The sequence below is a fragment of the Pseudomonas sp. SBT1-2 genome (assembly GCF_028640875.1).
In the GTDB taxonomy this organism is placed as follows: Bacteria; Pseudomonadota; Gammaproteobacteria; order Pseudomonadales; family Pseudomonadaceae; genus Aquipseudomonas; species Aquipseudomonas chlororaphis_I.
Map to the genome: position 1 here is coordinate 55086 of NZ_JAQZAA010000106.1, position 57671 is coordinate 112756.

The 57671-nt window shown below is 65.1% G+C and carries 52 protein-coding genes (2 of these 52 cut by a window edge); 35 read left to right on the forward strand and 17 right to left on the reverse strand.

Translation table 11 applies throughout. The features are described from left to right. From PVZ78_RS22275 to nhaB, 4 genes are all read left to right on the forward strand, one after another. Positions 1–1582, forward strand: the 3' portion of a protein-coding gene (locus PVZ78_RS22275; protein ID WP_009048868.1) for a cation acetate symporter. 65 nt of this gene lie to the left of the window's left edge; only the last 1582 of its 1647 coding nucleotides appear in the window; the start codon falls outside the window, past its left edge; its stop codon occupies positions 1580–1582. 33 nt (positions 1583–1615) lie between these two features. Then, positions 1616–2869, forward strand: coding sequence for an OprD family porin (locus PVZ78_RS22280; RefSeq protein ID WP_273829276.1), 1254 nt, complete (start codon positions 1616–1618; stop codon positions 2867–2869). A gap of 58 nt (positions 2870–2927) precedes the next feature. Further along, a complete protein-coding gene (gene paaZ, locus PVZ78_RS22285; RefSeq protein WP_273829277.1) occupies positions 2928–4982 on the forward strand; it encodes a phenylacetic acid degradation bifunctional protein PaaZ in 2055 nt (684 codons plus the stop codon). Positions 4983–5120: 138 nt separating this feature from the next. Then, positions 5121–6623, forward strand: coding sequence for a sodium/proton antiporter NhaB (gene nhaB / locus PVZ78_RS22290; RefSeq protein ID WP_038632226.1), 1503 nt, complete (start codon positions 5121–5123; stop codon positions 6621–6623). Positions 6624–6931: 308 nt separating this feature from the next. Here the strand turns inward: nhaB and PVZ78_RS22295 are convergent, their stop codons facing one another. Genes PVZ78_RS22295 through gnd form a run of 3 tightly spaced genes read right to left on the reverse strand, consistent with a single transcriptional unit; the run spans position 6932 to position 10280 of the window. After that, positions 6932–7753 carry an HAD family hydrolase gene (locus PVZ78_RS22295; protein ID WP_016704774.1) on the reverse strand — a complete coding sequence of 274 codons (822 nt, stop codon included), beginning with the start codon at positions 7751–7753 and terminating at the stop codon, positions 6932–6934. Beyond that, positions 7750–9270, reverse strand: a complete 1521-nt coding sequence (zwf, locus tag PVZ78_RS22300) for a glucose-6-phosphate dehydrogenase (protein ID WP_009048863.1) — start codon at positions 9268–9270, stop codon at positions 7750–7752. Before zwf ends, PVZ78_RS22295 begins: the two co-directional genes overlap by 4 nt. Beyond that, on the reverse strand, positions 9267–10280 hold the full coding sequence (gene gnd / locus PVZ78_RS22305) for a phosphogluconate dehydrogenase (NAD(+)-dependent, decarboxylating) (protein WP_273829278.1): 1014 nt from the start codon (positions 10278–10280) through the stop codon (positions 9267–9269). The genes zwf and gnd overlap by 4 nt, the downstream gene beginning before the upstream one ends. Positions 10281–10525: 245 nt before the next feature. Here gnd and PVZ78_RS22310 point away from each other — a divergent pair, with 245 nt between their 5' ends. The 6 genes from PVZ78_RS22310 to PVZ78_RS22335 all read left to right on the forward strand — a co-directional run bounded on the left by PVZ78_RS22310 (position 10526) and on the right by PVZ78_RS22335 (position 18267). Further along, entirely contained in the window at positions 10526–10699 is a 174-nt protein-coding gene (locus tag PVZ78_RS22310) for a DUF6026 family protein (RefSeq protein WP_007922719.1), read from the forward strand. Positions 10700–10983: 284 nt separating this feature from the next. Next, positions 10984–12726, forward strand: coding sequence for a phosphoethanolamine transferase CptA (locus tag PVZ78_RS22315; protein WP_009048861.1), 1743 nt, complete (start codon positions 10984–10986; stop codon positions 12724–12726). Positions 12727–12928: 202 nt separating this feature from the next. Further along, on the forward strand, positions 12929–15175 hold the full coding sequence (locus tag PVZ78_RS22320) for a TonB-dependent siderophore receptor (protein WP_124354990.1): 2247 nt from the start codon (positions 12929–12931) through the stop codon (positions 15173–15175). Between the two features lie 186 nt (positions 15176–15361). Beyond that, complete coding sequence (locus tag PVZ78_RS22325) at positions 15362–15583, forward strand: hypothetical protein (protein WP_009048859.1); 222 nt, start codon at positions 15362–15364, stop codon at positions 15581–15583. 594 nt (positions 15584–16177) lie between these two features. Further along, positions 16178–16852 (forward strand): heavy metal response regulator transcription factor, encoded by a 675-nt coding sequence (locus tag PVZ78_RS22330; protein WP_009048858.1) that lies wholly within the window; start codon positions 16178–16180, stop codon positions 16850–16852. Beyond that, positions 16849–18267, forward strand: coding sequence for a heavy metal sensor histidine kinase (locus PVZ78_RS22335; protein WP_009048857.1), 1419 nt, complete (start codon positions 16849–16851; stop codon positions 18265–18267). The genes PVZ78_RS22330 and PVZ78_RS22335 overlap by 4 nt, the downstream gene beginning before the upstream one ends. 59 nt (positions 18268–18326) lie before the next feature. On the opposite strand, the gene PVZ78_RS22340 is transcribed toward PVZ78_RS22335, so the two are convergent. The 5 genes from PVZ78_RS22340 to PVZ78_RS22360 all read right to left on the reverse strand — a co-directional run bounded on the left by PVZ78_RS22340 (position 18327) and on the right by PVZ78_RS22360 (position 22067). Continuing rightward, the gene (locus tag PVZ78_RS22340; protein ID WP_009048855.1) at positions 18327–18818 is read right to left on the reverse strand and encodes a GNAT family N-acetyltransferase; all 492 of its coding nucleotides are present in this window, start codon (positions 18816–18818) and stop codon (positions 18327–18329) included. A 94-nt stretch (positions 18819–18912) separates the two neighbouring features. After that, on the reverse strand, positions 18913–19518 hold the full coding sequence (locus PVZ78_RS22345; RefSeq protein ID WP_009048854.1) for a DinB family protein: 606 nt from the start codon (positions 19516–19518) through the stop codon (positions 18913–18915). Between the two features lie 32 nt (positions 19519–19550). Then, complete coding sequence (zapE, locus tag PVZ78_RS22350) at positions 19551–20663, reverse strand: cell division protein ZapE (RefSeq protein ID WP_028682395.1); 1113 nt, start codon at positions 20661–20663, stop codon at positions 19551–19553. Between the two features lie 291 nt (positions 20664–20954). Then, entirely contained in the window at positions 20955–21296 is a 342-nt protein-coding gene (locus tag PVZ78_RS22355) for a nuclear transport factor 2 family protein (protein WP_009043734.1), read from the reverse strand. Positions 21297–21350: 54 nt separating this feature from the next. Then, complete coding sequence (locus PVZ78_RS22360) at positions 21351–22067, reverse strand: helix-turn-helix transcriptional regulator (protein ID WP_009048852.1); 717 nt, start codon at positions 22065–22067, stop codon at positions 21351–21353. 460 nt (positions 22068–22527) lie between these two features. Here PVZ78_RS22360 and PVZ78_RS22365 point away from each other — a divergent pair, with 460 nt between their 5' ends. Continuing rightward, positions 22528–23967 carry a nucleobase:cation symporter-2 family protein gene (locus PVZ78_RS22365; RefSeq protein ID WP_009048851.1) on the forward strand — a complete coding sequence of 480 codons (1440 nt, stop codon included), beginning with the start codon at positions 22528–22530 and terminating at the stop codon, positions 23965–23967. 219 nt (positions 23968–24186) lie between these two features. Continuing rightward, positions 24187–24660 (forward strand): LEA type 2 family protein, encoded by a 474-nt coding sequence (locus tag PVZ78_RS22370; RefSeq protein WP_009048850.1) that lies wholly within the window; start codon positions 24187–24189, stop codon positions 24658–24660. Positions 24661–25061: 401 nt separating this feature from the next. Here PVZ78_RS22370 and glsB read toward each other — a convergent pair whose 3' ends face one another. Then, positions 25062–25970, reverse strand: coding sequence for a glutaminase B (glsB, locus tag PVZ78_RS22375; protein ID WP_009048849.1), 909 nt, complete (start codon positions 25968–25970; stop codon positions 25062–25064). A 235-nt stretch (positions 25971–26205) separates the two neighbouring features. On the opposite strand from glsB, the gene PVZ78_RS22380 reads away from it, so the two are divergent. Beyond that, positions 26206–27093, forward strand: coding sequence for a LysR family transcriptional regulator (locus PVZ78_RS22380; RefSeq protein ID WP_273829279.1), 888 nt, complete (start codon positions 26206–26208; stop codon positions 27091–27093). Positions 27094–27228: 135 nt separating this feature from the next. Beyond that, positions 27229–28482 (forward strand): ferredoxin reductase family protein, encoded by a 1254-nt coding sequence (locus tag PVZ78_RS22385; RefSeq protein ID WP_273829280.1) that lies wholly within the window; start codon positions 27229–27231, stop codon positions 28480–28482. A gap of 6 nt (positions 28483–28488) precedes the next feature. Here the strand turns inward: PVZ78_RS22385 and PVZ78_RS22390 are convergent, their stop codons facing one another. Continuing rightward, positions 28489–30012: an MFS transporter gene (locus tag PVZ78_RS22390; RefSeq protein ID WP_273829281.1), complete on the reverse strand. Its 1524-nt coding sequence runs from the start codon at positions 30010–30012 to the stop codon at positions 28489–28491. Positions 30013–30126: 114 nt separating this feature from the next. Between PVZ78_RS22390 and PVZ78_RS22395 the strand changes: the two genes are divergently transcribed. Both PVZ78_RS22395 and PVZ78_RS22400 read left to right on the forward strand, forming a co-directional pair. After that, the gene (locus tag PVZ78_RS22395) at positions 30127–31023 is read left to right on the forward strand and encodes a LysR family transcriptional regulator (protein ID WP_038579263.1); all 897 of its coding nucleotides are present in this window, start codon (positions 30127–30129) and stop codon (positions 31021–31023) included. Between the two features lie 39 nt (positions 31024–31062). Continuing rightward, the gene (locus PVZ78_RS22400; protein ID WP_273829282.1) at positions 31063–31608 is read left to right on the forward strand and encodes a GNAT family N-acetyltransferase; all 546 of its coding nucleotides are present in this window, start codon (positions 31063–31065) and stop codon (positions 31606–31608) included. On the opposite strand, the gene PVZ78_RS22405 is transcribed toward PVZ78_RS22400, so the two are convergent. Continuing rightward, positions 31601–32521, reverse strand: coding sequence for a carbon-nitrogen hydrolase family protein (locus PVZ78_RS22405; protein WP_273829283.1), 921 nt, complete (start codon positions 32519–32521; stop codon positions 31601–31603). The genes PVZ78_RS22400 and PVZ78_RS22405 overlap by 8 nt on opposite strands. An 85-nt stretch (positions 32522–32606) precedes the next feature. Here PVZ78_RS22405 and PVZ78_RS22410 point away from each other — a divergent pair, with 85 nt between their 5' ends. After that, on the forward strand, positions 32607–33542 hold the full coding sequence (locus tag PVZ78_RS22410; RefSeq protein WP_273829284.1) for a LysR family transcriptional regulator: 936 nt from the start codon (positions 32607–32609) through the stop codon (positions 33540–33542). Here PVZ78_RS22410 and PVZ78_RS22415 read toward each other — a convergent pair. Continuing rightward, a complete protein-coding gene (locus PVZ78_RS22415) occupies positions 33514–33768 on the reverse strand; it encodes a hypothetical protein (RefSeq protein ID WP_007928582.1) in 255 nt (84 codons plus the stop codon). The two genes, PVZ78_RS22410 and PVZ78_RS22415, sit on opposite strands and share 29 nt — an antisense overlap. A gap of 155 nt (positions 33769–33923) precedes the next feature. Here PVZ78_RS22415 and PVZ78_RS22420 point away from each other — a divergent pair, with 155 nt between their 5' ends. Further along, positions 33924–34244, forward strand: coding sequence for a DUF883 family protein (locus PVZ78_RS22420; RefSeq protein ID WP_009048841.1), 321 nt, complete (start codon positions 33924–33926; stop codon positions 34242–34244). Positions 34245–34320: 76 nt separating this feature from the next. On the opposite strand, the gene PVZ78_RS22425 is transcribed toward PVZ78_RS22420, so the two are convergent. Then, positions 34321–35358, reverse strand: a complete 1038-nt coding sequence (locus PVZ78_RS22425; protein WP_016704760.1) for an Ldh family oxidoreductase — start codon at positions 35356–35358, stop codon at positions 34321–34323. A 380-nt stretch (positions 35359–35738) separates the two neighbouring features. Between PVZ78_RS22425 and PVZ78_RS22430 the strand changes: the two genes are divergently transcribed. Continuing rightward, positions 35739–36737 carry a FecR family protein gene (locus PVZ78_RS22430; protein ID WP_028682402.1) on the forward strand — a complete coding sequence of 333 codons (999 nt, stop codon included), beginning with the start codon at positions 35739–35741 and terminating at the stop codon, positions 36735–36737. A 52-nt stretch (positions 36738–36789) separates the two neighbouring features. On the opposite strand, the gene pvdQ is transcribed toward PVZ78_RS22430, so the two are convergent. Further along, on the reverse strand, positions 36790–39138 hold the full coding sequence (gene pvdQ / locus PVZ78_RS22435) for a bifunctional acylase PvdQ (protein ID WP_273829285.1): 2349 nt from the start codon (positions 39136–39138) through the stop codon (positions 36790–36792). A gap of 305 nt (positions 39139–39443) precedes the next feature. Here pvdQ and PVZ78_RS22440 point away from each other — a divergent pair, with 305 nt between their 5' ends. Continuing rightward, a complete protein-coding gene (locus PVZ78_RS22440; protein ID WP_009048837.1) occupies positions 39444–39824 on the forward strand; it encodes a hypothetical protein in 381 nt (126 codons plus the stop codon). Positions 39825–39843: 19 nt separating this feature from the next. On the opposite strand, the gene PVZ78_RS22445 is transcribed toward PVZ78_RS22440, so the two are convergent. Beyond that, a complete protein-coding gene (locus PVZ78_RS22445; RefSeq protein ID WP_007928588.1) occupies positions 39844–40032 on the reverse strand; it encodes a hypothetical protein in 189 nt (62 codons plus the stop codon). Positions 40033–40229: 197 nt separating this feature from the next. Between PVZ78_RS22445 and PVZ78_RS22450 the strand changes: the two genes are divergently transcribed. Then, positions 40230–40361, forward strand: coding sequence for a hypothetical protein (locus PVZ78_RS22450; RefSeq protein ID WP_009048836.1), 132 nt, complete (start codon positions 40230–40232; stop codon positions 40359–40361). A 92-nt stretch (positions 40362–40453) separates the two neighbouring features. Here the strand turns inward: PVZ78_RS22450 and PVZ78_RS22455 are convergent, their stop codons facing one another. Further along, on the reverse strand, positions 40454–41371 hold the full coding sequence (locus PVZ78_RS22455) for a LysR family transcriptional regulator (RefSeq protein WP_009048835.1): 918 nt from the start codon (positions 41369–41371) through the stop codon (positions 40454–40456). A 119-nt stretch (positions 41372–41490) separates the two neighbouring features. Between PVZ78_RS22455 and PVZ78_RS22460 the strand changes: the two genes are divergently transcribed. Next, the gene (locus PVZ78_RS22460) at positions 41491–42486 is read left to right on the forward strand and encodes an aldo/keto reductase (RefSeq protein ID WP_009048834.1); all 996 of its coding nucleotides are present in this window, start codon (positions 41491–41493) and stop codon (positions 42484–42486) included. 61 nt (positions 42487–42547) lie between these two features. Here PVZ78_RS22460 and PVZ78_RS22465 read toward each other — a convergent pair whose 3' ends face one another. Beyond that, on the reverse strand, positions 42548–43078 hold the full coding sequence (locus tag PVZ78_RS22465) for a hypothetical protein (protein WP_009048833.1): 531 nt from the start codon (positions 43076–43078) through the stop codon (positions 42548–42550). Between the two features lie 528 nt (positions 43079–43606). Here PVZ78_RS22465 and PVZ78_RS22470 point away from each other — a divergent pair. The 13 genes from PVZ78_RS22470 to PVZ78_RS22530 all read left to right on the forward strand — a co-directional run. Next, a complete protein-coding gene (locus PVZ78_RS22470; protein ID WP_009048832.1) occupies positions 43607–44062 on the forward strand; it encodes an SRPBCC family protein in 456 nt (151 codons plus the stop codon). A 122-nt stretch (positions 44063–44184) separates the two neighbouring features. Beyond that, on the forward strand, positions 44185–46017 hold the full coding sequence (locus PVZ78_RS22475) for a copper resistance system multicopper oxidase (protein WP_009048831.1): 1833 nt from the start codon (positions 44185–44187) through the stop codon (positions 46015–46017). Then, a complete protein-coding gene (locus PVZ78_RS22480; protein WP_273829286.1) occupies positions 46014–46943 on the forward strand; it encodes a copper resistance protein B in 930 nt (309 codons plus the stop codon). Before PVZ78_RS22475 ends, PVZ78_RS22480 begins: the two co-directional genes overlap by 4 nt. Before the next feature lie 57 nt (positions 46944–47000). After that, the gene (gene copC, locus PVZ78_RS22485; RefSeq protein WP_009048829.1) at positions 47001–47384 is read left to right on the forward strand and encodes a copper homeostasis periplasmic binding protein CopC; all 384 of its coding nucleotides are present in this window, start codon (positions 47001–47003) and stop codon (positions 47382–47384) included. 3 nt (positions 47385–47387) lie between these two features. Continuing rightward, complete coding sequence (gene copD / locus PVZ78_RS22490) at positions 47388–48302, forward strand: copper homeostasis membrane protein CopD (protein ID WP_273829287.1); 915 nt, start codon at positions 47388–47390, stop codon at positions 48300–48302. 214 nt (positions 48303–48516) lie between these two features. Then, on the forward strand, positions 48517–48966 hold the full coding sequence (locus tag PVZ78_RS22495) for a DUF411 domain-containing protein (RefSeq protein ID WP_053268959.1): 450 nt from the start codon (positions 48517–48519) through the stop codon (positions 48964–48966). Beyond that, positions 48963–49400 (forward strand): YqaA family protein, encoded by a 438-nt coding sequence (locus tag PVZ78_RS22500; protein WP_016704753.1) that lies wholly within the window; start codon positions 48963–48965, stop codon positions 49398–49400. Before PVZ78_RS22495 ends, PVZ78_RS22500 begins: the two co-directional genes overlap by 4 nt. A 133-nt stretch (positions 49401–49533) precedes the next feature. Further along, entirely contained in the window at positions 49534–50559 is a 1026-nt protein-coding gene (locus PVZ78_RS22505; RefSeq protein ID WP_273829288.1) for an alpha/beta fold hydrolase, read from the forward strand. 22 nt (positions 50560–50581) lie between these two features. Further along, complete coding sequence (locus tag PVZ78_RS22510) at positions 50582–51535, forward strand: D-2-hydroxyacid dehydrogenase family protein (protein WP_124301521.1); 954 nt, start codon at positions 50582–50584, stop codon at positions 51533–51535. A 487-nt stretch (positions 51536–52022) separates the two neighbouring features. Then, complete coding sequence (glgA, locus tag PVZ78_RS22515) at positions 52023–53591, forward strand: glycogen synthase GlgA (protein WP_053268952.1); 1569 nt, start codon at positions 52023–52025, stop codon at positions 53589–53591. A 14-nt stretch (positions 53592–53605) separates the two neighbouring features. After that, complete coding sequence (gene treZ, locus PVZ78_RS22520) at positions 53606–55402, forward strand: malto-oligosyltrehalose trehalohydrolase (RefSeq protein ID WP_273829289.1); 1797 nt, start codon at positions 53606–53608, stop codon at positions 55400–55402. After that, on the forward strand, positions 55399–57492 hold the full coding sequence (gene malQ / locus PVZ78_RS22525) for a 4-alpha-glucanotransferase (RefSeq protein ID WP_273829290.1): 2094 nt from the start codon (positions 55399–55401) through the stop codon (positions 57490–57492). Before treZ ends, malQ begins: the two co-directional genes overlap by 4 nt. Continuing rightward, positions 57489–57671, forward strand: partial view of a malto-oligosyltrehalose synthase gene (locus PVZ78_RS22530; protein WP_273829291.1) — the 5' portion only. It continues 2610 nt past the right edge of the window; only the first 183 of its 2793 coding nucleotides appear in the window; it begins with the start codon at positions 57489–57491; its stop codon lies off the right edge, out of view. The genes malQ and PVZ78_RS22530 overlap by 4 nt, the downstream gene beginning before the upstream one ends.

Consider the following 57671-nt stretch of genomic DNA (forward strand, 5'->3'; position numbering starts at 1 on the left):
CGAAGGCAGCGCCCGCCCCTTGAACTGGAACGCCATCGGCATGTTCCTGGTGTTTGTCCTGTTCACCCTCGGCGTCACCCGCTGGGCCGCCCTGCGCACCCGCTCGGCCAGCGACTTCTATACCGCCGGCGGCGGCATGAGCGGCTTGCAGAACGGCCTGGCGATCGCCGGCGACATGATCTCCGCGGCGTCCTTCCTGGGCATCTCGGCGATGATGTTCCTCAACGGCTACGACGGATTGCTGTACGCCCTGGGCGTGCTCGCCGGCTGGCCGATCATCCTGTTCCTGATCGCCGAACGCCTGCGCAACCTGGGCAAGTACACCTTCGCCGACGTGGTGTCCTACCGCCTGGAGCAGACCCCGGTGCGCCTGACCTCGGCCTTCGGCACCCTGACCGTGGCCTTGATGTACCTGGTGGCGCAGATGGTCGGCGCCGGCAAGCTGATCGAACTGCTGTTCGGCATCAGCTACCTCTACGCGGTGATGCTGGTGGGCGTGCTGATGGTGTTCTACGTGACCTTCGGCGGCATGCTCGCCACCACCTGGGTGCAGATCATCAAGGCGGTGATGCTGCTGTTCGGCACCAGCTTCATGGCGTTCATGGTGCTCAGGCATTTTGGCTTCAGCACCGAGGCGATGTTCGCCGGGGCCAGCGCCGTGCATGCCAAGGGCAGCGCGATCATGGCCCCCGGCGGGCTGCTGTCGAACCCCATCGATGCCATTTCCCTGGGCCTGGGCATGATGTTCGGCACCGCCGGCCTGCCGCATATCCTGATGCGCTTCTTTACCGTCAGCGACGCCAAGGAAGCGCGCAAGAGCGTGTTCTACGCCACCGGCTTCATCGGCTACTTCTACCTGCTGCTGATCGTGGTCGGCTTCGGCGCGATCGTCATGGTCGGCACCGACCCGGCGTTCCGCGACGCCAACGGCGCGATCATCGGCGGCGGCAACATGATCGCCGTGCACCTGGCCCAGGCGGTGGGCGGCAACCTGTTCCTCGGCTTCATCTCGGCGGTGGCCTTCGCCACCATCCTCGCGGTGGTCGCCGGCCTGGCGCTGTCCGGCGCCTCGGCGGTGTCCCACGACCTGTATGCCTGCGTGCTGCGCAAGGGCCAGGCCAGCGAGCAGCAGGAAATGCGCGTGTCGCGCATCGCCACCCTGTGCATCGGCGTGCTGGCGATCGTCCTCGGCCTGCTGTTCGAGTCGCAGAACATCGCCTTCCTGTCCGGGCTGGTGCTGGCCATCGCCGCCTCGGTGAATTTCCCGGTGCTGTTCCTTTCGATGTTCTGGAAAGGCCTGACCACCCGCGGCGCCGTGACCGGCAGCCTGGCCGGGCTGGTGTCGGCGATCGTGCTGCTGGTGCTGAGCCCGGCGGTCTGGGTCAACGTGCTGCATCACGAACGGGCGCTGTTCCCCTACTCCAACCCGGCGCTGTTCTCCATGAGCCTGGCGTTCTTCAGCGCCTGGCTGTTCTCGGTGACCGACACCTCGGCGCGGGCCGAACTGGAGCGTGGCCGCTACCTCGCGCAGTTCATCCGCTCGATGACCGGCATCGGCGCTTCCGGCGCCAGCAAACACTGAACCCGTTCCGATCGATGACAGGGAATAACAACAATGAACCCCGTTTCCATCGCCTCACCGAAACACCTGCTGCCGGCCATGGCCTCGCTGGGCCTGGGCCTGTTCACCTGCAGCGTACAAGCCGACTTCATCAGTGACAGCAAGGCACGGATCGAAATGCGCAACCACTACATCAACCGTGACTTCCGCCAGGCCAACGCCGCGCAGTCCAAGGCCGAGGAATGGGCCCAGGGCTTCACCGCGCGGATCGAGTCCGGCTACACCGAGGGCACCCTGGGTTTCGGCCTGGATGCCCTTGGCGAACTCGGGCTCAAGCTCGACTCCAGCCCGGATCGCCGCGGCACCGGCCTGCTGCCGTTCAGCCCCAACAGCCACGAACCGGCGGACGAGTTCAGCGAACTGGGCCTGACCGGCAAGCTGCGCCTGTCGAAAAGCGTCTTGAAGATCGGCACCCTGCAACCGCTGCTGCCCGTGGCGACGTACAACGACACCCGCCTGCTGGGTTCGACCTTCCAGGGCGGCCTGCTGACCAGCCAGGAAATCAGCGGCCTGACGGTAAATGCCGGGCGCCTGACCGAAGCCAACCTGCGCGATTCCTCGAGCAACGACGACATCGGTTATGGCGCCGCCCGCAGCGATCATTTCGACTTCGCCGGCGCCAGCTACGCCTTCAGCCCGCAACTGAGTCTCAGCTATTACTACGGCAAGCTCGAACAGATCTATCGCCAGCACTACCTCGGCCTGCTGCATACCCAGCCCCTGGGCGGCGGCTTCAGCCTGCGCAGCGACCTGCGCTACTTCGACAGCCGTGGTGACGGCGCCGAGCGTGCCGGGCGGATCGACAACCGCAACTTCAACAGCATGTTCAGCCTGATCAAGGGCCCGCACAAAATCAGCGCCACCTGGCAGCAACTCTCCGGCGACAGCGCCTTCCCGTTCCTCAACGGTGGCGATCCCTACGTGGTCAACCTGGTGACCTACAACACCTACACCCGCGCCGAGGAAGACTCCTGGCAGCTGCGCTACGACTACGACTTCGCGGCCATGGGCCTGCCCGGCCTGACCTTCATGACCCGCTACACCGACGGCCGCCACGTCAAGGCGGGCACTGTCGACAACGGCCGCGAAACCGAGCGCGACACCGACATCACCTACGTGATCCAGAGTGGACCGCTGAAGGACCTGAGCCTCCGCTGGCGCAACGTGACCTTTCGTTCGGGCAACGGCCTGGCCACCGACCTCGACGAGAACCGCCTGATCCTCGGCTACACCCTGGCTCTTTGGTAAACCCCGCCGGCGCGGTCGCTGGCCGCGCCGGCCTCATTCATCATCCGGAGGAATCGTGATGCCTCACGCCCCTACCCTGCAAAGCTTCATCGCCGGCCGCTGGATCGGCCAACACGGCGCCCAGGTGCTGCGCAGCGCCATCGACGGCCACGAACTGGCCCGCACCCACGAGGAGCGCCTGGATTTCGCCGAGGCGCTCGACCATGGCCGGCGCCAGGGCATCGCCTCCCTCATGGCCCTGGACTTCCAGCAGCGCGCCCAGCGGCTCAAGGCGCTGGCGCTGTACCTGAGCGAACGCAAGGAACAGCTGTACGCGATCTCCCACCACAGCGGCGCCACCCGCGCCGACAGCTGGATCGACATCGAGGGCGGCAACAGCACCCTGTTCACCTATGCCAGCCTGGGTTCGCGGGAACTGCCCTCGGGCAATATCGTCCACGAAGGCCCGGCGCTGCAGCTGAGCAAGCTCGGCAGCTTCGCCGGCACCCATATCCTGGTGCCCCGCGGTGGCCTGGCGGTGCATATCAACGCGTTCAACTTCCCGATCTGGGGCATGCTGGAAAAATTCGCCCCGAGCTTCCTCGCCGGCATGCCGTGCATCGTCAAGCCGGCCACCGCCACCAGCTACCTGACCGAAGCCGCGGTACGCCTGATGGATGAATCGGGGCTGTTGCCCGCCGGCAGCCTGCAACTGGTGATCGGCAGTACCGGCGACCTGCTGGACCGCCTGCAGGGCCAGGACGTGCTGACCTTCACCGGCTCGGCCGACACCGCGGCCAAGCTGCGCGCCAACCCGCAGCTGATTCGCAACTCGGTGCCGTTCAATGCCGAAGCCGACTCGCTGAACTGCGCGATCCTCGCCCCGGACGTGAGCCCGGACGACGAAGAGTTCGAGCTGTTCATCAAGGAAGTGGCCCGGGAAATGACCACCAAGGCCGGGCAGAAATGCACCGCCATTCGCCGCGCCATCGTGCCGGCCAGGCACATCGACGCGGTCGCCAGCCGCCTGCGCGACAGGCTGGCCAAGGTGGTGGTCGGCGATCCGGCGGTGGAAGGCGTGCGCATGGGCGCGCTGGCCTCCCACGACCAGCAACGGGACGTGGCCGAACGCCTGGAAAGCCTGCTACAGAGCAGCGACCTGTTGTTCGGCGCCCGCGACGGCTTCGAGCCGCGCGGTACAAACACCAGCCAGGGCGCGTTCTTCGCCCCGACCCTGTTGCAGGCTCGCGACCCGCATGCCGAAGGCGGCGCCCACGATATCGAGGCCTTCGGCCCGGTGAGCACGCTGATGGCCTATGACGACCTCGACGAAGCCCTGGCCCTGGCCGCGCGGGGCAAAGGCAGCCTGGTGGCCAGCCTGGTGACCCGCGACCCACAGATCGCCGCCAAGGCCATCCCGGTGGCCGCGGCCTGGCACGGGCGCTTGCTGGTGCTGGACCGCGAATCCGCCGCCGAATCCACCGGCCATGGCTCGCCGCTGCCGCAACTCAAGCACGGCGGCCCGGGTCGCGCCGGCGGCGGTGAAGAGCTCGGTGGCCTGCGCGCGGTGAAGCACTACCTGCAACGGGCGGCGGTGCAAGGCTCGCCGAGCATGCTGGCGGCGGTCACCGGCGAATACGTGCGGGGCGCCAAGGTCATCGAGACCGAGGTGCATCCGTTCCGCCGGTTCTTCCAGGACCTGCAGATCGGCGAGTCGCTGCTGACCCACAGGCGCACGGTGACCGAGGCCGACCTGGTGAACTTCGGCTGCCTGTCCGGCGACCACTTCTATATGCACTTCGACGAGATCGCGGCCAAGGAGTCGCAGTTCGGCAAGCGCATCGCCCACGGTTATTTCGTGCTGTCGGCGGCAGCCGGGCTGTTCGTGTCCCCGGCGCCGGGCCCGGTGCTGGCCAACTACGGCCTGGATACCCTGCGCTTCATCAACCCGGTGGGCATCGGCGACACCATCCAGGCGCGCCTGACCTGCAAGCGCAAGATCGACCAGGGCAAGAAGAGCCCGCAAGGCATCCCCCAGGGCGTGGTGGCCTGGGACGTGGAGGTCACTAACCAGCTGGGTGAACTGGTGGCCAGCTACGACATCCTGACCCTGGTGGTCAAACGCGAAGACTGACCGACGCGGCCCGCAGGAGCTGGTTTATCGGCTCCTGCACGGGCCTCGGTGGCATTTGTGGCAAAAGATTTCAGAGTTTCTTGATCTTCACCGGTGCTTGCGGCAAGTTGCGCGCTTCGTCAATACAAGGAGCAGCCAATGTCCGGTTCACTGGCCCAGGCTTTCACCCACAACTTTCTCGGCCATTCACCGCGCTGGTACAAAGCCAGCATCCTCGCCTTCCTGCTGCTCAACCCCTTGCTGCTGTTCACGGTCGGCCCGGTGGCGGCCGGCTGGATGCTGGTGGCCGAGTTCATCTTCGCCCTGGCCATGGCCCTCAAGTGCTACCCGCTGATGCCCGGCGGCCTGCTGGTGCTGGAAGCCGTGGCGCTGGGCATGACCACGCCCCAGGCGCTGTACGACGAACTGGTGCACAACTTCCCGGTGATCCTGCTGCTGATGTTCATGGTGGCCGGCATCTATTTCATGAAGGAACTGCTGCTGTTCCTGTTCTCCCGGCTGTTGCTGGGGGTGCGCTCCAAGGCGCTGCTGGGCCTGCTGTTCTGCTTTCTCTCGGCCTTCCTCTCGGCGTTTCTCGACGCGCTGACGGTCACCGCGGTGATCATCAGCGCCGCGGTGGGCTTCTATTCGGTGTATCACCGGGTGGCCTCCGGCAACGACCCGCGCCAGGACAGCGAATTCAACGACGACCAGCACCTGCCTCAGTTGCATCACCAGGATCTGGAACAATTCCGCGCCTTCCTGCGCAGCCTGCTGATGCATGGCGCGGTGGGCACCGCCCTGGGTGGCGTCTGCACCCTGGTGGGCGAGCCGCAGAACCTGCTGATCGGCCATGAAATGGGTTGGCACTTCGCCGACTTCTTCCTCAAGGTCGCCCCGGTATCGCTGCCGGTGTTGGTGGCCGGTCTGGTGACCTGCGTGCTGCTGGAGAAACTGCGCTGGTTCGGCTACGGCACCCTGCTGCCGGACAACGTGCGCGCGGTGCTGGCCAACTACGCCGCCGAAGACAACGCCGAACGCACCGACCGGCAACGCGCGGCGCTGCTGGTACAGGGCGTGGCCGCGCTGATCCTGATTGCCGCGCTGGCCCTGCATATCGCCGAGGTCGGCCTGATCGGCCTGATGGTGATCGTGCTGATTACCGCCTTCACCGGCATCACCGACGAGCATCGCCTGGGCAACGCCTTCAAGGATGCGATGCCGTTCACCGCCCTGCTGGTGGTGTTTTTCGCGGTGGTGGCAGTGATTCACGACCAGCAGCTGTTCACCCCGCTGATCCAGTGGGTGCTGGCGCTGCCGGCGGGCCAGCAGCCGGGCATGCTGTTTATCGCCAACGGGCTGTTGTCGGCCATCAGCGATAACGTGTTCGTCGCCACCATCTACATCACCGAAGTGAAGCAGGCCTTCGTTTCCGGGCAGATGAGCCGCGAACACTTCGAGACCCTGGCGGTGGCGATCAACACCGGCACCAACCTGCCCAGCGTGGCCACGCCCAACGGCCAGGCGGCGTTCCTGTTCCTGCTGACCTCGGCGATCGCGCCGCTGGTGCGCCTGTCGTATGGACGCATGGTGTGGATGGCGTTGCCTTACACCCTGGTGATGGGTGTGCTGGGCTGGTATGCGGTGAGTTACTGGCTGTAAAGGACTGTAGCCGCTGCCGAGCCCGCGAGGCTGCGATCGGCAACGCAGTTGCCGCAAAACCTGCCTCCGCGATCTGCATGAATGAAGGCATTCGCCGGGTTGCGACGGCTACGCCGCCGATCGCAGCCTGCGGCAGCGGCTACAGGGATCGCGGTGTCGGGGTAGCCGCTGCCGAGCCCGCGAGGCTGCGATCGGCAACGCAGTTGCCGCAAAACCTGCCTCCGTGATCTGCCTGGATAAAGGCGTTCGCCGGGTTGCGACGGCTGCGCCGCCGATCGCAGCCTACGGCAGCGGCTACAGGTTTTGCATTAGCGCGGCAGGATAAATCGTTCGATCGCTTCGGCGGCGCCATCGGCGACATTGCTGCCCGTCACCAGGTCGGCCTGGCGTTGTACCGCCGCTTCGGCCTGGCCCATGGCAATCGACAACCCGGCCTGCTGGAACATCGCCGGGTCGTTGCCACCATCGCCCAGCGCCGCGGTGCGCTCCAGCGGCACCCCGAGAAACTCCGCCAGGGTGATCAGCGCCTGCCCCTTGTTGGCCTGCAACGCCGTCACATCCAGGTACACCGGCTGCGAACGGGAGATTTGCGCCTGCCCGCCGACCTGCGCCAGCAAACGCGCCTCCAGCTCCACCAACAGCTCGGTGTCGGCACTGGCGGCGACTATCTTGTCGATGCGCGGCAGATAGTCATCGAAACACTCCACCACCACGGGCGGATACCCCAGGCCATGCTGCTCGCGCGGCACCATCGGCCCGTGGGGATTGCGCAGCAGCCATTCACCGTCGGCAAACACCCAGACCTCCACTTCCGGCTGCGGCGACAGCAGCGCCAGGACCGTGTTGGCGACCGCTACCGGCACAGGGTGGCGCACCAGGAAACTGCCATCGGGATTGACGATGGTGCCGCCATTGAACGCTGCGGTCGGCAGGTCGACGCCCAAGGCTTCGATCTGCTGCAACATGGCCCGCGGCGGCCGCCCGGTGGCCAGGCTGAAGTACACCCCGGCTTCGCGCAGCGCGCGTACCGCGGCGATGGTGCGCTGGCTCAGGCTGTGATCGGGCAGCAGCAAGGTGCCGTCCATATCACTGAGCAGGAACTGGATGGGATGCTGCCCCTCGCCCCTCATCCGAGGCTGTGCCATTCGCGGCCGTCGCGGGTCAGCAACTCGTCGCCGGCCGCCGGTCCGTCTTCGCCGGCCCGGTAGATATGGACCTTGGCCTTTTCCTTCCAGGCATCGAGGAACGGCTGCACCGCACGCCAGCCGTTCTCGATGTTGTCGGCGCGCTGGAACAGGGTCTGGTCGCCGGTCAGGCAATCGTAGATCAGCGTCTCGTAGCCGGTGGAAGGCTGCATCTCGAAGAAGTTCTTGTAGGCGAAACCCAGCTCGATATTGGCCATGTCCAGGGTCGGCCCGGGCTTTTTCGCCAGCAGGTCGAACCACATGCCCTCATTGGGCTGGATCTGGATGCGCAGGTAGGTCGGCTGCAAGTGGTCGACCTCGGTATCGCGGAACTGCGCGTACGGCGCAGGCTTGAAGCAGATGGCGATCTCGGTGTCGCGCACGCTCATGCGCTTGCCGGTGCGCAGGTAGAACGGCACGCCGACCCAGCGCCAGTTGTCGATCATCACCTTGAGGGCGACGTAGGTTTCGGTGTTGCTGTCCGCGGCCACGTTGGCCTCTTCGCGGTAGCCGGCCACCGGCTTGTCGCCCGCCTTGCCCGCCACGTACTGGCCACGCACCGAGTTGGCCAGGGCCTCTTCGGTGCTCCAGGGACGAATCGCCCCCACCACCTTGGCCTTTTCGCCGCGCACCGCATCGGCGCCAAAGGCGGCCGGCGGTTCCATGGCGACCATCGCCAGCAGCTGGAACAGGTGGTTGGGCACCATGTCGCGCAGGGCACCGGTGTTTTCATAAAAGCTGCCACGGGTTTCCACCCCGACGGTTTCCGCCGCGGTGATCTGCACATGGTCGATGTAATGGTTGTTCCAGAAAGCCTCGAACAGGCTGTTGGAGAAACGGCTGACCAGAATGTTCTGCACCGTCTCCTTGCCCAGGTAATGGTCGATCCGATAGATCTGCTTCTCGCTCATCACCTTGAGCAGGCATTCGTTGAGCGCTTGCGCCGTTTGCAGGTCGGAGCCGAACGGCTTTTCGACCACCACCCGGCGAAACGCATTGTCGCCTTCGACCAGCAACCCCGACGCGCCCAGGCGCTGCACCACTTCACTGAAGAAGCGCGGTGCGGTGGCCAGGTAGAACACCGCATTGCCGGTGCCGCTGGCGGCGATTTTCGCCGCCAGCGCGTCGTAGGTGCTGTCGTCCAGGAAGTCGCCCTGGACATAGCTGATGCCATTGGCCAGCTTGGCCCAGAGCGCCGGGTCCAGCGCTTGCGCGCCGTTGCCGACCTTGCCGGCGGCCTCGGTGCGAATGAAGTCCTCGAGCTTCTTGGCGAAGTCCACATCGCTGATCGCGTTGTGATCGACGCCGACAATCTTCAACCCCTCATCCAGCAAGCCGTCACGGTTGAGGTTGTACAGCGCCGGCATCAGCAGGCGCTTGACCAGGTCGCCATGGGCGCCGAACAGAAACAGTGTGGTGGGTGGAGCGGGTTGAGCCTTGGACTTCTTTCGCGAGGAGGTCATTTTTTCGGAGTCTCCACGTGGCCGCCGAAGCCGAAGCGCATGGCCGACAGCATCTTGTCGCCATAGGTGCTCTGCTGGCGGGAACGGAAACGCGCGAACAGCGAGCTCGACAGCACAGGAACCGGCACTGCCTGCTCGATGGCGGCTTCGATGGTCCAGCGACCTTCACCGCTGTCGGCCACTTCGCCGGAGAAACCGTCGAGTTGCGGATCACTGGCCAGGGCGTCGGCGGTCAGGTCCAGCAACCAGGACGAGACCACGCTGCCGCGGCGCCAGACTTCGGCGATATCGGCGACGTTGAGGTCGAAGCGCTGGTCTTCCGGCAGGCTTGGCGAGGCTTTGGTCTTGAGGATGTCGAAGCCCTCGGCGAAGGCCTGCATCATGCCGTACTCGATGCCGTTGTGGATCATCTTGACGAAATGCCCGGCACCGGCGGGGCCGGCGTGGATGTAACCGCGCTCGGCGCGATCGTCTTCAGCCACCCGGTCCTTGGTCCGCGGGATGTCGCCCATGCCCGGTGCCAGCGCATCGAACAGCGGGTCCAGGCGGCGCACCACCTCGGCGTCGCCGCCGATCATCATGCAGTAGCCGCGCTCCAGGCCCCAGACGCCGCCGGAGGTGCCGACGTCGATGTAGTTCAGGCCCTTTTCCGCCAGCGCCTGGGCGCGACGAATGTCGTCCTTATAGTAGGTGTTGCCGCCATCGATGATCACGTCGCCCGGTTCGAGCAACTGGCTGAGGGTTTCGATGGTGTCTTCGGTGGGCGCGCCAGCCGGCAGCATGACCCAGACCGCGCGTGGCTTTTCCAGGCCGGCGACCAGGGCCGGCAGTTCGGAGACGCCCTTGGCGCCTTCGCCACTCAGGGTGCTGACAAAAGCGCTGTTGCGGTCATAGACCACGGTTTCATGCCCATTGAGCATCAGGCGCCGCGCAATGTTCCCGCCCATGCGGCCCAGTCCGATAATCCCCAGTTGCATGTGCTGATGCTCCTTACTACTAAATTGTGTCAAAAGGTTATAGCCCAACGAGGCCAGTGAGGGTTAGTCCAGAGCGGCTGGACTAAGTTTCCTAAAGCAGTGTTTTCCAAGCAGTGAGTGGATAACGACGCGAATCGCCGCGAAGGCACAACGACCGCTGAAAATAAAAAAGTTCCCTTTGCCGGCAAAAGAAATCAAAATTGCCGCCGATAGTGTTTCAGGCCCCGGAATTCGAGCGGCCGGACCACAGTTGATGCACGCCATTTGCGAGGTGAGCAATGGGCACAGTACTACCGGCACGACCTGCACAAACCCTCTACGTCACTATCCGTCGTGACGAGTTGCGCGAACTGAAGAACGAGCGCGACCAGTTGAAGCAAGAGCTGGCGCAACTGCGCCTGGCATTGCAGAACCAGGGTCAGGTGGCTGCCGTCACCCAGCTCCACGCCTGAGGATCCGAGGAACCCGCCCGCCGTGGCCGGTCCTTGCAACAGGTTGTTAATGAAGCCGGCTGAGTCCTCGATGGATCGCCGGCTTCTTTTTGCCCGTCGCCTTTTACCCTACCCGCCTCCTGGCGACGGCATTATCTGACACGCAGGTACCAACTCACAAAGTTTTCACACCTTCTTATGGATACTCCGGCGCAATATTGCCGCCCCCACGGGCGCGGCGCGCGTTCGCCGAGGTAGTCGAAGCTTTCCGGCGAATGTCCTGTTCAATGAAGCTGGAGCGCTCGATGGCTGTGTTTAAACGCGACAAGACGTCCGCGAAAGGGTTTGACTGGGCGGGCCTGGGCTGGCTCTTCCTGTTCTTCTGGTACTTCTCCGGCATCACCCAGTTACTGATCCAGTTGACCGACACTTCCGGCTTCGCCGGTTTCCGCCAGGCGTTCATCATGAGCGCGATCTGGCTGGCGCCGATGCTGCTGTTCCCGGCCCGCACCCGCGCGATGGCCGCCGTCATAGGCGTGGTGCTCTGGGCCTGTTCCATGGCCAGCCTGGGTTACTTCTTCATTTATCAGCAGGAGTTCTCCCAGAGCGTCATCTTCATCATGTTCGAGTCGAACCCCTCCGAAGCCGGCGAGTACCTGACCCAGTACTTCGCCTGGTGGATGGTGCTGGCGTTCCTCGCCCATACCGCTTTCGCCATCTTCCTCTGGACCCGCCTGCGCCCGGTCTACCTGCCGCGCGGCCGCGCGCTGGTGGCGGCCATGGCAATCCTGATCGCCGTCATCGGCTACCCGCTGATCAAGCAGACCGCACGCACCGGCAGCTTCGCCGGCGGCCTGGAGAAATTCGAGACGCGCATCGAGCCCGCGGTGCCATGGCAGATGGTGGTGGCCTACCGGCGCTACCGCGAGCAGTTGGAAAACATGCAGGGCATGCTCGACAACGTGAGCAAGATCCCGCCGCTGCACAACCTCAAGGACAGCATGGCCAACCAGCCGTCGACCCTGGTCCTGGTGATCGGTGAGTCGACCAACCGCCAGCGCATGAGCCTCTACGGCTACCCGCGCCAGACCACGCCGGAGCTGGACAAGCTCAAGGACCAGCTGGCGATCTTCGACAACGTCATCACCCCGCGCCCCTACACCATCGAAGCCTTGCAGCAGGTGCTGACCTTCGCCGACGAAGAAAACCCCGACCTGTACCTCAAGACCCCGTCCCTGGTCAGCGTGATGAAGCAGGCCGGCTACAAGACCTACTGGATCACCAACCAGCAGACCATGACCAAGCGCAACACCATGCTCACCACCTTCTCCGAGCAGGCGGACGAGCAGGTGTACCTGAACAACAACCGCAACCAGAACGCCCGCCAGTACGACGGCGACGTGCTGGAGCCGTTCTCCAAGGCGCTGGCCGACGGCGCGCCGCGCAAGTTCATCGTGGTCCACCTGCTGGGCACCCACATGAGCTACCAGTACCGCTACCCGCCGAGCTACGACAAGTTCACCGACCGCAACGGCGTGCCGGCCGGCGTGCGTGACGACCAGGTACCGACCTACAACAGCTACGACAACGCGGTGCTGTACAACGACTTCGTGGTCTCGAGCCTGATCAAGGACTACGCCAAGACCGACCCCAATGGCTTCCTGCTGTACCTGTCGGACCATGGCGAAGACGTGTTCGACTCCGCCGGCCACAACACCCTGGGCCGCAACGAAGGCAAGCCGACCGCGCCGATGTACACCATTCCCTTCATCGCCTGGGCCTCGCCGAAGTGGAAGCAGGACCACGACTGGAACTTCGCCGGCGACCTCGGCCGCCCTTACAGCAGTTCGCACCTGATCCATACCTGGGCCGACATGGCCGGCCTGAGCTCCGACGAGCTGGACCGCAGCAAGAGCCTGGTCAGCGACAGCTTCAAGCCGCGCCCGCTGCTGATCGGCAATCCTTATGAGCGCAACGAGAAAGCCCTGATCGACTTCAGCCTGATGAAGCCCAAGGCGCCGCCACCCACCGCGGTGGTACAAAAATAAATCTCACAGAAATAAGCGATGCCAGAATAAGCCTTTTCCTACGGGGCTCACGCAGCCCCGTACTACCGGCCTTCAATGCCCCTTCATGGGGCATTGTTGTATCTGAAAGATAATAATTATTCTCGTTTAGCCTAAATACCCTTCCTCCTTTTCGTCTCAGTGCAAACGGATTTTTTCCCTCGACGACAAGGAGACGGCAGCGATGTTCGCGCCATTCACCCGTTCCATGACTTTGACATTCGGCCTGTGCGGCGCGGTTCTGAGCCCCGGGCTGCTGGCTGAAAACGAACCCGCGCAGAGTGCCGAGCCTGGAACCCAGGCCCTGGAGCTCGATGCCACCAGCGTCACCGCCCAGGGCCTGGGCGCGACCACAGAGAACACCGGTTCCTACACCACCGGCAGCATGAGCACCGCCACGCGCCTGAACCTGTCGATCAAGGAAACCCCGCAATCGGTATCGGTGGTGACCCGCCAGCAGATGGACGATTTCAAACTCGATACCTTGTCCGAGGTGCTGGGGCAAACCACCGGGGTGGTGGTCCAGCACCTGGACTCCGACCGGGTGATCTATTCCTCCCGCGGCTACTCCATCAACAACTTCCAGATCGATGGCATGCTCAACACCTTCAACCGCATGAAGTCCGATTCGGACACCATCATCTACGACCGCATCGAGGTGGTCCGCGGCGCCACCGGCCTGACCACCGGCGCCGGCGACCCTTCGGCCACGGTCAACATGGTGCGCAAGCGGCCGACCCACGAATGGGCAGCCAAGGCCGGCGTCAGTGGCGGCAGCTACGACAACTACTACAGCTACGTCGATGTCGGCGGCCCCCTGGGGTTCGACGGTCGCCTGCGCGGGCGCACGGTGCTGGCCTATCGTGACAGCCAGTCGTTTCGCGACCACTACCAGCTGCAGCGGGAAGTCGGCTACGGCATTCTCGAGGCCGACCTGACCGACAGCACCACCCTGGCCGTGGGCTACGACTACCAGGACAAGCAGGTCCAGGGCACCTCCTGGGGCACCGTGCCCTACTGGAACGCCTCGGGCGGCAAGGCCAACCTGCCGCGCGCCACCAACATGGCGGCGCACTGGAGTTCCTGGCCGCTCAAGGACAAGACCGCCTTCGCCACCCTCGACCAGCGCCTGGGCCACGACTGGCACCTGAAAGCCGCCTACACCCACCGCGACAGCGACAGCGACGGCAAGGTCTATTACGGCGGCGCCGGTTTCCCGGAAGCCGACCGCTCGGGCATGACCGCCTGGGCCAGCCATATGATCGGCACGCAGAAAATGCGCGTGTACGACTTCAACCTGGCCGGCCCCTACAGCCTGCTGGGCCGCGAGCATGAGTTGATGCTGGGCTACGGCGAGGCCGAGCGCCGCGAGTCGTCGCCTTACACCGTCGACGGCCCGACACCGCCGGGCTACGCCAGCATCACCGACTGGAAATACATGGGCGGCATCGCCAAGTTTCCCGACACCGTGACCAACCTGCCCGGCTCCGGCGACAGCACCCGGCAAAAGGCCGGCTACCTGGCCACCCGCCTGAGCCTGAGCGACGACCTGCATGCGGTGCTCGGCAGCCGTTACGGCAGCTGGAGCGCCCACAGCCGCTCTCGCAGCTACGACGCCAACAACCAGCTGACCCGCCTCGAGGACACCCGCCAGCAGCACAACGACATGTGGACGCCCTACGCCGGCCTGCTGTACGACCTCACCCCCGAATACACGGTGTATGTCAGCTACACCGACATCTTCAAGCCCCAGACCGAGCGCGACGCCAGCCGCAAATACCTCGAGCCGATAGTCGGCAGCAACTACGAGCTGGGACTCAAGGGCAGCCTGCTGGAGGAACGCCTGAACCTGGCCACCGCGGTGTTCTGGAGCAAGCAGGACAACGTCGCCGAACTGGACAGCTCGGTGCCGCCGGACCCGGTCACCGGCGAGGAGTTCTACAAGTCGGGCGGCAAAGGCGGCAAGGTCCAGGGGTTCGAGGCCGAGGTCTCGGGGGAAATCCTCCCGGGCTGGAACCTCGCCGCCGGCTACACCTACACCCACGCCCTGGACGGCGAAAAGCAGCGCGCCAACGGCGGCGAGCCGATGAACATGCTGCGCCTGTCCACGGCCTATCGCCTGCCGGGCCAGTGGCGGGCGCTGACCGTCGGCGGCAGCCTGAACTGGCAAAGCGAAATCTACGGCAGCAGCCGGCGGCCGGTGGGGCGCGACGGCGACGGGCGTATCGTCACCGAAAACACCCGCATCCATCAGCAGGCCTACAGCGTGGCCGGGCTAATGTCGCGCTACGAGTTCGACCCGCACCTGTCGGCCTCGCTCAACGTCACCAACCTGTTCGACAAGAAGTACTACGAACGGGTCGGCTTCTATAACGGCGTCTACTGGGGCGAACCGCGCACCATGACCCTGAGCCTGGACTGGAAGCTGTAACCCGCCCTTCTTCCTACACGGCCCATATCAGTGGGCCGTCAGTGCCTCTCATCCGGGATGACAGAATTGTCATCCCGCCTTCAGCGCCCTGTTAACCCCGCGTTAATAAGATCGCGCCATACTTCTATGACGGCTTCGTCACAGGGACGCGACGGAATTCCGATAACCGTCAATGGGACACCGCACATGAAAGCCTCCACACTCCTGCTCGCCGGTCTGATGATTGCCAGCTCGGGTGCAGCGTTCGCCGAAGGCGGCGCTGAACGCATGAAGCACTACTGGGACAACTTCCCCATCAGCCAGCAGATACCCCGCACCGATAGCGAACAGACATCCTCCGAGAGCGGGAAAAAACCCCAGGCACCCGTCGAGGATCCGAGCCGCACCCCTGCGCAACCGGACGCCTGAAACGCCCCGAGCTCTACTCCTCTCTGGCGATAATGCTCCTTTGGCAGAGAGGATCTTCCGGCGCCCTTTCACGGGCGCCTTTTTTATCGCCGTCGATATCAGCGACATGACCATGGGCTATCAACTTTCTGACGTCAAAATGACAATTACGCCATATAGGCAACCGTCACTGCCCGCTGTATTAATATAAGTTCCCGCTGAACTTAGACATATATTGAAACAGTAAATAACACATGATCAGTTTGCAGGAGCGAGCGGGCGGCGATCCGACTTGCCCGCGATGAACTTGAGAGCACCGCGCGTCTCCACTCGATACGCAGTAGCGTTAACGACCATCGCGAGCAAGCTTCACTCCTACAATGGATCACCTTACTTGGGGCAGTCAGTGACCGGCTGTCTAAAACAGGCACAAGCCATTGATATCAGGCACTTTAAATCTTGACCCTAAAGCCACTTCAGGCTTGAGCATTCCCTCACCCGAACGGCTGAGGCTATTTATCAGCTGCAACTTCGCGGGGTTTTATGGCTGGTCCAACAACAACTTCATATCCAGCGCCATTGAATTCTTTTTAATGATCAAGAGGTCACTTTTCCATGCGCATTCTGGTTGTCGAAGACGAGCGTAAAACTGCCGATTACTTGCATCAGGGGCTGACCGAAAGCGGTTATGTGGTCGACCGCGCCGCCACTGGTGTCGACGGGCTTTACCTGATCGAACAGCAAAACTACGAACTGGTGATTCTGGACGTCAACCTGCCGGAAAAGGACGGCTGGCAGGTGCTGGAAGACATGCGCAAGGACAGCAGCACCCGGGTGATGATGCTCTCGGCGCGCGGGCGCCTGGCCGACAAGGTCAAGGGACTGGACCTGGGGGCCGACGATTACCTGGTCAAGCCATTCGAGTTCCCCGAACTGCTGGCGCGGGTGCGCACCCTGCTGCGGCGCAGCGAGAACCTGCCGGCGACCGACACCCTGCGGGTCGCCGACCTCGAGCTCGACCCGCGCCGGCACCGGGCCTATCGCGGTTCGCGGCGCATCGACCTGACCACCAAGGAATTCACCCTATTGCAGGTGCTGATGCGCCAGTCGGGCGAGGTGCTGACCCGGACCCAGATCATTTCCCTGGTCTGGGACATGAACTTCGACTGCGACACCAACGTGGTGGAGGTCTCCATCAGCCGCCTGCGGGCGAAGATCGACGATGCCAGCGATATCAAGCTGATCCACACCATCCGTGGTGTCGGCTATGTCCTGGAAGTGCGCCAATGAAAGCCGCGCAACGCACCGCCAGCAGCCTGTCCATGCGCCTGGGGCTGACCGTCAGCCTGATGGGCGCCGGCCTGGTTTTACTGCTCGCGACCCTGGCCTACCTGGCCCTCAGCCATGAACTGGGCAGCCTGGCGCGGGAAAGCCTGGACAGCAAGCTCGAACAGATCCGCCACACCCTGACCAGCGACCTGAAGACCGGCGATATCGCCGCCCGCCCGCATTCGCTGCTGGACCTGGTAATGGGCCACGACAACCTGCACCTGAGCATTTTCGGCGCCGAGCCCCAGGCCGAAGCGCTGCTGAACATCGGCAATCGCAACCTGGGTCCGCTGCCCGAAGCCCTGACCCAGCCGGAAAGCCCGGCGTTCCTCGACTGGCTCGACAGCGCCGGCAACCGGTTGCTCAGCGCCTCCAGCCTGATAACCCTGCGCAATGGCGAACAGGTGCGGGTGGTGCTGTCCCTGGACCGGGCCAACGACCAGGCGCTGCTCAGTGCCTACCTGCGTTCCACGGTGATCGCCCTGCCCCTGCTGCTGATGCTGATCGGCATCGGCGCCTGGTGGGTGGTGCAGCGTGGCCTGGCGCCGTTGCAGCAGTTCAGCCGGGTCGCCGCCAAGGTCACCACCCAGGACCTGACCCATCGCCTGTCGCCGGACAACCTGCCACGGGAGCTGGCCGAGCTGGCCCACAGCATCAATTTCATGCTGCACCGGCTCGACGGCGGCGTGCAGCAACTCTCACAATTCTCCGACGACCTGGCCCACGAGCTGCGCTCGCCCATCACCAACCTGATGGGCAAGGCCCAGGTCACCCTGTCCCGGGAGCGCCCGCCGCACGAGTACAAGGCGGTGCTGGAGTCGAGCACCGAAGAGCTGGAGCGCCTGACCCGGATCGTCAGCGACATGCTGTTCCTCGCCCAGGTCAGCCATCCGGCGTCCCAGGTGGCGTTCGAAGAAATCTCCCTGGGCGATGAAGCGCGGCGGGTCATGGAACTGTTCGCCCTGAGCGCCGAGGAAAAACACCTGGGCATCAGCCTGTCCGGCGATGGCCTGGTGTACGGCGACCGCCTGATGATCCAGCGGGCGATCTCCAACCTGCTGTCCAACGCCATCCGTCACAGCCCCCGGGCGTCGAGCATTTCGATTCTGGTGGAGGAACACGATTCGAGCGTGTCGCTGTCGGTGGGCAACCCCGGCGCCGGTATCCCGGAGCAGCACCTGGAGCACCTGTTCGAGCGTTTCTACCGGGTCGACAGCAGCCGCTCGCGCGCCGAAGGCGGTACGGGACTGGGCTTGGCGATCGTGCGTTCGATCATGAACCTGCATCAGGGGCGGACCGAGGTCAGCAGCGTACCGGGCAGTTTTACCTTGTTCCGCCTGGTGTTTGCCCGGCTCAATCATCCGCCGCGGGCGTAAGGCCCCTGGACGAACTGGGTACCAGGGCGTCCTGGGGCGTGAGTTCATCGGCCAGGGGTTTACAGGGTCTTGTTCCAGAACAGCATCCGGCCATGGCTCGGGTCGAGCATCGCATCGTCGAAGCCGAACTTGCGGTAGGACGCCTGGGCCACCGCGTTGCCCTCCAGCACTTCCAGGGTGATCTTGCAGCAGCCGCGCTGGCGGGCAATCTCCTCGACCTTCTGCAGCATTTTCTGGCTCAGGCCCAGGCCGCGGAATTTATCGATCACCGACACGTCGTGCACATTGACCAGCGGCCGGCCGGCAAAGGTGGAAAAACCCTCGAAGCAATTCACCAGCCCGGCCGGTTCGCCACCGACAAAGGCCAGCACGCTGAAAGCATGGGGGCGCTTGGCCAGTTCGCCGGGCAACTGCCGCAACAGATCGGCGTCCAGCGGCTGGCCGCCGCCCATCGGGTCCTGGGCATAGTGATTGAGCACCAGGGCGATTGCCTCGGCGTGTACCGGATTGGTGTAGCTGGCCTGGAGTACCAATACGTCTGCAACGTCCATGTCTGTCCTCAACAGTGATTGATCCGGGCGGGTCCCCGGGAGAGCGATTGTAAACACCGGCACATGACCAAACGAGCGGCTAGCGCGTCAAGCGCTACCGTTCTTTGTCCTCGACCGCCTCCGCGCCCCAGATCTGCGCTTCGCTCCAGCCCAGCTCGGCAAAATCCTCGGCGCGCAGGGCCGCCTCGCCCGCACAGAAAAACTCGTCCAGCTGCGGCGGCGCCACCCGGGTGCCGCTGAGCATGGCATGCACCTGGCCACGGTGATGCAACTGGTGCTCGAACAGGTGCGAAAGCATGCGCAGCCGGGTATCGCGCTGCGGCTTTTCCCGGGCGATGGTGACGATCCGCGCAAGGTCCACATCCCGTTGCTGCTCGCAATAGGCGATCAGCCGGCGGTCCACCAGCGCCTGTTCGCGCCGCAGGTCGGCGGCCTGGTCGAAAGGCTCCTCAATCTCGAAAAACACATAGCAGTCGGCCCGTGGCGCCTCGCCGCGCAGCTCCCGCTCCAGCGCGTCGACGTAGAACCAGTCGCAGGTGAGGATGTGGTTGAGGGTGGCTTTCAGGCTGGGAAAGAAGCTCACCCGCGGCGCCGCCAGCTCGCTCGGGGTGAGTATTTCCCAGGCCTTGCCCAGGCGGTGATTGGCCCAGGCGTTCTGGTAAGCCATGGTCAGCAGATGATGGGACAGGGGCTGGTTCACGGTCAGGTCTCCCGTGTGATGATCAGGCGTGTTCAGCCGAAACGCTGCAGCTGCATCTCCTTCAGACGACTGAGGGTACGGCGGAATGGAAACTCCAGGTAGCCCTCGGTGTACAAGGCCTCCATCGGCACCCGCGCTTCGAGGTACAGCGGCACCTTGCGGTCGTAGCACTCGTCCACCAGGGCAATGAACCGCCGCACGCTGTCATCGTGCACCGACAACTGCGGCAGCTCGCGATCGCCGGCCACCACTCGCTCGGCGCCGTCCTCGGTGCCCCGGGCAATCCGTCCCGGGCGCTGTTGCGCGCTGAGCTCGGGCACTTCGCTGAGCAGGATCGCGCTGAAACGGTCGCACAGGGCCATGAAGTCCATGGCGGCGAACGGCTGCTCGCACAGGTCGGCGAAACGACACCAGAGCACCCGCTCGCTGGCCTTGATCACCTGGACCTCGCGGTAGCCCACCGGCAGTACCGCACTGGACGCCGCCTGCCCCGCCGCCAGCTGTTCGAACACCGGGCCCAGGGCACTCGGTTGGCCGGCCGGGGTCAGCCAATAACGCTGGGTCAGCGCCCCCGGGTGCAGGCGATGGTCCTGGGCGCCGTCCACCGCCACCACCTGCAGATGCGCCTCGATCGCCGCGATTGCCGGCAGGAACCGCTCGCGGTTGAAACCGTCGGCATACAGCTGTTGCGGCGGCTGGTTGGAGGTGCAGACCATCACCACGCCCTGTTCGAACATCACCTGGAACAGGCGCCCGAGAATGATCGCGTCGCCGATGTCGTTGACGAACAGTTCGTCGAAACACAGCACCCGCACCTCTTCGCTCAGCTCGCGGGCCAGGGCTTGCAGCGGGTCGGCGGTGCCGGTCAGCTGGAATGAGCGCTGGTGGACCCAGCCCATGAAATGGTGGAAGTGCTGACGTCGCGCCGGCACCTCAAGGCTTTGATAGAACTGGTCCATCAGCCAGGTCTTGCCCCGGCCCACGGGGCCCCACAGATAGACCCCGGTGATCGATTTGCGCCCTTCATGCAGGGCGACATGGCACTGCTGCAGGGCCAGCATCGCCCGCTCCTGGGCTTCGTCGGCGACAAAACCGCGCTCCTGGAGGGCGTACTGATAGGCGCTGAGGGGAGAATCGAAAGGCATGGGGTCCACGCATCCGCAAATGGGCCGCGCAGTATGCCATGCCTCGCCTGGCGACCGCTGCGTCGGGATGCCGCCCAGGTCGATCGCAGCCTCGCTGTCGCTCCGCAGCGGCTACAAGGAACACGGCGCCTGTGTAGCCGCTGCCGAGCAGCGCGAGGCTGCGATCGGCAACGCAGTGGCCGCAATCCGGGCCGCGCGTTCTACCTGATACACCGCGTGCCCAGGTTTTGCGGCAACTGCTTTGCCGATCGCAGGCTTCGCCAGCGGCTACAGCGAGCGCGGGCGCGACGGCTACAGCGAGATATCCAGCCGGGCGATCTTGCCCTGCTCGTCGAGGCGGAACACGTAGCGCAACTCCAGCGGGCTGCCGGGGAAGCTGCCGGAAATCAGGTTGTCCACCAGCACCTTGCCGGTGCGCTGCTGGACCTTGAGCACCTCGAGCCGTGGCTGGTAACGGCGGGCAGTGTCCTCCATCCATTGGGCGATGGCGCGGGTGCCGGCCTGATGCTGGCCCTCATCGAACACCTGGGCGTCTTCGGCGAAGAAACTGGCGACCGCCGAACTGTCACGACCATTGGTGGCTGCAAGGTAGGCGGCGATGGCCGGTGCGAGAGAAGTGGCTGTGCTGGACATGGTACTGCGGCTCCTTGTTTATCGTTGCGGGAGCCATGCTAAAACGCCGTCGCGTCAGTTCTTGTCAGGAGTGAAACGCCCGGCATCGTCCAGTTGCATGCGCTGGCGCCAGGTGCGCAACAGGTCGCTGCGGCGCCCCGGATATCGCTGGCCCTGCTCGCTCGCGGCGGCGATCCGGTCGGTGCGAAAGGTGCGGAAATCATCGCGCAGCTCACACCAGGCGACTATCACCCGCGCCTCGTTCATAAAGCCCAGGGCCAGCGGCCAGATCAGGCGCTGGCTGGGGGTCTTGTTCACATCGGCGTAATCGATGTGCAGCTTGGCCTGCTCGCGGATCGCCTGGCGAAACACGTTCAGCGGCACCACGTTTTCCGGGTAGCAATAAGCCGGCGGGCCGGGCAGCACCGTCGGGTTGTGCAAGGCTTCCTGGGCCGCCGGGGCCAGCACCGCGGCGATCTTCGCCAGGGCATCGGCGGCGGCCTTGCCCAGCACCTCGTCGCCACGCTGGTCGACATAACGCAGGCCGAGGACGATGGCTTCGGTCTCGTCGGCGTTGAGCATCAGCGGTGGCAGGAACAGGCCGCTGCGCAGCACATAGCCGATCCCCGCCTCGCCATGGATCGGCGCGCCCAGGGCCGTCAGCTCGGCGATGTCGCGGTACAGGGTGCGCTCGGACACCTCCAGCTCGGCCGCCAGCGCCGCGGCGGTCACCGGGCAGCGCTTGCCGCGCAGCACTTGCAACAGGGTCAACAAACGAGTGGTGCGCGACACGTCATCAGGCTCGGCAGGGAAGGATCGGCGCAGCTTAACAGAGCCCCCTGTCAGGATCTGTCAGTAGCGAACTCTGACCTCGCTGGAGAAACGCGGTGTCTGGTTTGGCGAGCGCTTTGTCGGAATGCCGCCCAGCTCGATCGCAGCCTCGCTGACGCTCGGCAGCGGCTACGGACGCGGTGCCTTTGTAGCCGCTGCCGAGCCCGCGAGGCTGCGATCGGCAACGCAGTTGCCGCAAAACCTGAGTCCGCGGTGGATCAGGAGGAACGCGCGGCCTGTAGTGCGTTGTGGCGCGGCGTTAAATCAACCCTTCTGGCCCCGACGCCTTTCTGGCATCCTGCGCCTCCATTTTTCTGACCGGGTCCGCAGATTTTGCCTTACGTCCTCCGACAGCCCGCGTCGCGCCCCTTTTCTCCACGTGTTTCATGCCCTATCGACACGTCATTGGCAGGCTTTTCCCATGACCGCACCTGATCGCTCCACGCCGCGCTACAAGTCCGACCTGATCTATGGCCTGGAGGACCGCCCGCATTTCAGCGCGGCGATCTTCGCCGCGCTGCAACATGTGCTGGCGAGCTTTGTCGGCATCATCTCGCCGACCCTGATCTTCGGCGGCGTGCTGGGCCTGCAGAACGAAACGCCCTACCTGATCAGCATGGCGCTGTTCGTCTCGGGCCTGGGCACCTTCGTCCAGGCCCGGCGCCTGGGGCCGATCGGCTCCGGGCTGCTGTGCGTGCAGGGCACCAGTTTCTCCTTTATCAGCGTGCTGCTCAGCGCCGGCCTGATGGTCAAGGGCCGCGGCGGCAGCAACGAGGAAATCCTCTCGACCATCTTCGGCATCTGCTTCTGCGCGGCCTTTATCGAGATGTTCCTCAGCCAGTTCATCGGCAAGCTGCGCAAGCTGATCACTCCGGTGGTCACCGGCACCATCATTACCCTGATGGGCCTGTCGCTGATCAAGGTGGCGGTCACCGACATGGCCGGCGGCTTCGGCGCGCCGGACCTGGGCGCCGCCAGCAACCTCGGCCTGGCCGCCCTGGTGCTGCTGACCATTGTGGTACTCAACCGCTTCAGTCATCCGATGCTGCGCCTGGGCTCGATCGTCATCGGCCTGACCCTGGGCTTCGTGGTCGCCTGGCTGCTGGGCCGGGTCGACCTGGCGACGATGCCGGAAGTACCGATGGTCAGCGTGCCGGTGCCGTTCAAGTACGGTTTCTCCTTCGACCTGATCGCTTTCATTCCGCTGGCGGTGATTTTCCTGATCTCGCCCCTGGAAGCGGCCGGCGACCTGACCGCCAACTCGATGATTTCCCAACAGCCGGTCAAGGGCCCGCTGTACATCAAGCGCATCAAGTCCGGGCTGCTGGCCGACGGTTTCAACTCGATGGTGGCGGCGGTGTTCAACAGCCTGCCGATGGTCACCTTCGCCCAGAACAACGGGGTGATCCAGCTGACCGGCGTGGCCAGCCGCTACGTGGCGTATTTCATTGCCGGCCTGCTGGTGCTGCTGGGGCTGTTCCCGGTGATCGGCGCGGTGCTGCAACTGATGCCCAAGCCGGTGCTGGGCGGCGCGACCCTGATTATGTTCGGCACCGTGGCCGTGGCCGGGATCAAGATCCTCGCCGAAGCCGGGCTGCATCGACGCAACGTGCTGATCGTGGCGATTTCCCTGGGCATGGGCCTGGGCGTGGCGGCGGTGCCGGAAGTCCTGCGCGAACTGCCCAAGGCGCTGCACAACATCTTCGAATCGCCGATCACCGTGGGCGCGATGTGCGCGATCCTGCTGAACATCTTCCTGCCGGAAGAGTTCATCGAGCTGGAAGAAGACGAGTTCGACCCGGAAGCGGCGACCCTCAAGGTCATGCAGGACCCGGATGTAAGCGCCAAAGCCAACGCGTAAGCGCAATGTGTTTCTGTAGGAGCGAAGCTTGCTCGCGATGGCGTCGGTGGCGACACCACCAGACGGCAGGCCTCAAGCTCACTACCAGCCCTACCGGCCTCATCGCCGGCAAGCCTGGCTCCTACAGAAGATGGCGCCCCTCAAGCAACCTTCGGTTTGTGGTGCAGACCCGGGCGCGATAGATTCAACACTGCCTTCTTTCTTTGCAGAGAGCTTCCAATGCGCAGATTCCTCGGCCTCACCCTTTCCTTGCTGTTGCTCAGCCTGAGCGCCTGCGCCCTGTTTCCCCAGCACGATCCGCTGAATATCAATGTGGTCGGCATCGAACCCCTGCCCAGCCAGGACCTGGAAGTGCGCTTCGCCGTCAAGCTGCGCCTGCAGAACCCCAACGAAACCGCGATCAACTACAACGGCGTGGCCCTGGACCTGGAGGTCAACGGCCGGCCGCTGGCCTCCGGGGTCAGCGACCAGAGCGGCAGCATCGGGCGTTTCTCCGAGGGTGTGCTGGTGGTGCCGGTCAGCGTCTCGGCCTTCGCCGTGCTGCGCCAGACCCTGGGCCTGAGCCAGACGCAAAGCCTCGACGACCTGCCCTACGTGCTGCGCGGCAAGCTCGCCGGCGGCCCGTTCGGCACTATGCGTTTCGTCGAGAAAGGCCAGCTGAGCCTGCCGAAAACCGCCAACTTCACCTGGTAATCGCACGCTTCCCTGTAGCCGCTGGCGCAGCCGTCGCCAAGCCTGCCAACGGGTTTATCCAGACAGACCACGGACTCAGGCTTTGCGGTTGCTACGTCGGAATGCCGCCCAAACCGAGCGCAGCCTCGCAAGCTCGGCAGCGGCTACACAAGCACCGCGTTCCTGTAGCCGCTGGCGCAGCCTGCGATCGGCGGCGCAGCCGTCGCCAAGCCTGCCAACGCGTTTATCCAGACAGACCGCGGACTCAGGCTTTGCGGTTGCTGCGTCGGAATGCCGCCCAAACCGAGCGCAGCCTCGCAGGCTCGGCAGCGGCTACACAAGCACCGCATTCCTGTAGCCGCTGGCGCAGCCTGCGACCGGGTGCGCAGCACCCGCAACCGGCCGCAATGCTCCCGCCGCCCTTAGAACACCGACCAGCCGATGCGCTGGCTCAGCAATTCCAGCGCCGCCATGCCCACCAGGGAATTGCCCGCCGCGTTCAATTCCGGTGACCACACGCACACCGTGAACTGCCCCGGCACCACCGCGACGATGCCGCCACCCACGCCGCTCTTGCCCGGCAGGCCGACGCGGTAGGCGAAATTGCCGGCTTCGTCATACAGGCCGCTGGTGGCCATGATCGAGTTGACCTGCTGGGTCTGGCGCGCCGTGAGGATCTGCTCGCCGCTGTGCTTGCAGAAACCGTCGTTGGCCAGGAAGCAGAAGGCCCGCGCCAGGTCGACGCAGCTCATGCGCAGCGCGCAGTGGCTGAAGTAGCTGCGCAGCACCGACTCGACATCGTTGTGGAAGTTGCCGAAGGACTGCATCAGGTAGGCCATCGCCGCATTGCGCGCGCGGTGCTGGTATTCCGAATCGGCGACGCGGCCGTCCACCAGCACCTGCATGTTGCCGGACAGACGCCGCACAAAATCGCGCATGGACAGCGCCGGCGCGGCGAAACGCGACTGGTTGATATCGCAGATCACCAGCGCCCCGGCGTTGATGAACGGGTTGCGCGGACGGCCACGCTCGAACTCCAGCTGCACCAGCGAGTTGAAAGGCTGTCCGGAAGGCTCATGCCCCAGGCGCTGCCAAATCGCCTCGCCGGAATGGCCGATGGCCTGCACCAGACTGAACACCTTGGAAATGCTCTGCACCGAGAACGGCGTATCGGCGTCGCCGGCGCTGAACACCTGGCCATCGTTGCCATACACGGCAATCCCCAGCTGGTTGGCCGGCACGTCGGCCAGCGCCGGAATGTAGCTGGCCACTTTGCCCTGGCCAATCAGGGGACGGACCTCGTCGAGGATCTCGTTCAACAACGCTTGCATGTTCAGACTCGCACTTCGTGCCTCGCACCGCCGCGAAGCTACCGCTGCTAGACGCACGCCGCCGGGTCGAGAACACAGTTGTCGTGGTTATCCCTCATACGGCCCTCACACGGCCCTCGTACAGCTCCCCGCGCGGGCGAAAAACCGGCGATAAAAATCGCCCGCGGACCGCGCATTTTTGATCGGGCAGAGCCGCAGCTGATAGGCTTTCCCCTACATTCGACAGGGAGCGCTCATGGATCTCAACGCCGCCAGGATGTTTGTCAGCGTGGTCCAATGCGGCAGCATTTCGTCCGCCGCCAACCTGCTGCAACTACCGCTGGCCACCATCCGCCGGGGCATCCGTGAACTGGAACGCAGCCTCAACGTGCAACTGCTGGAACGCTCCGCCCGCGGCACCCGGCTGACCGCCGCCGGCAGCCAGCTCTACGAACACGCCAGCCGCGGTATCGAGGCCCTGGCCGAGGGCGAACAGGCTGTCAGAAATGATCGAATTCACTTGCAGGGCCGCCTGAGCGTGTCGGTGCCGGCGGCGTTCGAGAGCTGGTGGAAACTGCTGGCCGAGTTCCAGCGGCGCCATCCCGAGGTCCAGGTCGCGGTCTACACCAGTGAGCGGGAAAGCGACCTGGCGCAGGATGGGGTCGACGTCGCCCTGCGCGTCGGGCCGCTGTTCGACGAGGATCGCCCGGCGCGCCTGCTCGGCAGCTACCGGCATATGCTGGTCGCCAGCCCGCTGCTACTGGAGCGCCTCGGCACCCCGCAAACCCCTGCCGACCTTCGCGGTTTTCCCTGCGCCGTCTGGTCGCGCCATGCCGATGCCCGGGAACAGTGGCAACTGGGCGACCAGTCCTACAGCCCCGACCCGCTGTTCGCCGCCAATGATTACCTGCACCTGCGCCAGCTGGCGCTGACCGCCAAGGTGGTCACCGAGCTGCCGGCTTTTCTCGCCGCCGAAGCGCTGCGCGACGGTCGCCTGCACGCCCTGCTGCCCCGCCTGCCGATGCCCGAACAACAGCTGCACCTGCTTTACCCGAACCAGCGCCCGCCCTCGAACATCGTCCGCGCCTACCTGGATTTCGCCCAGGACTGGCTGGTGGAGAACCCCTTGCCCGACCCGCACTGAGCGAGCGCTGATGCAGATCAGCCCAGGGCTGCCGCTCTGCCAGTAAACTACCCCCCTCACCCCGGCTGCGCCCTCACCCGCCCGCAGCCCATCCTGTGCGCCGACACTGGCGCCATCTTTCTGGAGGTGTCCCCCTTGAAAACCTGGTACTCGGTGGTCGGCGTCCTGCTGATCACCACCCTCACCGTGCTGCTGGAAATCCCCAGCGATAGCTGGCTGACCTCCGCCACCCTGAGCCTGGTCCTCGGCGCCACGGCGCTGGCCTATATGGCCCTGTCCTGCCTGCTGGCCAGCCGCTGGCGCTGGGTCGAGCGGCTGTTCGGCGGCCTCGACCGGGTCTATGAAAGCCACAAGTGGCTGGGCATCTGGGCGCTGGTCTTCGCCAGCTATCACCTGGTGTTCAAGGCCAACCTGGATCTCTGGCAAAGCGTGCCGATCATCGAGCTGTCCAAGTACTGGACGCGCATGGTGCGGCAGCTGAGCTACGTCGCCCTCGGCCTGATCGTGCTGCTGGCGCTGAACCGCAACATTCCCTACGGCCAGTGGCGCTGGTGGCACAAGCTGTCCGGGCCGCTGTTCGCGATCGTCATCCTGCACTGGCTGAGCTTCAAGTCGCCGATCGCCCTGGACAACCCCTCGGGCATCTGGCTCACCGCACTCTGCGGCCTGGGCCTGCTTGGCGCCCTGTACAAGCTGCTGCTCTATCCGTTGCTGGCCAAGGCCGGCGAATACCAGGTCAGCGCGGTGACCCTGGAGAAAAACTCCCTGCACCTGGAGCTGACCCCGCTGCACCGCGGCTTCGCCTTCAAGGCCGGGCAGTTCGCCTTTCTCGCCATGCGCGAAAAAGGCCTGCGTGAACCGCACCCCTTCACCATCGCCAGCGCCCACGCCAGCGACGGGCGCATCGAGTTCGTGATCCGCGCCCTGGGCGACTACACCCAGAAGCTGCGCCAGCAGGTCAAGGTCGGCATGCTCGCCGACCTCTACGCGCCCTATGGCCGCTTCAAGCGCCGGCTCGATGCCGGCCGGGAGATCTGGATCGGCGGTGGCGTGGGTATCTCGCCCTTTATCTCCTGGCTGCAGGATGCCGCCGCCGGGCGCTTCGACCGGGCGACCCTGGTCTACTGCTGCAACCCGTCACGGGCCTTCCCCAGCATCGAAACCTTGCAGGGCCTGGCCGAGGAACGCGGGGTGGATTTCATCGGCCACACTGACGGCGCCGACCGCCTGGGCGAAACCCTGAAACGGCTGGCCAGCGAAACCGATCCGCAACAGATCCAGATCAGTTTCTGCGGGCCCAAGGGCTTGCTCGCGCGGGTCAAGGCGTTGATGCGCGAACACGCGATCCCCGAGCGCAACCTGCACTACGAGTTCTTCGAGTTCCGCTGAACACCCTCAAGCCCGGCGCGGCTCATGCAGCATCAGCCGCACCACCAGCGCCGCGACCAGGGTGATGGCGATCAGCGCATACAGCAGCCAGGTGAAGGCCTTGGCGTACAGCCCGAGCAACAGCTCCCGGCCCAGCTCGGGCACCAACGCTGCGCTGGCCTGCAGGTTGCCGCTGGCCAGCTGCTGGGCGGCCAGCGGCAGTTGCGGATGTTCTGGCAGTGCCGCAGCCATGGACAGTTGCAGCAAGCCGGCCAGCAGGGCCACCACCAGGGCCAGGGCAATGCCTTCGCCCGCCACCCGGGTGGTGCTGAAGATGCCGGTGGCCATCCCCGCCCGTTCCTTGGGCACCACACTGACCGACAGCCCGTCCATCAAGCCCCAGGGCAAACCGGCACCGAGGCCGATCAGCAGCATGGGCAAGACATTGGCCGCCGGCGCCTGCCCCGGGGCGATCCGGCTGAGCAGATAGAGCCCGAGCGCGGCAATCACCAGGCCGACGCTGGATAGAGTCCCGGCGCTGAACCAGCGGGTCAGCCACGCCGCCAGCAACGGCACCACCACCATAGGTGCGGACAAGGCGATCATCATCAAGCCGGCATCGATCTCGCTGTAGCCTTCCACGCCGATAAAGCGGATCGGCAGCAGGATCAGCAACACCACGAAGCAATAGCAGGTGGCGATCGGCAGCAGCTGCACGCCGATAAAGCGCGGGTAACGAAACAGCGACAGGTCGAGCATCGGCCGCTTGACCCGCAGCTCCACCACGATGAACAGCAACAACGCCAGCAGAACCACCAGCAGCAGGCCCCAGACCACCGGGCTGCCCCAACCGCTTTGCGGCGCCTGCAAGATGCCCCAGGTCAGCGCCACCAGCGCCGCGGTGAAACTCAAGGTGCCGGGCCAGTCGACACCCGCCGCGTCCGGGTCGCGGGACTCCTGCATGCGCGGCACGCCGAACAGCAGCGACAGGCCGCCGATCAAGGTCCCGGAGACGAAGATCGAGCGCCAGCCGTAGGCCTCGATCAGCACCCCGGCGAGGATCGGCCCGAATGCCAGGCCGACGCCGAAGGTGGTGCCCAGCAGGCTGAAGGCGCGGGTCCGCGCCGGGCCCTCGAACTCCTGGGCCAGGGCCGCCGAACCGCCCGCCAGCGCCGCCGCGCCGGCCAGCCCCTGCACGGCCCGCAACAGGTCGAGCCAGAGCACCGAAGGCGCGAAGGCCAGGGCCAGCGACGTCAGGGCGAACAGGCCGACACCGAGGCTGAACACGCGCTTGCGCCCGTACTCGTCGGCCAGGGTGCCAGCGGCCATCAGTACGCTGCCGAAACTCAGCATGAAGGCATTGGTGATCCAGCTCAGGGCCAGGGGGCCACCGCCCAACTCGCGGCCAATGGCCGGGGTCGCCACCGCCACGCCGACGAAGGTCAGCGGCAGGATCAGCGCCGCCAGGCATACCGCGGCCAGCACCGCGTAGGAAGAACCGCCCGCGACAGCGTCAGCGAACGCGGCAGGCACATCGGTTGGCGAATTCATCGGCACCTCAGGGGGAAACGTTAAAGTGCGATCAATGGTAGATTCGCCGCAATCACCCACAAACAGGGCTCAAGTCCGTTCTTTACGGACATAAACGCTCCAATCGAGATCCCCATGGACAACCTCAGTGGCATGCTGGCCTTTGTGCGCACGGTAGAGGCCGGCAGTTTTGTCGGCGCGGCGGAACGCCTGGGCCTCTCCGCCTCGGCGGTGGGCAAAAGCCTGGCCCGCCTGGAAGAACGGCTCGGCGTGCGCCTGCTCAATCGCAGTACCCGGCGCATCAGCCTGACCGACGAAGGCACGCTGTTCTTCGAACGTTGCCAGCGCATCGTCGGCGAGGTGGAGGACGCCGAGGCCGAGCTCGCGCGCATCAGCGACAAGCCCCGCGGCAAGCTGCGGGTCAGCCTGCCCGCGATCGGCTATCGCATGCTGCTGCCGATCCTGCCGGAGTTCGCCGAACGCTACCCGGACATCGAGCTGGACCTGGATTTCAATGACCGGCTGATCGACGTGATCGCCGAAGGCGTCGACGCGGTGATCCGCAGTGGCGAGCTGGCGGACTCCCAGCTCAAGTCCCGCACACTGGGGCCGTTCCGCTTCGTGCTGGTCAGCGCCCCGCACTACTTCGCCCGCCATGGTGTGCCCGAGTGCCCCCGGGACCTGGAGCGGCATGCCTGCCTGCGCTACAAGTTTCCCGGCACCCCGCAGCTACAGGAGTGGAAACTGCGCCTGCCCAACGACGCGCCGCCGCTGGTGCTGCGCAGCGCCCTGACCAGCAACAACCTGGAGTCACTGATCTTCGCCGCCACCCAGGGCCTGGGCCTCGCCTTCGTGCCGGATTTCGTGGTGCGCCCGGCGCTGGCCGACGGCTCGCTGGTGTCGGTGCTGGACGACTATCAGATCGACAGCGGCAAGTTCTCGGTGCTCTGGCCCGGCAGTCGACATCTGCTGCCGAAACTGCGAGTGTTCGTCGACTTTCTCAGCGAACGCCTGGTGTTGGGCGGACGCTGAAAAACCACACCGGATCCACACAAGGAATGTGCTGCGAACATGAAGCCGATCCCCACCCTCTACACCGAACGCCTGATCCTGCGCCCGCTGGAGCTGGCTGACGCGGATGCCATCCAGCAGCAGTTTGCGCACTGGGAAGTGGTGCGTTATCTCAATGCGCGGGTGCCCTGGCCCTATCCCGACGATGGCGCCCTGACGTATCTGCGCGACCTGGCGCTGCCGGCCATGGAGCGCGGTGAGGAATGGCACTGGTCGATCCGCCTGAACAGCGCGCCGGAGCAACTGATCGGCAATGTCAGCCTGATGGACCAGACCGACAACAACCGCGGCTTCTGGCTGGCTCCGGCGTGGCAGGGCCAGGGCTACATGAGCGAGGCCAGCGCGGCGGTCACCGAGTACTGGTTCGAAGTGTTGGGGCGCGAGCTGATGCGGGTGCCCAAGGCCACGCCGAACCTGGCCTCGCGACGGATTTCCGAACGCGCGGGCATGCGCCTGATCCGCAGTGACGAAGACGACTTTGTCTGCGGGCGATTGCCCCGTGATATCTGGGAAATCACCCGCGAGCAATGGCGTCGCCTCAGATGAAACGCACGCCGGCCTTGGCCCGTTCGTCCACCGTCAGCTCGAACACATCCGGGCGCGCATAGTGGCCGACCACGTCGTAGTCGTAGCGCGCCCGCACCAGCTCGTCAGTGTCGATCTGCGCCGTCAGCAGGCCGGCACGGCCCACCAGCGGCCCGGCCAGCACCTCACCCATGGGCCCGACAATCACACTGCCGCCGGCAATCAGCGGGCGCTCGGCCGGCCAGTTGGCGATCTCCAGCCCCAGTTCCTGGGGTGACGCCTGTACCTGGCAGGCGCTGACCACGAAGCAGCGGCCTTCATGGGCGATGTGGCGCATGCTGACCTGCCACATCTCGCGCTCGTCCACGGTTGGCGCGCACCAGACGTCCACGCCCTTGGCGTACATCGCGGTGCGCAGCAATGGCATCATGTTTTCCCAGCAGATCACCGCGCCGACCCGGCCGACCTGGGTGTCCAGCACCGGCAGGGTCGAACCGTCGCCCTTGCCCCAAATCAGGCGCTCGGTGCCGGTCGGCATCAGCTTGCGGTGCTTGCCCACCAGGCCGTGCTGCGGGTCGAAATACAGCGCCGTGCAATACAGAGTGCTGCCGGCGCGCTCGATCACCCCCAGCACCAGGTTGGCCCCGGTGCGCGCCGCCAGGCCGGCCAGGGCCTCGGTCTCCGCGCCCGGCACCTCGACGGCGTTGGCGAAATAACGGGCGAAGGCGTCGCGGCCCTCCGGCAGGCGATAGCCGAGCTGGGTGCCGAAGCCTTCGCCCTTGGGGTAGCCGCCGAGCAAGGCTTCGGGCATCACCACCAGCTGCGCACCGGCCTCGATGATGGCGGCTTCATAGGACAGGATCTGCTCCAGGGTATCGGCCTTGCCCCCAGGCAGGGAGCCGATCTGCAACGCGGCGACAACGGACTTGGACATCGGGAAAACTCCTGTGGCGATGAAGTGTTGCCCATTGTCCGGCGCTCGCCGATCATGCAGAAAGCCCCTTCTGATACTGAATGATATGAACCAGATGAATATCGCCCAGGTCGATCTCAACCTGCTCAAGGCCTTCGAAGCCCTGCATGACGAATCCAGCGCCAGCCGCGCCGCCCTGCGCCTGGGCGTCACCCAGTCGGCCATGAGCGCGGCGCTGCGACGCCTGCGCGAGCTGTACGGCGATCAGTTGTTCGTGCGCACCGGGCGTGGCCTGGCGCCGACCCTGCGGGCCAACCAGCTCAAGCCGGTGGTCAGCGAGGCCCTGAACAAATGCCGGCAGAGCCTGGCCATGGTCGATCCCCATGCCAGCCATTATCAGGGCCGCTCGGTGGCGATCGGGCTGTCGGACGATTTCGAGATCGCCTACGGCCGGCGCCTGATCGAGGAAGTCGCCCGGCGGGCGCCGAAGCTGCGGCTGATCTTTCGCCAGAGCCACAGCCAGATCGTCGGCGAAGCGCTGTTGCAGCGCAGCATCGACCTGGCCATCAGCGCCGGCGGTTTCGCCGAACGCATGCTCAGCCGCCAGGTATTGGGGGAAGGTGGTTATCTGTGCCTGGCGGACCCGGCGAGCCTGAGGCCCGGACAGCAGGCCATCGACCTCGACGAGTTCGTCGCCCGCGAGCATGTGCTGGTGTCGTCGCAAGGGTTTATCGGGATTACCGACGAGGGTCTGGCGGCCCTGGGACTGAGTCGCCAGGTCTGCGCCTCGACCACGCATTTTGCCGCGCTGCCCCATCTGCTCAAGGGCAGCCAGGCGGTGGCGACCATTCCGGCCCACGCCGCGCGAAGCATCGCCGAACTGACCGGGCTGGCGCTGCTGCCCTGCCCGCTGGACCTGCCGCGCTACCCGATCGAGCTGGGCTGGCGCACCAGCGCGCAGATCGATCCGGTGGTGCCGAAAGTGCGCGAGGCGATCGTCGCCAGCTTCGAGCTTACTTGTTCGCCGCCATCAGGCGATTGACTTCACTGCGCACCATGTTGGCGTATTCGGGCGGCGACATGCCGTCGAGCTCGGCACGCACCCATTCGGCCCATTTGCCCTTGCGCTTGCCGCGCTCGCCGAACAACCGTGCGGCTTCGCCCTTGGCCTTGCCCAGGTTGCTCTGCCACAGCTCGAACAGACGGGACTTTTCATCTTCGATCTCTGCACGCTCGGCGAGAGTCTTGTTGGCCAGATTGAAGCTCATGGGAATTTCCTGCTGCGTAAAATAGCCGACATCTTACACTGTGACGGCTGGGGTTTTCCTGCCGGCATGGCGCGGGTGGAGAAAATATCTGCAACTTTTCGCCAGCCCCACGACTCCATTGTTCATCGCATCACTGACCCGCAAGGAGTAACTCAATGGCTCGTAAAACTGCTGCGCAAGCGGCTGACGAACAAATCAAGGACCAGGAATTCAGCGAGCTCCAGGCGTTGATCGAGGAATCGGAAAAGCTTCTGAAAAGCAGCGCATCGCTGGTCGGTGAGGAAGGCGAAAACCTGCGCCAGCAGGTCGGGTTGAAACTCAAGCAGGCGCTGGACTCGGTGTCCAGCGTGCGCGAGCGCAGCAAGCCGGTGGTGGAAGCCACCGAGCAGTACATCGGCGGCCACCCGTGGCAGACCGTGGCCATCTCCGCCGGCGTCGGCCTGGTGGTGGGCCTGTTGCTGGGGCGTCGTTCGTAACAAGCCTCGCCGCCCGATGAGAAAAGGACCAGGCCAGCGTCATGCTCGCCTGGTCCTTGCGTTTTGAAACCGCGTTTTAAAACCCGGCCAACTCCCGCAGTTGCTTGAGCTCCGCAGCGTCCAGGGCAATCCCCTCGCGCAGGGACTTTTCCCGCTGGCGATGGCGGCGATCCCCCGGCAGGCGCTTGAGCCCTACGCCGTGCATCTGCCGGATCAGCTCCTGGCTGCGCTCGGCGAAATTCTGCCCGGCGCCCTTGCTCGGATCGATGACAATCAACAACTGGCCAGTCCAGGGCGTCTTCGCGCCGGGATGGTTGGACCAGTCGAACTCGAACGAGAAATGGCCACCGGTCAGCGCCGCCGCCAGCAACTCGACCATCATCGACAGCGCCGAACCCTTGTGCCCGCCGAACGGCAGCAGCGCGCCGCCTTCGAGGATGGCTTTCGGGTCGTCGGTGGGCTGGCCGAGGCCGTCCACGCCCATGCCCGGCGGCAGGCGTTCGCCCTTGCGCGCGGCGATCTGTACGTCGCCATGGGCGATGGCGCTGGTGGCCAGGTCGAAGACGATCGGATCGCCAGCGGCCTGGGGCGCGGCAAAGGCGATCGGGTTGGTGCCGAACAACGGCCGATCGGCGCCGTGGGGCACCACGCAGGTCATGCTGTTGACCACGCTCAGGGCGACCAGCCCTTCCTCGGCGAATGGCTCGACGTCCGGCCACAGCGCGGCGAAATGATGGGAGTTGCGGATGGCCAGAATGGCGATCCCGGCGTGGCGCGCTTTCTCCACCAGCAGCGCCCGCGCCGCCGCCAGCGCCGGTTGGGCGAAACCGTTACCCGCATCGACCCGGACAAAGGCCGGGGCCACGTCTTCGACCACCGGCACGGCCTTGCCATTGACCCAGCCGCTATTGAGGGTCGATACGTAACCGGGAATACGGAACACGCCATGACTGTGGGCGCCGTCGCGTTCGGCAGCGGCACAGTTCTGCGCCAGGCAACGCGCCACTTCGGCGCTGGTGCCATGGCGCAGGAAGATCGTTTCCAGCAGCGTCACCAGTGCCTCGAGCGACAGGTGTTCCTGCGGTGTTTCAACAGCCGGGGGTGATACAGACATCTGGAGCTCCGGATTAATTATTGGAATGGGCTACAGCGTATGAAGATGCACGTGGGTGAGTGCGCCCGACGATTAAACAACGCTTTGCGCGCGCCCTGTCAACCAGGCCATGACCTCGCACAGGCGATGCCAGGAACTGACAGAGTAGCCGCGAACAGGCTGTCAGCCGAGGATGGCAAACAAAGGTGGCAGTAGCGATGACAGCCGACCGTGTGTTTTTGATCATTTTTTCACTCCAACTGTGGATACTGCTGGCCAAAGCCCGGTGTTGCAGGGGCTTCGAGGCAAAAATAAGTGCCACTTTTGATAGGCATCAGCCATGACGGCGGTTCTACAAGGCTGGCTGCGAAGGGTAGAATGCGCGAAACCAGGAAGAGCCAATGAGCGAACAGCACCTTACAGAAGCCGAATACGACGCCATCACCGATGCCGCCGCGCAGTGGTGCATGCGTCTGCATGCCGCGGACTGTACGGCCGCCGAACGCCAGGCCTTCGAGCAATGGCGCGACGCCCACCCGCTGCATGCCTTCGAATACGAAGCGATGCGGGAAATCTGGGAAGTCGCCGACCATCTGCCACGTCCGCCAGCCACCACCGTCCTGCCCCTGGCGCCACGCAAACCCTGGCGCGCCTATGGCATGGCCGCGGCGATCAGCGCCCTGGCCCTGCCCCTGGCCGCCTACAGCGGCTGGAGCCTGGGCTGGCTGCCCTCCTCCTACGAACATTTCCAGGCCGACGGCAGCATGCGCCAGGTGACCCTGGCCGATGGCAGCCAGGTCGAACTCAACCTGGGCACCGAGCTGACCTACAGCAACTACAAGGATCAGCGCCGGGTCACCCTGAAAAAAGGCGAAGCCTTCTTCAAGGTCAGCCATGACAGCAGCCACCCGTTCGTGGTCAAGGCCGCCAGCGGTGAGGTCCGGGTCACTGGCACCCAGTTCAACGTCTGGATGTACGAGGATCAGGTACGGGTCACCCTGCTCGAGGGTTCGGTGCTGGTGAACAGCGACAACAGCCACCCCGATGGCGGCTTCCGTCTCGATCCGGGCATGCAGGCGCGTTATCGCCAGGGCGATCACCAGCCGCAGATCAGCCAGACCGATGCCAACGACAGCTCGCTGGCCTGGCGCCAGGGCAAGCTGGTGCTGGACAACCTGGCCCTCGGCGAGGCCCTGCCGCTGATCAACCGCTACCTCAGCAGGCCGGTGATGCTGGCCGACAGCGCCACAGGCAACATTCGGGTCGGCGGCATCTACGACGTCAGCGCGGTCAAGAGCCTGGTGACCACGCTGCCCAAGGTGTTGCCGGTGTACCTGACCCGCAACCAGGACGGCAATCCGGTCATCAATTCGCTGCCAGGCACCACGCCAAAAAGCTGAAGGCCGCTACCCTCGCGGGTGCGGCCTGCGCTTGATGCCCGGTTGAACGCGCTTACTGGGTCGCGAGCTTGCGCAACCGATCGTCCACTTCGTGAATCACCTGCAAGCGGTACTGCGGGTCCGCCTGGATCTGCTGCTCGGTGAACGGCAACACACGCCACTGCTTCTTCGAGAACGCCTCGGTCTGGTCCCGCGAGTACGGCGACGCCGGGTCGCTGGACAGCGAGAACGCCAGCAGGCCCTGGGCATGCGGGCCCTGGTCATCGAAGGTCACCACTTGCAGGTAGCTGGTGCCGCTGACCACCTCACGCTTGCCGTCGGCCGCGGGGACGCTCTGGATCGCGTTGTACACGCCCAGGCTGGCCGGGCCGCCATGAATCGGCGTCTGTTGGCCGCCGCTGCTGACCACCTGGATATCGCCCCAACGGCTGTCGGCCTTCAGGCCCGACTCGGCCACCTGTTGCACCGAAGCCAGCATCGCCTCGCGCAGCGCCTTGGCCACCTGCGGCCGGTCGATCGCCAGGCCACGCGGCGTGTGCTGCGGGTCCCGGGCATCGAAGGCCACGCGCCAACGGTCGTCGACCGCCTCCAGCTGTTCCATGACGTTCTGGAAATGCACCAGGCCCAATCCGCTTTGCAGGTTGGCGCTGCGGTCCCAGGCCTTGAGGCTGGCGCACAGCGGCGCCAGGGCCCGGGCATCGCTGCCCAGGTCGGCGGCACAGAACTGCAACAGGTCCGGCATCACCTGCCCGGCCTGGTACACCAGGTCGTCCATCACCATGTGCTTGAGGTCGGCGGCGCTCAGCGGCGCGGCCTGGCCCGTGCCGATCAGGCGATTCAGGGCAAAACGCGCGCGCTGCCCCAGCGGCAGGTCCTGCTGGCTGATCAGCGGCGAGAAACCTTGCAACGGCGCGGCCGGGTTGACCATCCATGCCGAGTCGTTGGAGTTCTGCACGTAATCGCTGCGCAGCAGTTGCGGCAGCTGGCTGGCCGGGTAGATGCCCTTTTGCGCGGCAGCCGGGTCGATGTCCCAGGCGCAGGCCGCGCGGGAACCGTCGAGAATAATCAGCTGGGTGCCGATCCGCGGGTCGCTGCAACGCGCGAGTTTTTCCGCGCTGACGTTGGGCACCACCGACTGGTTCATGTACAGGGCCTGGCCCTGATCATCCACCGCCAGGGTATTGACCCAGGGAATACCCTGCAGCTGATGCACGGACGCTTGCAGCTCCTTGAGGCTGTGGGCCTGGTTCATCGCGTACCACTGTTGCAACACCCGGTCGTTTTCCAGGTTGGCGTCGCGCAGGCTGTAGGCGAAGCGGTTGTCCCAGTCCAGCTTGCCGGGCCACTGCACCAGCGGGCCGAATTGCGAGCTGTAGACGCTATGGCTGACAGTGGTGAGCTGGCCGTCCTCACCCTTCACCTTGACGCTGAGCGTCTGTTTGTCCAGCGGCAGGGACTGGCCGTCGAGCAGGTAGCGGGTCGGATCCTTGGGGTCCAGCTGCAGGCGGTACAGGGTGAAGTGCTTGGAGGTGTCCACCGTGTGGGTCCAGGCCAGGTGCTGGCTGAAGCCGATGTTGATCATCGGCAGGCCGGGCAAGGCGGCGCCCATGACATCCAGCTTGCCAGGAATGGTCAGGTGCATCTGGTAGAAGCGCATGCCGCCCACCCACGGGAAATGCGGGTTGGCCAGCAGCATGCCGCGGCCATTGAACGAGCGCTCGCGCCCCACGGCCACCGCGTTGCTGCCGCGGTCCAGGGCGAAACGCTGGCCGCGGGCATCCGCCTGGGCGAAGACCTGGGCCGATTGCTTCAGCTGCGCTGTGGCGGATGGCGGTGTCGCGCCCACCAGGGCTTCGGCGAACTGGCCGACGCCGCCCTCCACCAACAGCCGACGGGTCAGCTTGACCAGGTCCAGGGCGGTCAACGGCCGTAACCAGTCACCCTGGCACTGCTCGGGCAGGCCCTGGGCCCGACGCTCGGCCAGGGAGCGGTTATAGCCGGCGACATACCCTTCGATCAGTTGCCGCACCTGCGGCGTCTGCGCCTGCCAGAAGCCGAACACCGCCTGGGGCGTGTTCAGCCAATTGAAGAACAGGTCGCTGGTGAGGTTTTCCCGTTGCTCGACGGTCTGTTGCTGCGGGCCGAAGTACTTCGAGCGCTCGCCATTGACCGTCAGCACTTCGTTGGCCAGCAGGCACAGGTTGTCCTGGGCGTAGGCATAGCCGATGCCATAACCCAGTCCACGTTCGTCGGCGGCGCGAATATGCGGGACACCAAAACCGGTACGGCGAATATCGGCACTCGCCTCGCCGCCCTGTACCTCGCGTCCCTGAGCCCCCAGGCTCAACCCGAGAAACAAACCCGCAAGGCAAAACCTGGGCAACTGCCTGGAAATAATCACGCCGACTCCTGATCGAAAAAACGCAGAACCCGAGCTGGCGCGAGATGCGGCACAAGGACACGGATTCCAGCCTGGAAAGGACGGCGTCGCCCGGCATCAGCCAAGGCCCGCCTGCCCTTACAGACGAAACCGCCACGGAAAATTTAGCGGCTCGGCGCCAGGCGCGGATCGCCCGCCGACCTGGCGACGACAAAGGCCTGACAAATTTTCTACATCTGATTCCTCATGATTTGCGCGGCTCATTCGTCTAGTTATATGAGAGCACCCGTCATTTTCCTGATCAGGCTCTGAAAAGGAGTTTTTGCATGTACGACCCGCAACTGCCAACGGATGGCCACACCGCACAACCCGCGTCCTCCCTGAACGCCGGCGCCGGTGTCTTCGGCAAGCAAGCCGAGCGCAACCGCAACGAACGCATCAGGCACCTGCTCAAGAGCTTCGGCCTGCGCACCAGCCTGATTCGCCTGAAAGTCATCGATGCCTTGCTGCAGGCAGCCGAAAACCAGCGCGCCCTGGGGGTGCGTGGCATTCACAGTCATTTGCTGGAGCTGGATATCCCGCTGTCGTTCCTCAGCGTGCGCGAGGTGTTGAAGCGGCTGTGCAGCGAAGGCGTGATCACCCTCAATGCAGACAAGAGCTTCAGCCTGCATCAACAGGCTGAAGCCATACTCGACGGCCGCGACTGAGGCCGTCGGGGGGTGTCTCTCAAGGCTTGACCTTGCGCCGCATCACGCCATTGATCACGACCACGGTCACCGCCACGCCAATGGCGATGTACTGGAACATTTTCTCGGTGATCATCCCGGCGTTCTGCAGGTAAGAAAGGCCAAGCATGATTCCCAGTACCACCAGGGAAATCACAATCGAATAGATCAAGCGTTGCTTCTGGGTCATTGCGGGTTCCTGAACCTGTAAGGTGCGGCCTGAAAATGCCGCCTGTAAATGTATCGATTCTGTATCGAAACAGATGCCAAACGCCTACCGAGAATCGGGGATGGGCGCGGGCAAACGGGGTCTCATGTTACAGCCGCCGAAAAGTTTTCGCTGCATCGCGGCGGTTAAAACCCCAAGAGCCCTTTGAGGACTGCACGATGTTCCGTCGAATCACCTGGCTGATTCCCCTGCTGGCGATGCTGACCCTGTCCGGCTGCATCATCTTCCCTCACGACGGCTGGCATCACCGCCATTACGACGGCGGCCCCGGCTACCACTACCCTCGCTAAGTCACCCAGCCCGCCAGTATTTCCCCCTTGTAACCCCACCACGAAATTGCCCGACGCCCGCCTCGCCGCGGGCGTCTGTCTTTACTGTCGAGCTACGCCAGCCGGGTGTTGTGAATCCCCGGCTGGGCGAACAGTTCCACCAGCCAGTCGACGAACACCCTGACCCGCGTCGACAGGTGCCGGTGCGGCGGGTACAGCGCGCTCAACGGCATCCTGGGTGGCGGGATGTGCCGGAGCACCTCGATCAGCCGACCTTCGGCCAACTGCTGGGCGACATGGTAATAAGGTGTCTGCACCAGCCCGTAGCCCGCCTCGCAGGCGGCCAGGTAACCATCGGCGCTGTTGACCGACACCTGCTTGGGCAGCTCCGGCAACAGCACCTGGCCCTGCACCTCGAACTCCAGGCCATAACGCTTGCCGCTGACGCTGGAGAAGTATTCGATCATCTGATGCCCGGCCAGGTCGTCCAGGCTCTGCGGCACACCGCGCTGGCGCAGGTAAGCGGGACTGGCGCACGTCACCTGCTCCAGCGCCAGCAACGGCCGGGCCACCAGTGAATCGTCGAGGCACAGGCCACCGCGCAACACACAGTCCACCCCTTCGCGGATCAGGTCCACCGGCCGGTCGTTGAGGCCGATTTCCAGGTCGATCAACGGATAACGCTCGGAGAACGCCGGCAGCGCCGGGATCACCACCAGCCGCCCGATCCCCGCCGGCATGTCGATGCGCAAGGTGCCGCGCGGGTTGTGCCGCGCCACGGAAAACACCGCTTCGGTTTCCTCGAGGTCGGCCAGCAGCCGCACGCAACGCTGGTAATAGGCGGCGCCGTCCAGGGTCGGCGTGACCTGGCGGGTGGTGCGCAACAGCAGTTGCACGCCCAGATGCGCCTCCAGCTGCTTGATCAACACCGTCACCGAAGCCCGGGGCATCTGCAGGCTGTCGGCGGCCTTGGCGAAACCGCCGAGGTCGACGATACGGGTGAACACACGCATGGCGTTAAAACGGTCCATTGGCTTGGCCTGTCACGGATTATTTAGAAATAACGAATAGTGATAGCGCTTTTAGCCGGTTTATCTTGTTTTTGTCGAGGAGAACAATGGCCGCCACATCATCCAACGGAGCTTCTCCTATGCAAACCCGTCAACTGGGAAAGAACGGCCCGCAGGTGTCCGCCATCGGCCTTGGCTGCATGGGCATGACCGACTTCTACACCACCGGCACCGATACCAGGGAGGCCACCGCCACCTTGCATCGCGCCCTGGAGCTGGGGATCAACCTGCTGGACACCGCCGACATGTACGGGCCCCACAGCAACGAAATCCTGATCGGCCAGGCGATCCGCGGCAAACGCGACCAGGTGTTCCTGGCCAGCAAATTCGGCATTGTCCGCGACCCCGGCGACCCGGCGGCGCGCGGAGTGAACGGCCGCCCCGACTACATCCGCCAGGCGATCGACGGCACCCTGCAGCGCCTGGGCGTGGAAACCCTGGACCTGTATTACCAGCACCGCATCGACCCGGACGTGGCCATCGAGGAAACCGTCGGCGCCATGGCCGAGCTGGTACAGGCCGGCAAGGTTCGCTACCTGGGCCTCAGCGAAGCCTCGGCGGCAACGCTGGAGCGGGCCCACAAGGTGCATCCGATCAGCGCCCTGCAAAGCGAATATTCGTTGTGGAGCCGCGACCAGGAAGACAACGGCTGCCTTGCGGCCTGCCAACGCCTGGGCATCGCCTTTGTGCCATACAGCCCACTGGGGCGAGGCTTTCTCACCGGCGCCCTGAAGAGCCCGGAAGATTTCGCCGCCGACGACTACCGGCGTTTCAGCCCACGCTTCCAGGGCGAGAACTTCACCAAGAACCTGCTGCTGGTGGAACAGGTCAAGCAACTCGCGGTGGCCAAGGGCATCACCACCGGGCAACTGGCCCTGGCTTGGGTGCTGGCGCAGGGTGATTACCTGATCCCGATTCCGGGCACCAAGCAACGCAAGTACCTGGAAGAGAACGTCGCCGCGCTGCAGGTCCACCTCAGCGCCGATGAACTGCTGGCCCTGGAGCGGATCTTCAGCCCCGACGCCACCGCCGGCGAGCGTTACCCGCAAGCGGTGATGGCCCTGCTCGACCGGTAGACGGCCGGCCACAACAAAGGCCCTCGACCGGTTGATCGGTCGAGGGCCTTTGTTGGTCGCCTCACGCCTTGGCGGAGTGATTCTTGTCGGTCACCGTAGTGCCGTTGCCCTTGCCGTAGCTTTGCAGGTTCTGCAGCACGTAGATGGCTTTCTTGTACTCGGGGATCAGGTAGCTGGCGTACTTGTTGCCCTTGAGGTTGTTGGTCTGGATGTTGTCCAGCTGGATCGCGAAGTACTCCAGGGCGTTGAACTTGGCATCCGGGTCGGACTGCACGCCGAAGCGGTCGAACTTGTCGCCGGCGTTGAGCAGGGTCATCGCCGTCACGTCGCTGATCAGGCCCTTCTGCTTGAGGAAGGTGCTCATGTTGCCCAGTTGCTTGGCGCTGACGTTCTCCGGATCGAACCCCTTGATCTGCTTGTGCAGCTTCATTTCGTCCATCTTGAACACGTTCAGCGCCAGCGGGTTCTGGCCGACCAGGGCCAGCATCTGCTTGACCTTGACGCTCTGGCTGACCGGCTTGCCCCGGGTGCCAGTGTCCTGCACCAGCAGACCGGCTTTGCTGGTCCAGCCGCCGACATATCCAATTGTCATAAAAGACTCCTGTGTACGGGTTTTTCCATAGCCTTATATCCACTTGCACAGCCAACTAGAGGGTTGCGCAAGTTCAACTAATAAGCGTCTGAAAAGCCTGATTGAGGGAAACGATGCCCGTGAGTATCGGCGCGCCAGAGCACCTCTCCAATAAATATTTCGGCTTTTTACAATTTTTGTACATTTCCGATACAAATGCCTGGAAGCCACGGTTTTGCTAGCTGAAACAATTGTTTAACAATCCAGCCCATGACAACTAAGCGACAACTTATGGGTATTAATGTACCGAATGGTTAGTTGCGACCAAGTGTTCTTAAGAGCCTTCATGACGCCATCTTGCGGGGATCTTCCACGACATTGCTGCGCAACGACCCGACTGTGCATGACGCCCTTCCTTTACAACGGGAAAAGCCTTGCATCGCCCTCTTGACGAGCTACCTCGAAATCCGCTGAACGGCTGATTTGCGCGCCTCCATGGCAGGCGCGCGGGCAACTATATTTGATGCTCCTACTGCAAGGAGGTGCATCATGGAACAACGTCAGCAGCACCTTTTGGACGAGCTCATCTTCCATGAGCTCTACATCGACGCGCCGATCGATACCGTCTACTACTACGTGACTCAGCCGGATCGCTGGCACGAGTGGCATCCCGCTTCCCTGCGCGCCGACACCGGCCTGGCTGGCTCGTTGCCGGCGGGGCATCGCTTCAGCAAAACCATCGATCTGCTCGGCCTGCAGATCCACATGAGTTGCCGGGTACTGGTCGCGGTATTTCCCAAGGAGTTCAAGATCGTCTTCAGTTCTCCGCCAGCAGACGGCTCGATCCACTATCAGTTGTGCAAATACGGGGATGGAACCCTGTTCAAGCGCACCCTGCATTACTGCTCCGACCTCAACCTGGTCAGCCTGCGCCCGCGTATCGAGCACTTGTCCCAACTGGCCATGGTCAACCTCAAGCGCAACCTGGAAAAGATCGCCCACTGATCCGGCAACGGGTGGCGCCGCGCTGGCTGACAAATCTGTAATCTTCACCTCAGTTTTCTGACAGGCCGCGCCGCTTAAGGTCGTCTCATACCTGACCAGCAGGATCGAGGGAGCCTTGGGGCATGCATGTAAAACCCACACGACGCAGTTTTATCAAGGGTCTGGCCGCCGGTGGCGTACTGGCCGGCACCGGGCTGTGGCAACAGCCGCTCTGGGCACGCAGCGAGGACGGCCAGCTGCCCGCCCTCAGCGGCCAGCAGTTCGACCTGTTCATCGGTGAATCCCAGGTCAACTACAGCGGCACCTCGCGCACCGCGATGACCATCAACGGCGGCCTGCCCGGCCCGCTGCTGCGCTGGCGCGAGGGCGACACCGTGACCATCCGGGTGCGCAACCGCCTCAAGGAGGACACCTCGATCCACTGGCACGGCCTGATCCTGCCGGCCAACATGGACGGCGTGCCGGGCCTGAGCTTCCACGGCATCGCCCCCGACGGCCTCTACGAATACCGCTTCAAGGTCCGGCAGAACGGCACCTACTGGTACCACAGCCACTCGGGGTTGCAGGAGCAGGCCGGGGTCTACGGGCCACTGGTGATCGAGGCCCGCGAGCCGGAACCCTTCCAGTACGACCGCGACTACGTGGTGATGCTCAGCGACTGGAGCGACGAGGCGCCCGAACGGCTGATGCACATCCTGAAAAAGCAGCCCGGCTACTACAACTTCCACAAGCGCACGGTCGGTGACTTTATCGAGGACGTCAGCCGCGACGGCTGGGCGGCCACCCTCGCCGATCGCAAGATGTGGGCGCAGATGAAAATGACCCCCACCGACCTGGCGGACGTCAGCGGCTATACCTACACCTACCTGATCAACGGCCAGAGCCCCGGCGGCAACTGGACCGGGCTGTTCAAGCCCGGCGAGAAGCTGCGCCTGCGCCTGATCAACGGCTCGGCCATGAGCTACTTCGACCTGCGCATTCCCGGCCTGAAGATGACCGTGGTCGCCGCCGACGGCCAATACGTGCAGCCGGTCAGCGTCGATGAGCTGCGCATCGCCGTGGCGGAAACCTACGACGTGCTGGTCGAGCCCGGCTCGCAGGAAGCCTACACCCTGTTCGCCCAGGCCATGGACCGCAGCGGCTACGCCCGCGGCACCCTGAGCCAGCGTCCGGGGCTGAGCGCGACCGTGCCGCCACTCGACCCGCGGCCGCTGATCAGCATGGCCGACATGGGCATGGATCACGGCAGCATGGCTGGCATGGACATGGGCGCCATGCCCGGCATGGATCATGGCCAGATGCAAGGCATGGACCACAGCCAGATGCAGGGCATGGATTCCAGCAACATGGCCGGTATGGACCACAGCGGCATGGCCGGCATGTCAGGCATGGACCACGGCGCCATGGGTGGCGCCATGCAAAGCCACCCGGCCTCGGAAGACGGCAACCCGCTGGTGGACATGCAGACCATGAGCCCGACGCCGAAGCTCGCCGACCCGGGCATCGGCCTGCGCAATAACGGGCGCCGGGTGCTGACCTACGCCGACCTGCGCAGCACCTTCGAAGACCCGGACGGGCGCGAACCGAGCCGCACCATCGAACTGCACCTGACCGGGCACATGGAGAAATTTTCCTGGTCGTTCGACGGCATCAAGTTCAGCGACGCCGAGCCCCTGCGCCTGACCTATGGCGAGCGGGTGCGCATCACCCTGGTCAACGACACCATGATGACCCACCCCATCCACCTGCACGGCATGTGGAGCGACCTGGAAGACGAACAGGGGCGCTTCCTGGTGCGCAAGCACACGATCGACATGCCGCCGGGCAGCAAGCGCAGTTACCGGGTGACCGCCGATGCCCTGGGGCGCTGGGCCTATCACTGCCACCTGTTGTTCCACATGGAGATGGGCATGTTTCGCGAAGTACGAGTGGACGAAGCCGGGAGCGCCGCATGATGCCGAAAAACGCCTTGACCCTGTTCGCCGCCCTGCTCGGCCTCAGCGCCGGGCCACTGCAGGCCGCCGAAAGCATGGATCACTCCAGCATGGATCATTCGTCCATGCCGGCCTCCTCTATGCCAGGCAACCCGATGCCGGGCATGGACCACAGCCAGATGACCGGCATGGACGGCGAACCCTTGCAGACCATGGAACCCGCGGCGCCCACCCAAAGCCGCACGCCGATCCCGGTACTCACCGATGCCGACCGCCGCGCCGCCTTCCCGCCGATGGCCGGCCATGGCGTGCACGACAAGGCGATCAACTCGCTGTGGCTGGTCGACCGCCTGGAATACCAGGACGCCGATGATGGCAGTGCCCTGGCCTGGGAAATGAACGGCTGGATTGGCGGCGACATCGACCGGCTGTGGCTGCGCAGCGAGGGCGAGCGCACTAACGGCCGGACCGAAAACGCCCAGGTCGAAGCGCTCTGGGGCCATGCCATCGGCCCCTGGTGGGATGTGGTCAGTGGCGTGCGCCAGGACTTCAAGCCCGGCGCGCCGCAGACCTGGGCCGCCCTCGGGCTGCAAGGCATGGCCCTGTACAACTTCGAAAGCCAGGCCACCGCCTACCTCGGCGAAGGCGGCCAGAGTGCCCTGGGGCTCCAGGCCGAATACGACATCCTGCTGACCAACCGTCTGATCCTGCAGCCCAACGCGGAGGTCAGCCTGTACGGTAAGAACGACCCGCAACGCGGCATTGGCTCGGGGCTCTCCTCGCTGGAAGCCGGCCTGCGCCTGCGCTACGAGCTGCACCGCCAGTTCGCGCCCTACGTCGGCGTGACCTGGAGCCGCAGCTACGGCAAGACCGCGGACTACGCCCGTGAAGAAGGCGAAGACAGCAGCGAAGCCCGCCTAGTGCTCGGTGTGCGCCTGTGGTTCTGACCTCCCTTCAATAGATAACTAAAAACATCACGCGGCCAATGCCGCCTGGAGCCTTGCATGTCCTACCTCAAGCATCTCGCCATTGCCGTCACTTTCGGTGCCGGCCTGACCCTCGCCGGCGTCGCCCAGGCGCACCCCAAGCTGCTGGCCTCGACCCCGGCCGAAGGCGCCAAGGGCGCGGCACCGGCGAAGATCGAACTGCAATTCTCGGAACCCCTCACCACCAAGTTTTCCGGGGCCCGATTGCTAATGACCGGCATGCCCGGGATGAGCCACGCACCGATGCCGGTCAAGGCCAGCGTGGCCGGCGGCAGCGATCCGAAAAGCATGATCATCAGCCCCGCCACCCCGCTACCGAAGGGCAGCTACAAAGTCGAGTGGCGGGCGGTGTCCGCCGACACCCATCCGATCACCGGCAACCTGACCTTCGAAGTCAACTGAGCCATGGGCGAACTCATCAACGTCGCCCTGCGTTTTGCCCTGTACCTCGACCTGATGCTGCTGTTCGGCCTGGCACTGTTCGGCCTTTACGGGCTGCGTGGCGCGCAGAGCCTCCGGCGTTTTCGCCGGCCTCTGGCGACCACCCTGGTGCTGGGCGTGCTGCTGTCGGGCGCCGCGCTGCTGCAACTGGTGCTGTCGATGAGTGGCGCCACCCGCCTGGCCGAACTGGACCCGGCGCTGGTGCCCGTGCTGGTGCTGGAAACCGATGTCGGCCAAAGCTGGCTGCTGCGCCTGGCGGCGTTGCTGCTGGCGGGCGTGCTGCTTCTGTTCAGCAGTGGCTGGTCGAGATTCACCCTCTACGGCCTGATTCTGTGCACGGCGACCGCCCTGGCCAGCCTGGCCTGGGGCGGCCACGGGGCGATGAGCGAAGGTGGCCAGCGTTACCTGCACCTGGGCAGCGACATCCTGCATTTGCTGGGCGCCGGCGCCTGGCTGGGGGCGCTGGCGGCTTTCGCCCTGCTGCTGCGCCGTGGCGCCTGCGAAGGCGAACAGCAGGCGGGCCACCTGCTCGATGCCCTGAAGGGGTTTGCCAGCCTGGGCACACTGATCGTGGTCAGCCTGAGCCTCAGCGGGGTGCTCAATTACCTGCTGATCGTCGGCCCGGACCTGGCAACGTTGAGCGCCAGCACCTACGGCCTGCTCCTCAGCCTGAAGGTGGCGGTGTTCGCCAGCATGCTGGTGTTCGCCGCGTTGAACCGCTTCCATCTGGTTCCGCAGCTGGAACAGGCGCTGCACCAGGCCTCGCCCCAGGCGGCCCTGCCCGCCTTGCGTCGCAGCATGCTGCTGGAACTGGCGGCGGCCCTGCTGATTGTCGGCCTGGTGGCCATGCTCGGCATCCTGAGCCCGGCTCCCGAATGAACGCCTATCGCGGGCACGCCTCTGTAGGAGCGAGGCTTGCCCGCGATGAACGACAACGCGCAGCACCAGACAAACCGCGGCGCCCGAACGACAAGCGCTTGGTATAACGTTGAAACACAAGCGCCGCGCCGCGCTCGAGAAAAGTAGCAAAATACGCCACCCTGTCGGCCCAAGACCGCGCCCCCGAGGCGCCCTGATGATCAAGAGACTCCCTATGCACAACTCTCTGCGCCTGGCAGCCCTGTCTGCCCTGCTCGTCGGCTCCCTGGCCCAGGCCGCCGACCTGATCCCCATCGACGTGCACCGCGACGCCAACTGCGGCTGCTGCAAGAAATGGATCGAGCACCTGCAAGCCAACGGCTTCAAGGTCAACGACCATGTCGAAAGCAATATGAGCGAAGTCAAGCAGCGCCTGGGCGTGGCCCCGCGCCTGGCGTCCTGCCACACCGCGGTGATCAACGGCAAATTCGTCGAAGGCCATGTGCCGGCCGACCAGGTGCTGGCCCTGAGCAAACGCGACGACCTGCTCGGCGTCGCCGCCCCCGGCATGCCCATGGGTTCGCCCGGCATGGAAATGGACGGCATGCCCGCCGATGCCTACCAGGTCATCGGCCTGACCAAGGACGGCAAGGACGTGGTGGTCGCGGACTACCCGGCCCATTGATCCTCACCGCCTGCCTCGGCCTGTTCCTGGCGGCCTTCGGCGCCGCCACCCTGCTGCCACTGCAATCCGAAGCCGTGCTGGTGGGCCTGCTGCTCAACGGCCAGTTCAACCTGTGGTTGCTGCTGGCCGTGGCCACCCTCGGCAATGTCCTCGGCTCCCTGGTGAACTGGTGGCTGGGCCAGCGCCTGGAACGCTACAAGGACCGCCGCTGGTTCCCCGTCGGCCCACGCCACCTGCAAACCGCCCGCAACCATTACCAGCGCTATGGCCATTGGTCCCTGCTGCTGAGCTGGCTGCCGATCATCGGCGACCCGTTGACCCTGGTGGCCGGAGTCATGGGCGAACCGCTCAAACGCTTCCTGCTGGTCGTCACCCTGGCCAAGGGTGCGCGTTACGGCGTGCTGGCCTGGATGACCCTCGGCTGGGTCGGTTGAGCTGACGGGGCCAGCCTCCAGGCTCATAAGCATGACCACGAAGGGAACGTTTTGCCCTGGCGATGGCCTCTGCTTATTAATGTCGCGCTAATCGCGCCGCTCCAGGATCGCCCCATTCTCTCGGAGGTCATGTATGTCCCTAAGCCCCACCCGCTGCAGCCTCACCCGCTGGTTACCCGGCCTGCTGCTGACCGCCGCCCTGCCCGCCCTCGCCGCCGAAGGCCCGGCCTACGGTCCCGAGTTGCAAGGCTTCGACTATCCCTACCCGTTGCAGCACTTTGCCTTCGAGTCCCAGGGCCAGGCCCTGCAGATGGGCTATATGGACGTGCCGGCCAAGGGCACGCCCAACGGCCGCAGCGTGTTACTGATGCACGGCAAGAATTTCTGCGGCGCGACCTGGGACAGTTCGATCAAGGCCTTGAGCGACGCCGGCTACCGGGTCATAGCCGCGGACCAGATCGGCTTCTGCACCTCCAGCAAGCCCGAGCACTATCAATACAGCTTCCAGCAGCTGGCGCAGAACACCCGGCAGTTGCTGGACCGGCTGGGCATCCAGCAGATCAGCCTGCTGGGCCATTCCACCGGCGGCATGCTGGCTACCCGCTATGCCTTGCAATACCCCGAGCAGGTGCAACAACTGGCGCTGGTCAACCCGATCGGCCTGGAAGACTGGAAGGCCCTCGGCGTGCCCTACCGCAGCGTCGACCAGTGGTACGCCCGCGAGCTCAAGCTGTCGGCCGAGGGTATCCGCAACTATGAGCGCAGCACCTATTACGGCGGCCGCTGGAAGCCGGAATTCGAGCGCTGGGTGGACATGCTCGCCGGCCTCAACCAGGGGCCTGGGCACACGCGGGTGGCGTGGAACTCGGCGCTGATTTACGACATGATCTTCACCCAGCCGGTGTACTACGAGTTCAAGGACCTGAAGATGCCGACCCTGCTGTTGATCGGCACCGCCGACACCACGGCGATCGGCAGCGACATCGCGCCGCCGGCGGTCAAGGCGCGGATCGGCAACTACCAGGTGCTGGGCAAGCAGGTGGCCGGGCTCATCCCGCACTCGACCCTGATCGAGTTCCCGGGCCTGGGCCACGCCCCGCAGATGGAAGAACCGGCGCAATTCCACCAGGCCCTGCTGGGCTGGCTGGCGTCACATTGATGCGTTTTCCCCTGGAGCCTTCATGAGTGTGCAGATCGCGGTAATCGATGATTGGCAGGACGTCGCCCGTGACGTCGTCGACTGGTCGCTGCTGTCGGGCATTGGCCAGGTCAGCTTTATCCATGACTACCCCAGCGACACCGTCGCCATGAGCGAGCGCCTGGCGCCGTTCGAGGTGATCTGCGTGATGCGCGAGCGCAGCCGTTTCGACGCGGCCCTGCTGCGCAGCCTGCCGCGGCTCAAGCTGCTGCTCACCGGCGGCATGCGCAATGCCGCCATCGACCTCGCCGCCGCGGCCAGCCTGGGTATCCAGGTGTGCGGCACCGACAGTTACAAGCACGCGGCGCCGGAGCTGACCTGGGCGCTGATCATGGCCCAGACCCGCAACCTGCTCAGCGAAGCCAGCGCCCTGCGCGCCGGCCTCTGGCAACAGGGGCTGGGCGGCGACCTGCACGGCAAGACCCTGGGCATTCTCGGCCTGGGCAGCATCGGCCAGCGGGTGGCGCAGTTCGGCCAGGTGTTCGGCATGCGGGTGATCGCCTGGAGCGAGAACCTCACCGCCGAGCGGGCCGCGGCGGCCGGCGTGACCTACGTGAACAAGCAGCAGTTGTTCGAACAGGCCGACGTGCTCTCGGTGCATCTGGTGCTCAGCGAGCGCAGCCGCGGTCTGGTGGACGCCCAGGCGCTGGCCTGGATGAAACCCTCGGCGCTGCTGGTCAATACCGCCCGTGGGCCGATCGTCGATGAAGCGGCGCTGATCAGCGCCCTCGAACGCGGGCGCCTGGCCGGCGCGGCGCTGGATGTGTTCGAGCAGGAGCCGCTACCCCTCGACCATCCGTTGCGCCGCCTGCCCAATGTGCTGGCCACACCCCATGTCGGTTATGTCAGCCAGCAGAACTACCGGCAGTTCTTCACCCAGATGATCGAGGACATCCAGGCCTGGGCCGCCGGCCAGCCGATCCGTCAGCTGGGCTGAAACCACCTCGGGCATTGCGCCAGCACTGCCCTGCACCATCATCGGGCGCGGGCGGTTTTTCCCCGCACCGCCTGCTTGCATCCCCCTCACCGTTTTCGCGCCCGTGCCAGAAAACCTCGCCCCCGGCCGGTGCGCGAGACTGCCTTTCGTCGGCTTTATTCCAGGGCAGCGCAACCTTCGCCCCGAGAAAACCTAATCGTCATGCCCGCGCTCTAACTTCTGTCCTAGACTGGAATTCAAAAAGTGACCGGACAGTCACCCCCGAGGAAATAAAGTCGAAACTTTTGGCTCACGCCTTGGGTCAGGTTAAAGGTAGGGCCTTCGCGACTGGTGCAATCCTTGCAATGGCCCCTTCACCCTCTTTGCGTCGACGCATGAGGCTGCGTTCGGCTTTCGCATGTGCAACGTTTTTGTGCCCGGCCACCGGATTGGCCTTTTGACACCGCCGGCAGATGCCAGGAACAGATCAATAAAACGGGAGAAACAGATGACCAGTGCCGTATTGCAAACCCAGGGAAAGCATCCTCTGCCGCTGGCCGGTGAGACGGCCTCCACATCGATTCTCGCCCCAGGTGGCAAGACGTCACTGCCCTTGATCCACCACAACCCCAATCGCAAGAAGGTCCTGTTCGTCACCTCGGAAATCGCCGATCTGGTCAAGACCGGCGGCCTGGGCGACGTCTCGGCGGCCCTGCCCCGCGCCATGGCGCACCTGCACGATGTACGCCTGCTGATCCCCGGCTACCGGCAGGTGATGCACAGCGAAAACCCGATTCATATCATTGGCGAACTGGGCGGCCACGCGGCCCTGCCGGCCTGCAAGATCGGGCGCATGGATATGCCCGACGGCCTGGTGATCTATGTGCTGATCTGCCCCGAACTCTATGAGCGCGAAGGCACGCCCTACGGCGCCAACAACGGCCGCGACTGGCCGGACAACCATATCCGCTTCGCCCGCCTGGGCCTGGCCGCGGCCGACATCGCCGCCAACCTGGCGCAGATCCACTGGTGCCCGGACCTGGTGCACGCCCATGACTGGCCCGCCGGGCTGGCGCCGGCCTATATGCACTGGCGCGGGCAGCGCACGCCGACCCTGTTCACCATCCACAACCTGGCGTACCAGGGCGTGGTCAGCCTGGCCTCCTGCCCGGAGCTGGGCATTCCCGAACACGCCCTGCAACAGGAAGGCATGGAGTTCTACGGCAAGCTGTCGTTCCTCAAGGCCGGCATGGCCTACGCCAGCCACATCACCACCGTCAGCGCCACCTATGCCCAGGAAATCACCACCCCGGCCTTCGGCTGCGGGCTTGACGGTTTCCTCGCCAGCAAGACCCAGCAAGGCCTGCTCAGCGGCATCCCCAACGGCATCGACGAAAGCTGGGACGCCGCCACCGACCCGCACCTGTCCACGCCCTTCGCCATCGGCGACTGGCAAGGCAAGGCCGCCAATGCCGCCCATGTGCGGCGGATGTTCGGCCTCGACCCCGGCAGCGGTCCGCTGTTCGCCGTGGTCTCGCGCCTGGTCTACCAGAAAGGCCTGGACCTCACCGAAGGCGTGGCCGAGTACATCGTCAAGTCCGGCGGCCAGATCGCCATTATCGGTCGCGGCGAACCGGAAGAAGAACAGGCCATGCGCGCCCTGGCTGCGCGTTTCCCCGGGCGCATCGGGGTGAATATCGGCTTCAACGAAACCGACGCCCGCCGCATGTTCGCCGGCAGCGACTTCCTGCTGATGCCTTCGCGCTACGAGCCCTGCGGCCTGAGCCAGATGTACGCCCAGCGCTTCGGTTCGTTGCCGGTGGCGCGCAATACCGGCGGCCTGGCCGACACCATCGAGAACGGCGTCACCGGCTTTCTGTTCGACGAGTCCACGGTGGCCAGCTACGAAGAAGCCCTGAGCCGCGCCTTCAAGGTGTTCGCCTATCCGCAGTTGCTCAACGCCATGCGCTGCCGGGCCATGGCCGCGCCCTTCAACTGGTGCAAGGCGGTGGAACCCTACGCCGAACTCTATGAACAGCTGGTGGCCAAGGCCTTGGGAAAATCGGCCAAACCCTGAGAGGGCACCCCAAGATGCCGTCAAGGACACTGGAAACCTGGCCCCACGGCACCGTTCCACTCGATGCCCAGCGCACCCGCTTCGCCCTCTGGGCGCCGGATGCGCAGCACGTCAGCGTCGAACTCGAACACGGCGTGTCGCTGCCCATGCTGCCCCAGGCCAACGGCTGGTTCATGGTCGTCGGCCATTGCCCGCCCGGCACCCGCTACCGCTTCAACATCGACAATGAGATCCGCGTCCCCGACCCGGCATCCCGGGCCCAGGACGGCGATGTCCATGGCCCCAGCCTGGTGGTCGATCCCCGGGCCTATCGCTGGCAGCACCCGCACTGGCAAGGCCGGCCGTGGCACCAGGCGGTGATCTACGAGCTGCATGTGGGGGTGCTGGGCGGTTACCGCGAAGTGGAAAAACACTTGCCGCGCCTGGCCCAGCTGGGCATCACCGCCATCGAGCTGATGCCCCTGGCGGAGTTTCCCGGCGATCGCAACTGGGGCTACGACGGCGTCCTGCCTTATGCACCGGAAGCCTCCTACGGCTCGCCCGACGACCTCAAGCACCTGATCGACTGCGCCCACGGCCTGGATCTCGCGGTGATGCTCGACGTGGTCTACAACCACTTCGGCCCCGACGGCAACTACCTGCAGCACTACGCCAAGGCCTTCTTCAGGGAAGACCGGCATACGCCCTGGGGCGCGGCCATCGACTTTCGCCGCCAGCCGGTACGCGATTTCTTTATCGACAATGCCCTGATGTGGCTGCTGGAGTACCGCTTCGACGGCCTGCGCCTGGACGCGGTGCATGCGATCGACGACCCGGACTTCCTGTCCGAACTGGCGCAGCGGGTACGCCAACGGATCGACCCGGCGCGACAGGTCTGGCTGACCGTGGAAAACGAGTACAACCAGGCCAGCCTGCTGGAGCAGCACTTCGATGCGCAGTGGAACGACGACGGCCACAACGCCCTGCATGTGTTGCTCACCGGCGAAACCGACGCCTACTACGCCGACTTCGCCAAACGCCCCACCGAGAAACTGGCGCGCTGCCTGAGCCAGGGCTTCGCCTACCAGGGCCATGTCACGCGCCACGGCACCGCTCGCGGCGAACCCAGCGGCCACCTGCCGCCCAGCGCTTTCGTGCTGTTTTTGCAGAACCACGACCAGATCGGCAACCGCGCCTTCGGCGAACGCCTGGTGCGCCTGGCCGAGCCACAGGCGTTGCGGGCGGCCACGGTGCTGTTGTTGCTGTCGCCGATGATTCCGCTGCTGTTCATGGGCGACGAGCTGGCGGCGCCGCAGCCCTTCCTGTTTTTCACCAGCCACCACGGCGAACTGGCGGATGCAGTGCGCGAAGGCCGGCGCGGTGAGTTCGCCGCCTTTAGCGCCTTCGCCGATCCGCATAAACGCGAGCAGATTCCCGACCCGAACGCGCCGGCCACCTTCCTCGCGTCGAGGCCGCAGGCGGACCCAGCCCAGGGCGAACAGACCCTGGCGCTGTATCGCCAACTGTTGCAACTGCGCCGCGAGCACATCGTGCCCTGCCTGCCCGGCGCCGAAGCCCTGGGCGCCGAGGTGCTGGCCGAGGGTGCCCTGTGTGCCCGCTGGCGCCTGGGCAATGGCCAGGAGCTGCGCATCGACCTCAACCTGAGCCCGCACCAGGTCGAACAGCGGCCACCGAATACCACGCAGCGCCTGTTCGATTACCCGGCCCAGGCGTTCGAACGCTTGCAGCAAGGCTATCTCGCCCCCTATAGCGCACTGGTCAGCCTCGGCGCGGCCGCCCCACTGCCTGACCTTGACGGAGAACGCCCATGAGCGACGCGCAACTGGAAATCCTTGCCAGCCGAGCCGGCCTGGCCGTCGACTGGATCGACGCCAACGGCCGCCCGCAACGGGTCGAGCCGCGGGTGCTGCGAAGCGTGCTGGCCAGCCTCGGCCATCCGGCCGACAACGACCGGCAGATCGAAGCCAGCCTGCGCCAGCTGCTACAGGTGCAACAGAGCCGGCAACTGCCACCGCTGCTGACCGCCGATGTTGGCCAGAGCCTGGACCTGGGGCATTACTTCGCCCCGGACACGCCCTGCGAAATCCACCTGGAGGACGGCAGCGTGCTCAACCTCAAGCTGGACGCCAACTCCATGCTGCCGGGCCTGGTGCCGGTGGGTTACCAGGAGGTGAGCATCGCCGGCCAGCACTTCACCCTGGCCGTGGCGCCCGAGCGCTGCTACAGCGTCGCCGATGCCGTGGACCAGGCCACGCCCCGCGCCTGGGGCCTGAGCGTGCAGCTGTATTCGCTGCGCCGCAGCGGCGATGGCGGTTATGGCGATACCCAGGCGTTGGAAGATTTGATCCGGGTCGCCGGCGAACGGGGCGCCGAGGCCATCGCCATCAGCCCGCTGCATGCCATGTTCAGCAGCGACACCGGACGCTACAGCCCTTATTCGCCGTCCAGCCGGCTGTTTCTCAACAGCCTGTACGCCGCGCCCGGGACCATTCTCGGCGAGCGGGCCTGGCGCAGCGCCATCGACGCCAGTGGCCTGGGGTCGCAGCTGCAACAGCTGGAACAACAGCCGATGGTCGACTGGCCGGTGGCGGCCCAGGCCCGGCAGAAAGTCCTGCGCGCGCTTTATGAAGGCTTCTGCCAGGGCGAACATCCGCTGCACCAGGATTTCGCCAGTTTCCGCCACGCCAGCGGCGAGGCCCTGGAAAACCACTGCCGCTTCGAAGCCATCCAGGCCCAGCGCGCGGCCCGTGGCGAAAGCCTCGACTGGCGCGAATGGCCCGATGCCTGGCGCACCCCGCGCAGCCCGGCGCTGGCACATTTCGCCGTGGAGCACGCCAGCGACATCGGCTTTTATGCCTTCTGCCAATGGCTGATCGCCCGTTGCCTGGAGCGCGTGCAGAGCACCGCCCGCAGCAGCGGCATGGGCATCGGCCTGATCGCCGACCTGGCGGTGGGCGCCGACGGCGGCGGCAGCCAGGCCTGGAGCCGCCAGGACGAACTGCTGGCGGCGCTGACCGTCGGCGCGCCGCCGGACATTCTCAATCGCCAGGGCCAGGGCTGGGGCATTTCCGCTTTCTCCCCGGAGGGCCTGGTGCGCAATGGCTTCCACGCCTTTATCGAAATGCTCCGGGCCAACTTCGCCCATGCCGGCGGCCTGCGCATCGACCATGTGATGGGTTTGCAGCGGCTGTGGGTGATCCCCCTCGGCGCCCCGCCCTGCGACGGCGCCTACCTGTATTACCCGGTGGACGACCTGTTGCGCCTGCTGACCCTGGAGTCGCACCGGCACCAGGCGATCGTCCTCGGCGAAGACCTCGGCACGGTGCCCGACGGCCTGCGGGAAAAACTCAGCGCGCGGGCCATGCTCGGCATGCGCGTGCTGCTGTTCGAGCAGGAGCACGGCACGCATTTCCGGCCGATCCTCGACTGGCCGGACAATGCCCTGGCGACCACCAGCACCCACGACCTGCCGACCCTCAACGGCTGGTGGCAAGGCCGTGACATCGACTGGAGCGCGCGCCTGGGCCTGGTGGACGCAAGCGGCGAAACCCATTGGCGCGAACACCGCCAGCGTGAACGCGAGGGCCTGCGCCACGCCCTGAGCCGCGACCCACAGAACTTTCGCGAAGCTCCCCACATAGCCACCCACGAAGCCGACCAAGTGGTGGACGCCAGCGTGCGCTTCCTCGGCCATACCCGTGCGCCGCTGGTGCTGCTGCCCCTGGAAGACGCCCTGGGCATCGACGAACAGGCCAACCTGCCCGGTACCCTCGACAGCCATCCCAACTGGCGCCGGCGCCTGGCCGGCAGCAGCGCGGCCTTGCTCGACGACCCGGACGCCGCGCGCCGCCTGGAACTGCTGGCCTGCGCCCGGCTGCAGGCCCATGAGCGCGACCGATGAGCAGCGCCACGCTCCACAGCCAGCCCCTGCGGGCCACCTTGCGCCTGCAGTTTCATCGCGGTTTCAGCCTCGACGACGCGGTGCCGCTGGTGCCCTACTTCGCCCGCCTGGGCATCAGCCACCTGTACGCGTCGCCGCTGCTGTGCGCCCGCGCCGGCTCGATGCACGGCTACGACGTG

Coding starts and splice junctions, on each gene's coding strand:
- PVZ78_RS22355 (WP_009043734.1), bottom strand. CDS start 21,296: ATGTCCAGCACAGCCACTTCTCTCGCACCGGCCATCGCCGCCTACCTT.
- PVZ78_RS22465 (WP_009048833.1), bottom strand. CDS start 43,078: ATGACAATTGGATATGTCGGCGGCTGGACCAGCAAAGCCGGTCTGCTG.
- PVZ78_RS22415 (WP_007928582.1), bottom strand. CDS start 33,768: ATGAGCTTCAATCTGGCCAACAAGACTCTCGCCGAGCGTGCAGAGATC.
- glsB (WP_009048849.1), bottom strand. CDS start 25,970: ATGCAAGCGTTGTTGAACGAGATCCTCGACGAGGTCCGTCCCCTGATT.
- PVZ78_RS22475 (WP_009048831.1), top strand. CDS start 44,185: ATGCATGTAAAACCCACACGACGCAGTTTTATCAAGGGTCTGGCCGCC.
- PVZ78_RS22325 (WP_009048859.1), top strand. CDS start 15,362: ATGAAAGCCTCCACACTCCTGCTCGCCGGTCTGATGATTGCCAGCTCG.
- PVZ78_RS22430 (WP_028682402.1), top strand. CDS start 35,739: ATGAGCGAACAGCACCTTACAGAAGCCGAATACGACGCCATCACCGAT.
- PVZ78_RS22470 (WP_009048832.1), top strand. CDS start 43,607: ATGGAACAACGTCAGCAGCACCTTTTGGACGAGCTCATCTTCCATGAG.
- PVZ78_RS22420 (WP_009048841.1), top strand. CDS start 33,924: ATGGCTCGTAAAACTGCTGCGCAAGCGGCTGACGAACAAATCAAGGAC.
- nhaB (WP_038632226.1), top strand. CDS start 5,121: ATGTCCGGTTCACTGGCCCAGGCTTTCACCCACAACTTTCTCGGCCAT.
- PVZ78_RS22400 (WP_273829282.1), top strand. CDS start 31,063: ATGAAGCCGATCCCCACCCTCTACACCGAACGCCTGATCCTGCGCCCG.
- PVZ78_RS22335 (WP_009048857.1), top strand. CDS start 16,849: ATGAAAGCCGCGCAACGCACCGCCAGCAGCCTGTCCATGCGCCTGGGG.
- PVZ78_RS22365 (WP_009048851.1), top strand. CDS start 22,528: ATGACCGCACCTGATCGCTCCACGCCGCGCTACAAGTCCGACCTGATC.
- PVZ78_RS22280 (WP_273829276.1), top strand. CDS start 1,616: ATGAACCCCGTTTCCATCGCCTCACCGAAACACCTGCTGCCGGCCATG.
- PVZ78_RS22310 (WP_007922719.1), top strand. CDS start 10,526: ATGGGCACAGTACTACCGGCACGACCTGCACAAACCCTCTACGTCACT.
- PVZ78_RS22395 (WP_038579263.1), top strand. CDS start 30,127: ATGGACAACCTCAGTGGCATGCTGGCCTTTGTGCGCACGGTAGAGGCC.
- PVZ78_RS22460 (WP_009048834.1), top strand. CDS start 41,491: ATGCAAACCCGTCAACTGGGAAAGAACGGCCCGCAGGTGTCCGCCATC.
- zapE (WP_028682395.1), bottom strand. CDS start 20,663: ATGCCTTTCGATTCTCCCCTCAGCGCCTATCAGTACGCCCTCCAGGAG.
- PVZ78_RS22320 (WP_124354990.1), top strand. CDS start 12,929: ATGTTCGCGCCATTCACCCGTTCCATGACTTTGACATTCGGCCTGTGC.
- zwf (WP_009048863.1), bottom strand. CDS start 9,270: ATGACCTCCTCGCGAAAGAAGTCCAAGGCTCAACCCGCTCCACCCACC.
- PVZ78_RS22425 (WP_016704760.1), bottom strand. CDS start 35,358: ATGTCTGTATCACCCCCGGCTGTTGAAACACCGCAGGAACACCTGTCG.
- glgA (WP_053268952.1), top strand. CDS start 52,023: ATGACCAGTGCCGTATTGCAAACCCAGGGAAAGCATCCTCTGCCGCTG.
- PVZ78_RS22480 (WP_273829286.1), top strand. CDS start 46,014: ATGATGCCGAAAAACGCCTTGACCCTGTTCGCCGCCCTGCTCGGCCTC.
- treZ (WP_273829289.1), top strand. CDS start 53,606: ATGCCGTCAAGGACACTGGAAACCTGGCCCCACGGCACCGTTCCACTC.
- PVZ78_RS22315 (WP_009048861.1), top strand. CDS start 10,984: ATGGCTGTGTTTAAACGCGACAAGACGTCCGCGAAAGGGTTTGACTGG.
- PVZ78_RS22390 (WP_273829281.1), bottom strand. CDS start 30,012: ATGAATTCGCCAACCGATGTGCCTGCCGCGTTCGCTGACGCTGTCGCG.
- PVZ78_RS22440 (WP_009048837.1), top strand. CDS start 39,444: ATGTACGACCCGCAACTGCCAACGGATGGCCACACCGCACAACCCGCG.
- paaZ (WP_273829277.1), top strand. CDS start 2,928: ATGCCTCACGCCCCTACCCTGCAAAGCTTCATCGCCGGCCGCTGGATC.
- PVZ78_RS22455 (WP_009048835.1), bottom strand. CDS start 41,371: ATGGACCGTTTTAACGCCATGCGTGTGTTCACCCGTATCGTCGACCTC.
- copD (WP_273829287.1), top strand. CDS start 47,388: ATGGGCGAACTCATCAACGTCGCCCTGCGTTTTGCCCTGTACCTCGAC.
- malQ (WP_273829290.1), top strand. CDS start 55,399: ATGAGCGACGCGCAACTGGAAATCCTTGCCAGCCGAGCCGGCCTGGCC.
- PVZ78_RS22450 (WP_009048836.1), top strand. CDS start 40,230: ATGTTCCGTCGAATCACCTGGCTGATTCCCCTGCTGGCGATGCTGACC.
- PVZ78_RS22295 (WP_016704774.1), bottom strand. CDS start 7,753: ATGAGGGGCGAGGGGCAGCATCCCATCCAGTTCCTGCTCAGTGATATG.
- copC (WP_009048829.1), top strand. CDS start 47,001: ATGTCCTACCTCAAGCATCTCGCCATTGCCGTCACTTTCGGTGCCGGC.
- PVZ78_RS22505 (WP_273829288.1), top strand. CDS start 49,534: ATGTCCCTAAGCCCCACCCGCTGCAGCCTCACCCGCTGGTTACCCGGC.
- PVZ78_RS22405 (WP_273829283.1), bottom strand. CDS start 32,521: ATGTCCAAGTCCGTTGTCGCCGCGTTGCAGATCGGCTCCCTGCCTGGG.
- PVZ78_RS22330 (WP_009048858.1), top strand. CDS start 16,178: ATGCGCATTCTGGTTGTCGAAGACGAGCGTAAAACTGCCGATTACTTG.
- PVZ78_RS22495 (WP_053268959.1), top strand. CDS start 48,517: ATGCACAACTCTCTGCGCCTGGCAGCCCTGTCTGCCCTGCTCGTCGGC.
- PVZ78_RS22510 (WP_124301521.1), top strand. CDS start 50,582: ATGAGTGTGCAGATCGCGGTAATCGATGATTGGCAGGACGTCGCCCGT.
- PVZ78_RS22410 (WP_273829284.1), top strand. CDS start 32,607: ATGAACCAGATGAATATCGCCCAGGTCGATCTCAACCTGCTCAAGGCC.
- PVZ78_RS22445 (WP_007928588.1), bottom strand. CDS start 40,032: ATGACCCAGAAGCAACGCTTGATCTATTCGATTGTGATTTCCCTGGTG.
- PVZ78_RS22380 (WP_273829279.1), top strand. CDS start 26,206: ATGGATCTCAACGCCGCCAGGATGTTTGTCAGCGTGGTCCAATGCGGC.
- PVZ78_RS22370 (WP_009048850.1), top strand. CDS start 24,187: ATGCGCAGATTCCTCGGCCTCACCCTTTCCTTGCTGTTGCTCAGCCTG.
- PVZ78_RS22340 (WP_009048855.1), bottom strand. CDS start 18,818: ATGGACGTTGCAGACGTATTGGTACTCCAGGCCAGCTACACCAATCCG.